The 57,671-nt window shown below is 67.7% G+C and carries 44 protein-coding genes and 1 pseudogene (1 of these 45 running past the window's edge); 28 read left to right on the plus strand and 17 right to left on the minus strand.

Translation table 11 applies throughout. The features are described 5' to 3' along the window. Positions 1-642 precede the first annotated feature (642 nt). The 6 genes from VFC51_09480 to VFC51_09505 all read left to right on the plus strand — a co-directional run bounded on the left by VFC51_09480 (position 643) and on the right by VFC51_09505 (position 8,306). Positions 643-1,017, plus strand: a complete 375-nt coding sequence (locus VFC51_09480) for a hypothetical protein (GenBank protein HZT07249.1) — start codon at positions 643-645, stop codon at positions 1,015-1,017. 222 nt (positions 1,018-1,239) lie between these two features. Then, positions 1,240-3,228: a PAS domain S-box protein gene (locus VFC51_09485; GenBank protein ID HZT07250.1), complete on the plus strand. Its 1,989-nt coding sequence runs from the start codon at positions 1,240-1,242 to the stop codon at positions 3,226-3,228. After that, a complete protein-coding gene (locus tag VFC51_09490) occupies positions 3,200-3,634 on the plus strand; it encodes a response regulator (protein HZT07251.1) in 435 nt (144 codons plus the stop codon). Before VFC51_09485 ends, VFC51_09490 begins: the two co-directional genes overlap by 29 nt. A gap of 27 nt (positions 3,635-3,661) precedes the next feature. After that, positions 3,662-5,449, plus strand: a complete 1,788-nt coding sequence (locus tag VFC51_09495; GenBank protein HZT07252.1) for an ATP-binding protein — start codon at positions 3,662-3,664, stop codon at positions 5,447-5,449. Further along, positions 5,442-7,778: a PAS domain S-box protein gene (locus VFC51_09500; protein ID HZT07253.1), complete on the plus strand. Its 2,337-nt coding sequence runs from the start codon at positions 5,442-5,444 to the stop codon at positions 7,776-7,778. The genes VFC51_09495 and VFC51_09500 overlap by 8 nt, the downstream gene beginning before the upstream one ends. A gap of 30 nt (positions 7,779-7,808) precedes the next feature. After that, positions 7,809-8,306, plus strand: coding sequence for a hypothetical protein (locus tag VFC51_09505; protein HZT07254.1), 498 nt, complete (start codon positions 7,809-7,811; stop codon positions 8,304-8,306). A 230-nt stretch (positions 8,307-8,536) separates the two neighbouring features. Here VFC51_09505 and VFC51_09510 read toward each other — a convergent pair whose 3' ends face one another. Further along, the gene (locus VFC51_09510) at positions 8,537-9,850 is read right to left on the minus strand and encodes an MFS transporter (protein ID HZT07255.1); all 1,314 of its coding nucleotides are present in this window, start codon (positions 9,848-9,850) and stop codon (positions 8,537-8,539) included. 140 nt (positions 9,851-9,990) lie between these two features. Here VFC51_09510 and VFC51_09515 point away from each other — a divergent pair, with 140 nt between their 5' ends. Continuing rightward, positions 9,991-10,959, plus strand: a complete 969-nt coding sequence (locus VFC51_09515; GenBank protein ID HZT07256.1) for an LCP family protein — start codon at positions 9,991-9,993, stop codon at positions 10,957-10,959. A 155-nt stretch (positions 10,960-11,114) separates the two neighbouring features. Here VFC51_09515 and VFC51_09520 read toward each other — a convergent pair whose 3' ends face one another. The 4 genes from VFC51_09520 to VFC51_09535 form a co-directional block, all read right to left on the minus strand. Continuing rightward, complete coding sequence (locus VFC51_09520; protein HZT07257.1) at positions 11,115-13,046, minus strand: molybdopterin biosynthesis protein; 1,932 nt, start codon at positions 13,044-13,046, stop codon at positions 11,115-11,117. Between the two features lie 147 nt (positions 13,047-13,193). Beyond that, on the minus strand, positions 13,194-14,423 hold the full coding sequence (gene glp, locus VFC51_09525; GenBank protein HZT07258.1) for a gephyrin-like molybdotransferase Glp: 1,230 nt from the start codon (positions 14,421-14,423) through the stop codon (positions 13,194-13,196). 211 nt (positions 14,424-14,634) lie between these two features. Next, entirely contained in the window at positions 14,635-15,447 is an 813-nt protein-coding gene (locus VFC51_09530; protein HZT07259.1) for a 4Fe-4S dicluster domain-containing protein, read from the minus strand. Then, a complete protein-coding gene (locus VFC51_09535) occupies positions 15,444-17,360 on the minus strand; it encodes an aldehyde ferredoxin oxidoreductase N-terminal domain-containing protein (GenBank protein ID HZT07260.1) in 1,917 nt (638 codons plus the stop codon). The genes VFC51_09530 and VFC51_09535 overlap by 4 nt, the downstream gene beginning before the upstream one ends. Positions 17,361-17,485: 125 nt before the next feature. Here VFC51_09535 and VFC51_09540 point away from each other — a divergent pair. Then, positions 17,486-17,551 (plus strand): annotated as a pseudogene (locus VFC51_09540) (zinc-ribbon domain-containing protein). Between the two features lie 72 nt (positions 17,552-17,623). Next, positions 17,624-17,971 carry a YbjQ family protein gene (locus tag VFC51_09545; protein HZT07261.1) on the plus strand — a complete coding sequence of 116 codons (348 nt, stop codon included), beginning with the start codon at positions 17,624-17,626 and terminating at the stop codon, positions 17,969-17,971. A gap of 331 nt (positions 17,972-18,302) precedes the next feature. Here the strand turns inward: VFC51_09545 and VFC51_09550 are convergent, their stop codons facing one another. After that, positions 18,303-18,740: a PIN domain-containing protein gene (locus tag VFC51_09550; protein HZT07262.1), complete on the minus strand. Its 438-nt coding sequence runs from the start codon at positions 18,738-18,740 to the stop codon at positions 18,303-18,305. A gap of 582 nt (positions 18,741-19,322) precedes the next feature. Between VFC51_09550 and VFC51_09555 the strand changes: the two genes are divergently transcribed. Continuing rightward, positions 19,323-20,984, plus strand: a complete 1,662-nt coding sequence (locus VFC51_09555; protein ID HZT07263.1) for an amidohydrolase family protein — start codon at positions 19,323-19,325, stop codon at positions 20,982-20,984. A gap of 254 nt (positions 20,985-21,238) precedes the next feature. On the opposite strand, the gene VFC51_09560 is transcribed toward VFC51_09555, so the two are convergent. Further along, positions 21,239-22,246, minus strand: coding sequence for a TAXI family TRAP transporter solute-binding subunit (locus VFC51_09560; GenBank protein ID HZT07264.1), 1,008 nt, complete (start codon positions 22,244-22,246; stop codon positions 21,239-21,241). Positions 22,247-22,331: 85 nt separating this feature from the next. Here VFC51_09560 and VFC51_09565 point away from each other — a divergent pair, with 85 nt between their 5' ends. Both VFC51_09565 and VFC51_09570 read left to right on the plus strand, forming a co-directional pair. Then, positions 22,332-23,492, plus strand: coding sequence for an amidohydrolase family protein (locus VFC51_09565; protein ID HZT07265.1), 1,161 nt, complete (start codon positions 22,332-22,334; stop codon positions 23,490-23,492). Continuing rightward, on the plus strand, positions 23,492-25,201 hold the full coding sequence (locus VFC51_09570) for an ABC transporter substrate-binding protein (protein HZT07266.1): 1,710 nt from the start codon (positions 23,492-23,494) through the stop codon (positions 25,199-25,201). Before VFC51_09565 ends, VFC51_09570 begins: the two co-directional genes overlap by 1 nt. A 208-nt stretch (positions 25,202-25,409) precedes the next feature. Here VFC51_09570 and ilvA read toward each other — a convergent pair whose 3' ends face one another. Next, positions 25,410-26,402 carry a threonine ammonia-lyase gene (gene ilvA / locus VFC51_09575; GenBank protein HZT07267.1) on the minus strand — a complete coding sequence of 331 codons (993 nt, stop codon included), beginning with the start codon at positions 26,400-26,402 and terminating at the stop codon, positions 25,410-25,412. Between the two features lie 229 nt (positions 26,403-26,631). Between ilvA and VFC51_09580 the strand changes: the two genes are divergently transcribed. Beyond that, positions 26,632-27,822 carry a Rieske 2Fe-2S domain-containing protein gene (locus VFC51_09580; protein ID HZT07268.1) on the plus strand — a complete coding sequence of 397 codons (1,191 nt, stop codon included), beginning with the start codon at positions 26,632-26,634 and terminating at the stop codon, positions 27,820-27,822. Positions 27,823-27,905: 83 nt separating this feature from the next. Here VFC51_09580 and VFC51_09585 read toward each other — a convergent pair whose 3' ends face one another. Beyond that, positions 27,906-28,847 carry an ornithine cyclodeaminase family protein gene (locus tag VFC51_09585; GenBank protein HZT07269.1) on the minus strand — a complete coding sequence of 314 codons (942 nt, stop codon included), beginning with the start codon at positions 28,845-28,847 and terminating at the stop codon, positions 27,906-27,908. Positions 28,848-28,967: 120 nt separating this feature from the next. Between VFC51_09585 and VFC51_09590 the strand changes: the two genes are divergently transcribed. Beyond that, complete coding sequence (locus VFC51_09590) at positions 28,968-29,951, plus strand: TAXI family TRAP transporter solute-binding subunit (GenBank protein ID HZT07270.1); 984 nt, start codon at positions 28,968-28,970, stop codon at positions 29,949-29,951. Between the two features lie 5 nt (positions 29,952-29,956). On the opposite strand, the gene VFC51_09595 is transcribed toward VFC51_09590, so the two are convergent. Then, on the minus strand, positions 29,957-31,663 hold the full coding sequence (locus VFC51_09595) for a CAP domain-containing protein (protein HZT07271.1): 1,707 nt from the start codon (positions 31,661-31,663) through the stop codon (positions 29,957-29,959). Between the two features lie 277 nt (positions 31,664-31,940). Between VFC51_09595 and VFC51_09600 the strand changes: the two genes are divergently transcribed. Next, the gene (locus VFC51_09600) at positions 31,941-32,690 is read left to right on the plus strand and encodes a response regulator (protein HZT07272.1); all 750 of its coding nucleotides are present in this window, start codon (positions 31,941-31,943) and stop codon (positions 32,688-32,690) included. A gap of 70 nt (positions 32,691-32,760) precedes the next feature. Here VFC51_09600 and VFC51_09605 read toward each other — a convergent pair whose 3' ends face one another. Continuing rightward, complete coding sequence (locus VFC51_09605) at positions 32,761-34,485, minus strand: peptide ABC transporter substrate-binding protein (protein HZT07273.1); 1,725 nt, start codon at positions 34,483-34,485, stop codon at positions 32,761-32,763. A gap of 125 nt (positions 34,486-34,610) precedes the next feature. On the opposite strand from VFC51_09605, the gene VFC51_09610 reads away from it, so the two are divergent. Continuing rightward, entirely contained in the window at positions 34,611-35,819 is a 1,209-nt protein-coding gene (locus VFC51_09610) for an amidohydrolase family protein (GenBank protein ID HZT07274.1), read from the plus strand. Here VFC51_09610 and VFC51_09615 read toward each other — a convergent pair. Together VFC51_09615 and VFC51_09620 are read right to left on the minus strand one after the other, a co-directional pair. Further along, positions 35,800-36,654, minus strand: coding sequence for a class I SAM-dependent methyltransferase (locus VFC51_09615; protein ID HZT07275.1), 855 nt, complete (start codon positions 36,652-36,654; stop codon positions 35,800-35,802). The two genes, VFC51_09610 and VFC51_09615, sit on opposite strands and share 20 nt — an antisense overlap. Before the next feature lie 84 nt (positions 36,655-36,738). Further along, positions 36,739-37,155 (minus strand): secondary thiamine-phosphate synthase enzyme YjbQ, encoded by a 417-nt coding sequence (locus tag VFC51_09620; GenBank protein ID HZT07276.1) that lies wholly within the window; start codon positions 37,153-37,155, stop codon positions 36,739-36,741. Between the two features lie 272 nt (positions 37,156-37,427). Here VFC51_09620 and VFC51_09625 point away from each other — a divergent pair, with 272 nt between their 5' ends. Beyond that, a complete protein-coding gene (locus VFC51_09625; protein ID HZT07277.1) occupies positions 37,428-38,027 on the plus strand; it encodes a hypothetical protein in 600 nt (199 codons plus the stop codon). A 59-nt stretch (positions 38,028-38,086) separates the two neighbouring features. On the opposite strand, the gene mgtE is transcribed toward VFC51_09625, so the two are convergent. The 3 genes from mgtE to VFC51_09640 form a co-directional block, all read right to left on the minus strand. After that, positions 38,087-39,445: a magnesium transporter gene (mgtE, locus tag VFC51_09630; GenBank protein ID HZT07278.1), complete on the minus strand. Its 1,359-nt coding sequence runs from the start codon at positions 39,443-39,445 to the stop codon at positions 38,087-38,089. Positions 39,446-40,113: 668 nt separating this feature from the next. Then, on the minus strand, positions 40,114-41,331 hold the full coding sequence (locus tag VFC51_09635) for an MFS transporter (GenBank protein HZT07279.1): 1,218 nt from the start codon (positions 41,329-41,331) through the stop codon (positions 40,114-40,116). Positions 41,332-41,374: 43 nt separating this feature from the next. After that, a complete protein-coding gene (locus VFC51_09640) occupies positions 41,375-43,090 on the minus strand; it encodes an ABC transporter substrate-binding protein (protein ID HZT07280.1) in 1,716 nt (571 codons plus the stop codon). Positions 43,091-43,295: 205 nt separating this feature from the next. On the opposite strand from VFC51_09640, the gene VFC51_09645 reads away from it, so the two are divergent. From VFC51_09645 to VFC51_09665, 5 genes are all read left to right on the plus strand, one after another. Next, entirely contained in the window at positions 43,296-45,521 is a 2,226-nt protein-coding gene (locus VFC51_09645; protein ID HZT07281.1) for a xanthine dehydrogenase family protein molybdopterin-binding subunit, read from the plus strand. A 1-nt stretch (position 45,522) separates the two neighbouring features. Further along, positions 45,523-46,467: an ornithine cyclodeaminase family protein gene (locus tag VFC51_09650; GenBank protein HZT07282.1), complete on the plus strand. Its 945-nt coding sequence runs from the start codon at positions 45,523-45,525 to the stop codon at positions 46,465-46,467. 109 nt (positions 46,468-46,576) lie between these two features. After that, complete coding sequence (locus VFC51_09655; GenBank protein ID HZT07283.1) at positions 46,577-47,098, plus strand: MarR family transcriptional regulator; 522 nt, start codon at positions 46,577-46,579, stop codon at positions 47,096-47,098. Beyond that, positions 47,099-47,986 (plus strand): efflux RND transporter periplasmic adaptor subunit, encoded by an 888-nt coding sequence (locus tag VFC51_09660; protein ID HZT07284.1) that lies wholly within the window; start codon positions 47,099-47,101, stop codon positions 47,984-47,986. It abuts the gene before it with no gap. Further along, entirely contained in the window at positions 47,974-49,566 is a 1,593-nt protein-coding gene (locus VFC51_09665; protein HZT07285.1) for a DHA2 family efflux MFS transporter permease subunit, read from the plus strand. The genes VFC51_09660 and VFC51_09665 overlap by 13 nt, the downstream gene beginning before the upstream one ends. A gap of 280 nt (positions 49,567-49,846) precedes the next feature. Here VFC51_09665 and VFC51_09670 read toward each other — a convergent pair whose 3' ends face one another. Further along, entirely contained in the window at positions 49,847-51,523 is a 1,677-nt protein-coding gene (locus VFC51_09670) for a thiamine pyrophosphate-binding protein (protein ID HZT07286.1), read from the minus strand. Between the two features lie 166 nt (positions 51,524-51,689). Here VFC51_09670 and VFC51_09675 point away from each other — a divergent pair, with 166 nt between their 5' ends. From VFC51_09675 to VFC51_09700, 6 genes are all read left to right on the plus strand, one after another. Then, positions 51,690-51,956: a hypothetical protein gene (locus VFC51_09675; GenBank protein ID HZT07287.1), complete on the plus strand. Its 267-nt coding sequence runs from the start codon at positions 51,690-51,692 to the stop codon at positions 51,954-51,956. 243 nt (positions 51,957-52,199) lie between these two features. Beyond that, entirely contained in the window at positions 52,200-53,198 is a 999-nt protein-coding gene (locus VFC51_09680; protein HZT07288.1) for a fibronectin type III domain-containing protein, read from the plus strand. 199 nt (positions 53,199-53,397) lie between these two features. After that, positions 53,398-55,122, plus strand: a complete 1,725-nt coding sequence (locus VFC51_09685) for an ABC transporter substrate-binding protein (protein ID HZT07289.1) — start codon at positions 53,398-53,400, stop codon at positions 55,120-55,122. Between the two features lie 16 nt (positions 55,123-55,138). Then, entirely contained in the window at positions 55,139-56,275 is a 1,137-nt protein-coding gene (locus VFC51_09690; protein HZT07290.1) for an amidohydrolase family protein, read from the plus strand. A gap of 75 nt (positions 56,276-56,350) precedes the next feature. Continuing rightward, positions 56,351-57,097, plus strand: a complete 747-nt coding sequence (locus VFC51_09695; GenBank protein ID HZT07291.1) for an SDR family oxidoreductase — start codon at positions 56,351-56,353, stop codon at positions 57,095-57,097. A gap of 98 nt (positions 57,098-57,195) precedes the next feature. Further along, on the plus strand, positions 57,196-57,671 hold the 5' end (the start) of the coding sequence (locus VFC51_09700) for an extracellular solute-binding protein (GenBank protein ID HZT07292.1). 694 nt of this gene lie beyond the right edge of the window; only the first 476 of its 1,170 coding nucleotides appear in the window; it begins with the start codon at positions 57,196-57,198; the stop codon falls past the right edge of the window.

Here is a 57,671-nt window from a genome sequence, read left to right on the forward strand (position 1 = left end):
GGATCTCTCCCGCGCGAGATGCCTCGCTGCGCTCGGCATGACCGGGGGCGGCGGCGCCTCGCTGCGCTCGGCATGACCGGGGCGGCGGCGCCTCGCCGCGCTCGGCACGGCCAACGGCCGGCCTGTCATCCCGCGGGCGCCCAACGGCCGGCCTGTCATCCCGCGGGCAAAGCCCGAGGGATCTCTCCCGCGCGAGATGCCTCGCTGCGCTCGGCATGACCCGGGCGGCGGCGCCTCGCTGCGCTCGGCATGACCGGGGCGGCGGCGCCTCGCTGCGCTCGGCATGACCCGGGCGGCGGCGCCGCGCTCGGCACGCCCAACGGCCGGTCTGTCATCCCGCGGGCGCCCAACGGCCGGTCTGTCATCCCGAGGGCAAAGCCCGAGGGATCTCTCCCGCGCGAGATGCCTCGCTGCGCTCGGCATGACCGGGGCGGCGGCGCCTCGCCGCGCTCGGCATGACCGATTGCCGACCTCAGCCGCGCGCGGCCGTGTGAGTGCGCGCGGGTAGGCCGCGAAACCACCCGCCGGCGCGTTCCTCTTCGCGCCTCGGCCGCCGAAACTTGAGGCGAGGCTCGATCGCGGGACCGGGGCCTCCGGCCAGACCGTGCCTGGCTGGCCGGAACTCACCGCAGCGGGAACCGCATGCGCCGCCGACATCTCGATGGCCGTGAACTGCCCCAGCAGCCGCGGCGACGGCGCGCTCTGACGAGGTCGTGCCAGCTCGTCCATCACGCTGCCGCCGTCGCATGGCGTGCGCGGCGCGAGGCCGGCCAGGATATCACCGAGTATGCGCTGATCCTGAGCGCCGTTCTGTGCGTGGCCCTGTTCGTGTTGGTCACCTTCGCTCCCGGGGTCCTGGGCCTCTACGCGCGATTCCACGCCGGAATTCGGATGATCGAGGCGATGGCCGTGCCCGATCCGACGAACACGCCGTTTCCCTACCGCATTTCAACGCCGACTCCGGGCCCCACTAGCGGACCGACGAGCACCCCGGTCCTTCCATCTGAAACCCCCTGACCGCCGCCGCGCGCCGTCCGATTACTCATGGTGGGCAGCCGACGTTCCGTTCGCGCTGCCCGCCCGTGCCGCAGGGTGCAACACTGACCATGCTAAAGGACTGGATGAAAACTACCCAGAAGGTGATCACAGATTCGTTACGGAAATGGAACTCTTGTGACATCTAGAGATGTAGCGTTTCCCGTCTCAGAAGTCCTTTCCGGCGCACCGAGGAGGAAGCCCGTGACCTCGAACCTTTTCGACAGCTCAGCCGACCCTCGGGAGGCGCTCGACTTCGTCACCAGCGTCATCGAATCGTCGACTGAGTATTCGATCATCGGCAAGGATCTGAACGGGCGCATCGTCCTGTGGAACGAGGGCGCTCGCCGCCTCTACGGCTACGAGGCCGGCGAAGTCGTCGGTCGGGTCAACTCCGATGTGCTCCATACGCCCGACGATGTGGCCAAGGGTGTCCCAGCCCACATCCTTCAAGCGGCTCTCGACCATGGTAAATGGGAGGGGGTCGTCAAGCGCGTCCGGAAGAACGGCACGCGCTTCGATGCCCGGGTCGTGGTCACGCCGCGCCGCGATGCCTCGGGCAGGCCCATCGGCTTCCTGTTGATGTCCAAAGACATTTCCGGCGAGGTGCGGGCCACCGAGGAGCTCCGGGAGCAGCAGGCGTACACCCGCGGGCTGGTGGAGGCGAACATCGATGCGCTGATGGCCACGGATCCCCTGGGCGTCATTACCGACGTGAACCGGCAGATGTGCGCGATGACCGGCTTTCAGCGGGAAGAGCTGATCGGCACGCCGATGAAGCGCTACTTCACGGACCCGGAGCGGGCGGAGGATGGGATTCGGCAGGTGCTCGCCGAGGACCGAGTGGCGAACTACGAGCTGGTGATGCGGGCGAAGGATGGGAAGGAGATAGCGGTCTCCTGCAACGCCGCCACGTTCCGCGATGCGAACGGCCGGCTGCAGGGGGTGTTCGCGGCGGCGCGGGATATCTCGGACCAGCGGGCGCTGGAGGCGCAGCTTCGCCGGGCGCACGCCTACACCCGAGGCCTCATCGAGGCGTCTCTCGACCCGATGATCACGGTGTCCGAGGACGGAGCCATCACGGACGTGAACCAGCAAATGGAGCGCATCACCGGCGTTCCACGCGAACAGCTTATTGGCAGCCGGTTCGATCAGTACTTCACCGACCCTCCGGCGGCGGCCGCCGGCGTCGCGGAAACCTTCCGATCCGGCGCCGTGCACGACTACGTGCTCGTCCTCCGCGCGCGCGACGGGCGCGAGGCGCTCGTCTCCTTCAATGCCGCAGTGTACGAGCAGCCTGACGGGCGGCAGCGCGGAATCTTCGCCGTGGCGCGCGATGTGACCGAGCAGAAGCGCATGGAGGAGGAGCTTCGACGCAGCGAGTTGACGCTCGAGCGCCTCAACGCCGAGCTGGAGGAGCGCGTGCAGGAGCGGACGTCGCAGCTGGAAGCGACGAACAAGGAACTGGAGGCATTCACCTACGCCGTATCGCACGACCTTCGCGCCCCCCTTCGCGCGATCGACGGGTTCAGCATGGCTCTTATGGAGGACGCCGCGGATCGGCTCGATGAGGTCGGCAAGGGCTACGTGCGTCGAGTGCGCGCGGCGGTCGAGCGCATGGCCGATCTCATCGACGACCTGCTGAAGCTGTCGCGCCTCACCCGCGGGGAGCTGCGCATCGAGGAAGTCGATCTGAGCGCCATGGCGCGCGCCGTCGCCGACGAGCTGCGCGCGACCCAGCCCGAACGCCCGGTGACGTTCGAGATCGCGGACGGGCTGCTCGCATTTGCTGACCAGTCGCTGATCCGGGCTGCAATGGAGAACCTGCTCGGGAATGCCTGGAAGTTCAGCCGAAACGTCGCGCATGCCCAGATCGAGGTGGGCGCGGCCGAGATCGGAGGCTGCCCCGCGTTCTTTGTCCGGGACAACGGCGCCGGGTTCGACATGGCGTTTGCGGACAAGCTATTCGGCGCATTTCAGCGTCTCCACACCAAGGAGGAGTTCGAGGGCAACGGAATCGGCCTCGCCACAGTCCAGCGCATCATCCACCGCCACGGCGGCCGCGTCTGGGGCGAGGGCGAGGTTGGAAAGGGCGCGACGTTCTGGTTCACAGTCCCGGCGCGGGAGGACGCTCGCGCGCCGGAAATCGAAAGGAGTGGCACAGATGCCAGATCAACCGGTGCTGTTGGTTGAAGACAATCCCGACGATGAGGAGCTGACGCGGCGAGCGTTCAAAAAGAGCCGAGTGATCAATGAGCTGGTCGTCGCGCGGGACGGCCAGGAGGCGCTGGACTGCATTTTCGGGGATGGCGCGAGGCCAATCGCCGATATCCAGCTCGTCCTGCTGGATTTGAAACTTCCGAAGATCCACGGGCTGGAGGTGCTCCGTCGGATCCGGTCAGACCCGCGCACGCGCACGCTCCCAGTCGTGATTCTCACCTCGTCGGACGAGGAGCGCGACCTCGTTGCCGGTTACGACCTGGGAGCGAACAGCTACATTCGAAAGCCCGTTGACTTCCAGCAGTTCGCCGAGGCCGTGCAACAGCTCAGTCTTTACTGGCTGGTGTTGAACGAGCCGCCGCCGGCGACGGCCGCGTAGGGCGGAATGGCTGTGCAGGGGCCGCCGATGTCGAAACCGCCCTGGGGCTTGCGCCTCCAGCTTGCGGCCGTGACCATTGGTGTCGCGCTGCTCACCGGCGCGGGCATCGCCGCCCTGTTCATTGTGCGCAGCAGCCAGGCGCTGCGCGACGATGTCCTGAGCGAGCAGCTTGCCACGGCCAGCCTCACCGCGGAGTTTGCGTCCATCTACGTTGCCGGCGCGCAGATGGCAGTAGACGGACTGGCGCGCGAGGCTCGCCTGGTCGAAGCGGCTACGTCGGACACGCCTGAGTCGGCATCGCCCGACCTCGCAGTCTTCCTCCACAGCTACACCCCCCTCGCGGCCATCACCCTGTTCGACCTCGATGGGGTCTCACGCGCTACAGGGCTCGCCGACCCGGCGGCCGTGGGCGTCTCCGCGGCTGACCGAGACTACTTCCAGGAAATCGCGCGAACGAAGGAGCCCTTCGTCGGTCGGCCGATCGTGTCCCGGATCACCAGCCTCCCCGTCGTCCCGTACGCGGTGCCGGTCGTCGATACGGAAGGAACGATGCGCGCGGTCCTGATGGGGTCGATCTCCGTGGCACGTCTCTCCGAGGCCCTGGCCAGGGTCAATCCCGACAGCCTGCTGCGCATCTCCGTCGTCGACCGGCGCGAGGGCGGAACGAACATCGCGCACACGGACCCCTCCAGGCTCCTCGATCGACCGAATCTTGGCCCTGGCGCGCTCTCGCAGATCCTTGCAGGAGCCGCGGGAACGGAGCAGTTCCGCAGTCCTGACGGCAACGAATTGCTCCTTGCCTTTAATCCCATTCCCGGCCTACCGTGGTCCGTGGTGACTTGGCAGCCGGCCGACCAGGCCATGGCCCCGATCACCCGGCGCGGGTGGGAGGCGGCCGCCTTCGCCGCGGTGGCGATCGTTCTCGCCGGAGCGGCAGGGATCGTCGTGTCGCTCCGGATCAGCCATCCGGTCCTTCGCTTGCGCGATGCGGCGCGCCGCGTGGCGGCCGGCGACCTCGCCGTTCGCGTACGCTTCACCCAGCAAGACGAGATCGGCCAGCTCGGCCGCGCCTTCGACGCCATGGCGGAATCACTCCAGGAGCGGTCGCGCGCCCTCGAGGCGGCGAACCGCGAGATGGAGGACTTCAGCTACGCGGTCGCCCACGAGCTGCGCGCGCCCCTCCGCGCCATCTACGGCTTCAGCCACGAGCTGGTGGCCGAGCATGGCGCTCAGCTCGACGAGCAAGCCCGGGGCGACCTGAGCCGAATCCGCGCAGCGAGCCTGCGGATGGGCCAGCTCATCGAGGGCGTCCTGACCCTGCTCCGACTCGGCAGAGTCGAGCTTCGTCGGGAAGCGGTCGACCTGAGCGCCATTGCCGACACAGTCGCGCGCCAGCTCCAGGCCGAGGCGCCGGACCGCGCCGTTCGCGTCACCATCGCCAAAGGGGTGATGGCCCGAGGCGACCCGGCGCTCCTGCGGACAGCGCTCGCGCACCTCCTGGGAAACGCGTGGAAGTTCACGCGCCCGATCACCGCGCCGGCGATCGCCTTCGGCTCGCATCAGGCAGATGGAGCGACGGCCTACTTCGTGCGCGACAACGGTGTCGGCTTCGACATGGCCCACACGGCGAACCTGTTCGGCGCGTTCCAGCGCTTGCACAGCGTCGACGAGTTCGAGGGCAACGGCGTTGGACTCGCGGCGGTCCAGCGCATTGTCCGCCGCCACGGCGGGCGCGTCTGGGCCGAAGCCGCGCCCGGAAAGGGCGCCACGTTCTGGTTCACGTTGGAGCCGGGGAATGAGAACCACCATGACTGACCGGACCTTGCACGTCCTCTTCGTCGAGGACAATCCCGACGACGCCGAGATCATCGCGCGGCAGCTCCGGCGGGAGCTGGGGCCCGTGAAGCACCGGCGGGTCGAGACGCCGGAGGCCCTGGAAAGGGCCCACGCCGAGCGGGCATGGGACGTCGTGCTTGTCGACTATACGCTCCCGCGCTTCAACGGGGCGGACGCCGTTCGGCTGGTGCGCCAGTGGCGGCCGGAGCCCCCCTCCATTGTCGTGTCGGGAACCATTACCGACGAGGTGGCCGCCGAGCTGTTGCGGGTCGGCGCGGCGGACTTCATCCTGAAGGACCGACCGGCCCGTCTCAGCCACGCCATCCGGCACGCGATGGAGGAGGCGCGCCTGCGCGCCGAAGCACGCTCGGCGCTCGCGGAGCTCAAGTCCAGTGAGAAGCGCTTCCGCTCCCTCATCGAGCAGGGCTCCGATTTCATCGCCATCGTAGACGACAACGGCGTGATGACATACGTCGCCCCGTCCGTGCTTCGGTTGTTCGGCTACCAGGCGGACGAGGTCCTCGGTCGCAACATCCTCGATTGGGTCCATCCCGACGACGTCGAGCGCGCCAGAGCTGGCCTCGCAGACCTCTTGCGCAATCCCGCGTCGCCACGCGTCGAGACCTTTCGAGTGCGGCACCGGAGCGGCGAGTATCGCTGGCTCGAGGGCTCCGGGACGGTCCTGAGCGACGAATCCGCCGTGCGCGCCGTTGTGCTGAACTATCACGACATCACCGAGCGGCGCACTGCCGAAATCGCGCTCGCGGAAAGCGAGGCGCAGTATCGACGCATCGTCACGTCGGTCCAGGAGGGGATCAGCCAGATCGACGCCGAGGACCGCATGGTGTTCGTGAACGACCGCATGGCCGCGATGCTGGGCTACGCGCCGGAGGAGATGCTGGGCCGCCCGCTCGCCGACTTCATCGGACCCACTCGGCGGGGGGCTCCGCTGAATGAGGCGATGGCTCGGCGGCACATGGGTGTCGCCGAGCGCATCGAGGTCGACCTGCTCCACAAGAACGGCGGGATCGTCTGGGCGATCGTCTCCGCGAGCCCGCTGTTCGATGCCCATGGACACTACGTCGGCGCCCTGGCCGCGCTGACCGATATCACCGACCGCAAGCGTGACGAGGAGGCTCTCGCCTCCAAAAACCGCGCGCTGCGCACCCTCAGCCGAGGCAATGACGAGCTGATCCATGCGTCCACCGAGATCGATCTGGTGCGAGGGATCTGCCGAGCCGTCGTCGAGGAGGGCGGCTACCGCTTTGCCTGGGTCGGGTACGTCGAGCGCCACGGGGCGCGAATGATCCGGCCGATCGCGTGGGCCGGGCAGGACGCCACGTACCTCGAAGATGCTCCGCCGGTCGTGGGCGGCGGCAGGACGGGCGGACGGCCGATCGCCGCCGCGGTCCGGACCGGCGAGGTCGCCGTCGTGCAGCAGCTCGACCGCAGGCCGGTGACGCGATGGATGAAGGAGGCGCGCAAACGAGGGTACATGTCCGTCATCGCAATCCCGCTCAAGGACGGAGAGGACGTGTTCGGCGTGCTCAATATCTACGCGGCGCAGCCGGACGCGTTCGATCACGATGAGCGCCAGCTCCTCGAGGAGCTGGCCAATGACCTGGCGTTCGGGATCCTCGGGCTGCGCGAGCGCGCCGCGCACACGGAGACCCAGCGCCGCGAGCTGGAGGCGCTGCAAAAGATCCGCGCGACGATCGAAGCGACCGTGGCCGCGCTCGCCGGGGCGCTGGAGCTCCGGGACCCGTATACGGCGGGCCACCAGCGCCGGGTGGCGAGCCTGGCCGCGGCCATTGGCCGCGGGCTTGGCCTCCCGGACGACCGGGTCGAGGGGATCCGCTTCGGCGCGCTCATCCACGACATCGGCAAGGTCTACGTGCCGTCCGAGATCCTCAATCGCCCCGGCACCCTCACGCCCGTCGAGTTCGAGCTGATCAAGACCCACGCCCAGGCCGGTTACGACATCGTGAAGGACGTGCAGTTCCCCTGGCCCATCGCCGAGATGGTGCTCCAGCACCACGAGCGGCTGGACGGGTCCGGCTACCCGAACGGCCTGCGCGGCGAGGCAATCTGCCTGGAGGCGCGCATCCTGGCCGTGGCGGACGTGGTGGAGGCGATCGGTACATTCCGTCCCTATCGGCCCGCGCTGGGCATGGACCGCGGCCTGGAGGTGATTAGGAGTCAGCGTGGGGTCGCCTTCGACGCGTCGGTCGTCGACGCCTGCATCCAGGTGATCGGGGCGGGGTTCCGCTTCGAGGCCGCGAACGACGTGCAGGAAGGAGGTTCGTGAGTGGTGATGATGCAAGGAGAAAGAACCGCTATGCTGGAGCCCGGGACCTACGCTGATACCTTTCGCGCGCTGAGCGCCTCCATCACCCAGGTGAAGGGGAGAAACATCGGGATCGTCGACCGCGGCGACCATGTCGAGGTGTCGTGGCTGGGAGACGACGGCGTGCGGCACGAGCGTCACTTCAACGAGCCGGATCTGGCGTCGCTCCGCGAGTGGGGAAAGAAGCTTCGCGGCGCGCATCGGTCCGCGCCCACGGGGATCACCGAGGCGGTCCGCTCCCTCCGCGACCAGGGGATTCCGGACGCGGTCGAGTCGCTGCGCACCCTTGGCCAGATCCTGGACGAGCGCGCGGCGGAGGAGATCGCCATCGCGGAGATGACGGGCGGCTACTGGGTGTCGTGGAATAGCCGAGGCGCGAAGGTGAGCATGGTGTTCGCCCGCGACGAGCTGACGGCGCGCGCGCTGCGGTACCAGACGCTCCGCGGGCGGCCCGACGAGGCGGCGCCGACAATGCGCAGGCGCCGCTGATTCCCACCCCCGCTGCCCCCAACCCCACCCTCCCCCGCTGCGGCAGGGGAGGGGGTTGGATCTTCCCCCCGCGACCGGTGGAGGTTCAGGGAGGGCGTGAGGCCCCCACCCCCACCCCCCCCCGCTGCGGCAGGGGAGGGAGTAAACTGTCATCCCGAGGGCGAAGCCCGAGGGATCTCGCTCGACAGAGATGCCGCGCTGCGCTCGGCATGATCGGGAAGGCCGAGCCCTCACCTCCCCCGGGCGGCCGCCCCGCGCGCCGAAGCCTCGCCCGCCGCTGCCCGCGTGACGAGCACCAGCAGGCCCAGGACTACGAAGCACAGCAGCAGGGCGCTGAGCCCCAGCGACCAGCGAATGCTGATGAAGCCGCCCAGGATCCCGACCGTCACCCCGCTGCCCGCCTTCAGCCCGTTGCTCGCCATGCTGTAGAGGCCGATGACGCGGCCTCGCTCGGCCGGCGGCGCCAGGAGCTGGACGAGCGTCTGCGCGATGGACTGTGACGCGAGGCTGGCCACGCCCGCCAGGATCAGCAGCAGGATCGAGAGCGGATAGCTTTCGGTGGCCGCGAAGCCGATCATGCTCAGCCCCCAGACGACCGTGCTGAAGAGCGCGGTGCGGGCGCTCGGGCGGAGCAGGCCGCTCGCCTCGAGCAGGATGCCCCCCAGCACCGCGCCGCCGGCGTTGGCGGCGATGAAGCCGCCGTAGGCGAGGCCCGCCGTGTCGATGCCCAGGTCGTGGGCGAACTCGGGCATCTGGGGCCCGAGGGCGGCGCCGATCAAGAGGGCGCTCACCCCACCGAGGGCGACCATGGCGATGATGGTCGGGTTGTCGGCCACGTCGCGAAGCACGCGCACGGCGGCGACGAGCGAGAGGCGCGGCCGGCGGGCGCCGGGCTGCTCGCGAAGGTGGCCGGTATACGGAACGGTGAGCAGCCACGTTGTGAGCGGGAGGTAGATCAGCACGTTGGCGAAGATGCCGAAGGTGGGCCCGAGTCCCAGCAGCAGCGCGGACCCGACGGCTGGGCCGCAGAGGATCCCCAGGCTGCGCGCCGTCGAGTTCAGGCGCACGGCGCTGGGGAGCGTCTCCGGCCCGACGATGTCGTGGAGCATGAGCTGCTCGGCCGGCGCCCAGAGGGCCGCCGCCATACCGTGGAGGGAGAGGAGCACCATGGCGTGCCAGACCTCGAGCCGCTGGGTCAAGAACAGGGCTCCCCACGACGCGGAGACGGACATAAAGAGGAGCTGCGACGCCTGGATGACCTTCCGGCAATCGTACCGGTCCGCTAGCGAGCCGAAGAAGACGGACAGAAGCAGGAACGGCACCCAGTGGCTGATGACCGCGAACCCGGCGAGGGCGGGCGAGTGGAAGTACTGGTAGAGCATCCAGTAGGTGATGACGTGCTCGACGTTGTCGCCCATCATCGAGAGCATGCCGCCGACGAGGTACCGCCGGCAGTCCGGATTCGCGAGGGCAAGGAAGCGCGTGGCGGCTGGGCGACGCTCCGCTCCCGTGGTGTCGCCGGGGACGCGCGCGCCGGTGCTCACGAAGCCCAAAACCTCCGAGGGGCAACGTCGGGGTGCACCCAGGATGATAGGGCAGCGACCGAGCGCCTTGGGCCGTATACTCTCGGCGGCCGGCATCCTCCAATCCCCCGATCACCCCATCCCGAGGCCCGATTCCGCCAGTGAGATCCGATCCCCCGGACGACGACTTCGACGAAGCCTACGACGACGAGGAGCGGCCGCGTCGGCGCATCGGGCCGCTCAAGGTCGCCTTCATCGGGCTCGTCTGCGGCGTCGCCCTCAGCTTCGGCGCGATCCTGACGGCCTTCTCGACGGGGACCGGCGCCGGGGCGCCCGGGGCGCTGACCATCCTCATGATGGGGACCGACCAGCGGCCGGACGAGCGCGGGTCGGACCCCGGGCGGACCGATTCGATGATGTTGGTTGTGGTGCGGCCGAACGCTCCCGTGGCGCTCGTCTCGGTCCCCCGCGATCTCTGGGTCTCGATCCCCGGCTATGGGGAGGGGCGAATCAATACGGCGTATCGCAGCGCCGAGTTGGAGCGGCCCGGTAGCGGGCCCGCCGAGGCAAAGACAACGGTCGCGGCGGCGCTGGGGATCCACGTCGACCGGTACGTGTTGGTCGACATGGCAGGCCTGCGGACCATCGTCGACGACGTGGGCGGCGTCGACGTCGACGTGCCAACAACCATCATCGACCAGGCCTTCCCCACGGACGATTACGGCATTACCACCATCGAGATTCCGGCCGGGCGCCAGCACCTGAACGGCGCGATGGCCCTCGCCTACGCCCGGACCCGCCACCAGGACAGCGACTTCGGGCGGATGGGGCGCCAGCAGCAGGTGATCGAGGCGCTGATGGCGAAGCTGGCGCGCCCGTCCGGGATGCTGGCCGCGCCCCGGGTGTTGCGCGCGGTCTCCGCGGCCACGCGATCCGACCTATCACCGGCGGACGCGGCGTTTCTGGCGGCCGGGGGCGTGCTGGCCGGGGGCGGCGTGCGCCAGATGGTGATCGGCCCGGAGTTGGTGAGTCCGCTGACCGGTGACGACGGCGCGGCGCTCCTGCAGCCGCGGCCGGGGCTGAAGGCCGCGGTCGCGGACTTTGTGGAGTTGGCTTCTCCGCGCTCCTGAGGGCGCAGCGCGAAGGATCTCGATGGCTGGAGATGCTTCGCTGCGCTCAGCATGACAAACGTCGGTCGGTCAGTCATCCTGAGGGCGCAGCCCGAAGGATCTCGATGGCCGGAGATGCTTCGCTGCGCTCAGCATGACCGTCATTCAGATCAGATCTATGGCAGTTCGTACAAAACGCTGCCCATGTCCGAGGCGTCGTATCCGCCCAGGGCCTCCACCTCGGCCCGGAATTGCGCCGACCCGATCACCGCGCGGAGCGGCGCCAGCAGCTCGCCCTCGTAGTGCTCGGCGGGGACGATCAGGTCGTAGCGCTCCCGGAGGAGGGGGATGAACTCCATCGAGAGGGCGCGGGCGGCCGCCAGAATCCCGAGCCCGACGTCCGCGGTGCCGCTCATCACCGCGGCCGCCACGGCCAGGTGGTTGTACTCCTCGCGCTCGTAACCCCGCACCTGCGACGGGTCAGCGCCCAGCCGCTTCAGCTCGTAGTCGAGGAGCACGCGGGTCCCCGCCCCCCGTTGACGATTGACATAACGTACATCGGGGCGCAGGAGGTCGGCGAGGCCGTGGATCGCCTTCGGGTTACCGGGCGCCACGATGAGCCCCTGCTCCCGATAGACGAGATTGACGATGAGCGCGCGTCGCTCGCGGAGGTAGCGCCGAACGAACCCCACGTTGTACTCGCCGGTCTCCTCGTCGAGCAGGTGCGAGCCGGCGAGGTGCGCCTCGCCCCGCTGGAGGGCGATGAGGCCGCCGAGGCTGCCGACGTTCGACGACGAGAGGCTGGCGCCGGGCCGAATCCGGGCGATGGCGCTGGAGAGCAGATCCAGAGCCAGATCGTGGCTACCGATCGCCACGATGGTGCGCTCCACCTCCCCCGGGTCGCGCAGCACCTCGGCCTCGACTGCCTCGCCCGCGTGCACCCCCTCCGAGAAGCGCGGGATGCGCACCAGGGCGTCCGCGCGCACCAGGGAGGTGATGACGCCAGCGCCGCGCTGGAGCGGCGTGGCCACCACGCGGTCGCCGACCCGGCCCAGCTTCACGCGCAGGTATTCGTCCTCGCCCATGGGCGAGAGCACCTTCCGGGTCATCGAAGCCCGAATGCGCGGGCGCGCGACCTGCGCGACGCCAAGGAGCCGATGGAGCACCGGGGCGAGAAAGAGCTCGGCGGTCAGAACGGCGGAGACGGGAAAGCCCGGGATCCCGAGGACCGGCTTCCCACCACAGACGCCCAGCACCACGGGGTGTCCCGGTCGGACGGCGACGCCGTGGGCGACGAGCGTGCCGAGGTCCCCGACCACGGCCGCCGTGTAGTCTTCGGAGCCGGCCGAGGAGCCGGCGTTGACCACCACCACGTCGGAGGCGTCGAGGGCGTCGGCGACGCGCCGGAGCAGCCGGTCGCGGTCGTCCCGCTCCGGCGGCAACACCGTCGCGGTGCCGCCCCAGTCCTGGACCTGGGCCGCCAGCATGATGGAGTTGAACTCCACCACGTCGCCGGGCCTCAGCTCGGCGCCGGGCTGCACCAGCTCTGTGCCGGTCGGCAGAATCGCAACGGCCGGCTTGCGGCGAACCGACACGGTCGTGTTGCCGCTCGCCGCGATGGCGCCGAGATCGAAGGCGCCGAGCCGCCGCCCCTCCGTCAGGACCAGCTCCGTGGCGACGATGTCCTCCCCCAGCGGGCGGACGTGCTGCCAGGGCGCGACCGGCTGCATGATCTCGACGACGTCGTCGCTGACGCGGTGTACCTGCTCGATCATGATGACGGCGTCGAAGTCGGGAGGTAGGGGATCGCCGGTATCGACCCACGCCGCCTGGTCGCCGATGCGTAGACGGATCGGCGCGATCTCCGACGCGCCGATCGTGTCGGCGGCGCGGACGGCGATGCCATCCATCGCCGAGGCGTAGTAGTGGGGGGACGACACGCGGGCCCACACGGGCGCGGCCGTCACGCGGCCAAGGGCTTCGCGGACGGGCGCGTCCTCGCCGGGGAGCGGAGGGGTCCAGCCGGCCGCGGCGAGGGCGTCCCAGAACGCCTGGAGGGCGTCGTCCAGCGGCACGTCTCGCAGGAACACGTTGCGCTCGCGCGCCACCCTGCTCTCTCCGCCTCCTCTCAGGAGGATCCCGCAGGACCGTTCGTCCTGAGCCTATCGAAGGGCGCGGTGTGCTTCGACTGGCCTGCCCTGAGCGAAGCCGAAGGGCTCAGCACGAACGGTTTCCGCGCGTTCTACCGCACCCCACTAGAACAGCACGACGGGCACGATAGCGCCCTCTGGGAGGCCGCCGTCGTCCAGCTCGACTTTGACCATGCCGTCGGCGTGGACGAGGGTGTAGATGAGATTGGACTTGCCGAAGACCGGCACCGCCCACCGCTCGCCGTCGCGCTCCTCGAGACGGACCTGGACATAGTCCTCGCGGCCGGCGGCCGAGGCGATGCCGTGGGCCAGGCGGGCGGCCGTCGTGCGCCGGGCGGGCCGACCCGCGCCGGTCAGATACGCCAGCGTGGGCGTGACGAAGAGGTCGAAGGTCACCATGCAGGAGACGGGGTTCCCGGGCAGACCGAAGATCGGCTTCCCGTCCGCCACCGCGAGAACCGTCGGTTTGCCGGGGCGCAGCGACACGCCGTGCACCAGCACGCCCGGCGTGCCGAGGGAGGCGATCACCTCGGCCGTCATGTCCCGCGTGGAGACGGAGCTGCCGGCGGATAGGATCAGCACGTCGGTGGCCGTGAACCCCCGCCGCGCCGCCTCCGCCAGCGCGTCGTACCGGTCGGGCACGATCCCCAGGGGCACCGGGACGTGCCCTGCCTGCTCCACCAGCGCGGCGAGGGTCGACGTGTTGATGTCGCGAATCTGGCCCGGGCTCGGCGTCGCGTCGGGCGCGACGATCTCGTCCCCGCCCGAGATGATGCCGACGCTCAGGCGCGGCGCAACCGTGATCTCAACGATCCCGAGGCTGGCGAGCCCCCCCAGGTCCTGGGCGCGCAGGGTGTGGCCGCGCGGCAGGACCGCCGAGCCGCGACGGATGTCCTCGCCGACCTGGATCACGTTCTCGCCCGGCGCGACAGGGCGCAGCACCTCCACCGTCCGCTCATCGACGTCCTGCGTCAGCTCCACCATCACGACCGCGTCGGCGCCGGGCGGCAACATTCCCCCGGTCGCGATGCGCGCGGCCTCGGCGGAACGGACCTGGACCGCGGCGGCCGTTCCCATCGCGACCTCACCGACGACGGTGAGGTACGCGGGCAGCGCCTCGCTGGCGCCGAAGGTGTCGGCGGCGCGGACGGCGAACCCGTCCATGGTGGATCGCGGGAAGTCGGGCAGGTCGTGGGGAGCGAGGAGGTCTTCCGCCAGGACGCGGCCCAGCGCCCGGCTCGCAGATATGCGTTCGGCGCGGTCGAGGGGCGCGAGGCGCTCGTGCAGGCGCTTCAGCGCATCGGCCGGCGCCATGACGTGAAATAGCTCTTTCACGCGAATATCCCGTCGAGGCGCTCGTGCAGGCGCTTCAGCGCATCGGCCGGCGCCATGACGTGAACTAGCTCTTTCACGCGAATATCCCGTACATCCTGGCACGCGATTCAGGAGCTGTCATGCTGAGCGCAGCGAAGCATCTCGGTGAATCGAGATCCTTCGGGCTGCGCCCTCAGGACGACGCATTCCCCAACCTGCGAGGCAAACCTGGCTACTCCGGTTTATGCCAGTAGCGGTACTTGAGGCGCCAGGGCTTGGTGACGGCGTTGGTCACGGCGCGCATCTTGCCGCTGAGGCCGCCGGTGAGGGTGAGGACCCCGCGGATCTCCTTGGCCAGGGGGATATGGTGCTCGGGGTAGCGCTCCGTCCCCACATCCGGCAGCCCGTGCTCGGCCGCTGATTTCGTGAGGACGTGGAGCACGTGCGTCCCCCCGGCCTGGCTCTTGCCATAGACGTGGCCGCCCACCTGCGCCGCGCGCTCGGTCGCCCTGGCGTCCATCTCGTCCACGATGCCGAAGGATAGGGCGTGGACCGGGCACGCCTGGACGCAGAAGGGCTGCTTATCGTCGCGCACCCGGTCGACGCACATGGTGCACTTCGTCGCGCGGCCTGTGACCTCGGACTTGGCGATGACGTGCCACGGACACGCGTAGACGCAGTACTCGCAGCCGATGCACACCGCGGGGTCGATGACGACTGGCCCCTCGTCGTACTTGGTGATCGCCTCGACGGGGCAGACGGCCGCGCACAACGGATATTCGCAGTGCATGCAGCTATTGCGTCCCCAGGTGCTGGCCGTGCCCTCGAGGACTGGCGGCTCCATGGTGATCCAGGTGCTCGGGTTGATAGCGTAGGTGTCTCCGCGGGGCAGGTCGTTCCAATCCTTGCACGCCTCGACGCACTGCCGGCACCCGATGCACGTTTGAGCGTCGAAGACTATGGCGCGCGCTTTCCCGTCGGAAAGGCGCCGGGTGGGGTAGGGCCGACGCTCGCCGTGGTCGGGGCCTTGGGGTGTCTCGCTCATTCCGGCTCGCTCCACGCCGCGAACTCCTCCAATCCGAGGCGTTCGAGGGTCTCTCGGAACGGCCGGCCCGTCATCTCGTCGCGCCCAGAGAGCCGGTAATACTCCTGGATGATGCCGGGCATGAACTTCGCGATGGTGAAGCCCTTGTACTGGCCATCCGGAATCGGCTCGAGGAAGCGCGGCCCAACGTCCGTCCAATCGTGCTCCGCGCGCCAGCCGCGCTGGGTGCCGAAGATGCTCTGAAGGATCATGCTTCGGTGGCCGACCTCGAGCGCCTCGTCGAGAGTCACGTCCCAGCCGGTCGTCGCGTTCAGCGCATCGATCATGGACTTGTACCCGTCGGGCGCCATCTGGTTCATGGCGAACCAGCACGCGCCCATCAGGCCGGAGGATTGGCGATACTGCTCGCTGAGGATGTGGGACCAGGCCCAGCCGTCCGGCTCCGTTGGCGAGAGCGGCCCCCAGCTCTCGCGGTACTTCAGGTCCGGCGGCGGCTCGCGGCTGCCGCCGCCCTGCGGCTTCATGCCGCCGCTGGCCACCAGCTCGCGCAGCATGTTGCCGATCATCGGCCGCCACTCGTGCTGCGCCGGCGTCCCACCTTTGGTGTGGACCACCCACTGGGCGGCGTCGCCGCCGAGGGCTTCTGCCAGCTCCTTCGGGCCCTCGGCGAGGAGGTTCCCGAGCCAGCCCTCGCGCCGAGCGCACATGTCGAGCAGCCGGTCCACGACGGCTGTGTCGCCCCATTCAAGGTTCAGGCCGCCCGTTTGCTGCGCGGTCAGGAGCCTCTTTTCCCACGCCTCGAAGGCGAGCCCAGCTCCGTCGGCGAAATGGCTGCACTCGATGCCGAGGTCGTTGATGCGCTCCGAGAGGTAGAGCACGTCGTTGCCCTTGATGTCGAGGTTGAAGAAGGTGTCGAGCCATTCGGAGCCGGCGTTGAAGTGGACCTTGGCGCCGATGTGGTCGCCGTCGCCCAGCTCGGCGTCCCAGGGGCACATGCGACCGCATTGGAAGCAGGGGCGGGGCGTGATGCGGTTCGTCTCGAAGCCGCGCGCGTGGTCTTCGATCACGGTGGCGCGCCAGTTGTGGCGGGTGATGGCGCCCCACGAGCCACCATGGCCGACGTCGCGGCGCTGGTCGGGCGAGTAGACGCGGAGCGTTGCGCGCCAGCGCTCGCCCGCGTCGATGAGTCGCTCCTTGTTGCGGATGGGTGGGCGCCGCGAACCTCGGGCGACGACGGCCTTGAGCCTCTTGGAGCCCATGACGGCGCCGAGACCGTGCGCGGCTACGTGGTTGTAGTCGTTCACCAGCATCGCCGCGCGGATGAGGTTCTCGCCGGCGGGGCCGATGCACGCGACGCGCGCATCCTGGCGGCCGACCTGGCGGCGGAGCATCTCTTCGGTCTCGCGGGTGCCCTTTCCCCACACGGACCGCGCGTCGCGGATCTCGGCGCGCCCGTCGTTCAGGTAGAGGTACACGGGGCGATCGGACTGGCCCGTGATGATGATTCCGTCGAAGCCGGCAGCCTTCATCGCCACGGCCCAGAAGCCGCTCGTCGCGCCGCGGCCGAGGGTGTAGCGCGTGGCCGGGCTGGGATAGACGGCGGTCATCTTGGTGCCGCCGGGCGTGAGGCCGGTGCCGGTGACCGGCCCGGTCATCATACAGATCATGCTCGCCGGGCTATAGGCCTCGGTGTCCGGCGCTATCTCATTCAGGAGGATGTACGTCCCAAGTGCCTGGCCGCCCCAGTACTTCCGGAGAATCGGCTCTTCGGGCAGCTCGACGGGCTCGCAGCTCCCCGAGGTGAGGTCGACGCGGAGCAGCTTGCCCATGTACCCGCCCGGCAGCGGAGTCCTGCGCACCGATGGGAAGAGCAGCTCGTTGCGCGAGGCTAGGACCTGGGGTTGCGTCGCCATCGCCTGCCTCCGACGCGGGGATTTGAAGCACTACAATACACCGCTGCGGTTCCGGGCTCAAGCGGCGGCTGTGCGCCGACGGCCGACCGCAGGGCGCGTCGGCTCGCGGCGGGGAGGAGGAACACGTGCGCTGCCAATTTTGCGGCGAGGAGAACGCGGAAGACGTGAAGACGTGCGTCAAGTGCGGCGCCAACCTCGCTCCGGATACGCCCCCGACCACCGCGTCGCTCACGGCCTGGTCGGGCGTCGGCATCCCGACGGGCATGGTCACCACAGGTCTCGGCTTCGAGGGGTTTCGGATCACGCAGTATCTGGGCATCGTGCGCGGGCTCACGGTCCGATCGCGCGGGGCTGTCGGAAATGTCGTCGGTCAGGTGCAATCCTTCTTCGGCGGGAACATCTCGGTGTACGTCACGCTGTGCGAGCAGGCGCGGGAGGAGGCATACAACCTGATGATTCAGCACGCGACGCAGTGCGGCGCCAACGCCATCATCGGCATGCGCTACGACGCCAACGACGTGATGGAGGGCATCACGGAGGTGCTGGCGTACGGGACCGCGGTCACGGTGGCCCCGCTCGAGGCGCCCGACGCGACGCCCGCATCGGGCTGACGCGCCATACCTGCCGCCCTGAAGGGCGGGCCTATTGTTGGTAGTCGTAGGGTTAACTCAGGAAACAGGGTGGCGTACAATCGCGCCCATGTGGGGGCTGCTTAGGCGATCGCTATGGTTCAACCTCCGCCTATGGACTGGGCCTCTGTCTTTTATCGCAATTAGCCCATTTTTCGCCCTCATCGCCCTGCTTGTCCTCTCTGATCAAAAAGCTCGGCGCTTGGTCAGGTCCCCGTCCGTTGGTCAGGTCCCCGTCCGGAAAGATGATGTTAGAGATGTCCGTGCTGCAAATGGTCGGTGCAGTTCTCTTTGTGGCTCTCTGGGGTTCTTATCACCGCTGAACGCGCCTTTCCACTTCAGGAACCCGGTCGAAGTCGCGATCAAAGCTCAGGATCTCCCTCAAGCCGAGGCGGCGCATATGGGCAACGTTGAGGGCGTCGACGAAGTCGAGAAATTGGTACTGGGTGAAAAGGTCCAACGCCTGCAGATACGTTCGTTTGTTCGCGAGCGAGAGACCTTTCAGCCGCAGCAATGGGCTCAGCAAGCGCTGAACTTCGTCGCGCGGGACGTTGTAGAGGGTCTTTGAGGTTAGGACCCACACGACCTCTATGATGACGCCCTCGCAGGTCGCGGCCGACAGCGCTCCTGAGTCGAGTTGCTGAATGATGGCTTGGGCTTGTTGTGTCTGAGCCGCAAGTTGCGGCTCGGTCGGACCGGGCTGGATTAGGTAGCGCAGGAAGATGTTCGTGTCGATGAAAGCGGTGGCCATCCCCCGGCCTATTCGCCCTCTCGCGCAACATGTCGAACATGTTCCCGGGCGGCCTCCTCCGTGATCTCTTTGTCTGTCAGTGGACGATCAAGCGGGGGAATCGCCTGGAAGCTGGCTTCAAGGGACGAGACCGCAGGCGCCAGTCTGACACATCCATCTTCGAGCGTGAATGTGACTTTGTCGCGTGGCTTGATGCCGAGGGATCGGCGGACCTCCAACGGGATGGTGATTTGGCCTTTTTCGCTCACGGTGCTCACGAATAGTCTCATTGCTTTAACTACATCCCGATGTTGGAGAAATTCAAAATAGTTTTACCGAATAGGCTCGAGGCCCGCCGGGTGATGGGACTGCTGCCCTGAAGGGTGCGGGATGATGGGGCCGCCGCCCTGAAGGGCGGGTCAGTGTTTCGCCCCTCGGCCCGCCGTTTCCGGCGGCGGGCGACGCAGCCCCCCGACCGGCGGGCCTGCCTGGACCGCTTTCCGCGCCCCCGTGACTGCGGCGCACGCTGGGGATATGCTGTTGGGCGATGGCAACGCGGCTTCGCGCGACGCGCGGGGCCCGACGCGGAGAGGGGGCTAAGTCATGCCGTTCGATCTGGTCATTCGCAACGGAACGGTCATCGACGGGACCGGCGCGCCGCGGTTCGATGCCGACGTCGGCGTGGAGGGCGACCGAATCACGGCGATCGCGCCCAAGCTGGGGCCGGGCGCGCGAGAGATCGACGCGCGCGGCCACGTGGTGGCGCCGGGATTCATCGACGCTCACACCCACATGGACCTGTTCCTCGTCCTCTACCCCCACGGCAACCCGGTCGTGAACTTCGGAGTGACGACGGTGGTGATCGGGGACTGCGGCGCGTCCGTTGCCCCCGTGCCCGACGGGACGGAGCCGACCGCGGTGCTGGTGAACTACCTGCGTCGAGTGTTGGACGACTACATCGACGCCGACGCGTGGCAGTGGAAGAGCTACCCAGATTACCTCGCTTACCTACGGGGGAAGGTCGGCATCAACGTCGCCGCGCTCGTGCCCCATTCGCCGGTGCGGCTGGCCGTGATGGGCGAGGCCGCGTATCAGCGGGAAGCGTCGCCGGACGAGATCACCGCCATGCAGCGCATGGTGCGGGAGGCGATGCGGGCCGGCGCCGTCGGCTTCTCGACGAGCCCGCGGGGCGGGCCGGAAGTCCACGCGGGGACGCCCAGCACATTTGCGACGCAGGACGAGATCGTGGCGCTGGCCGACGTCGCACGGGAGTACGGCGGGTGCTTCCAGTTCAACGGCTTCGGCAACCTCATCAAGCCGGAGACGGGAGCGGCCGCGCTCCTTGAACGCATCAATTCCCTCATGATCGGCAACGAGTTCCGCCTCCATCCGGGCGAGCCCGACGAGGCGGCGCGATCCCTCGCCTTCATGGAGGACGCGAGCCTTCGTGGGAAAGATCTGACCGGTGTGGTCATCCCGTACCAGCACATCCGCCGCTTCGGCGTCAACGACGCGTTCCTCTTCGACGGGCTGCCGGCGTGGGAGGAGCTGAAGGGAAGCGGTGGCGACCGACGCGCCCGGCTGCTGGACCCGGACTTTCGCCGCCGGCTGGAGCGGGAGCGGATAGCAGGCGCAGGGAAACCCGCGTTCCCGGAGTGGAACGGCTGGGGGAGCGTGGTGTTCGACCGAATGGACCGCGCCGGTCTCAAGCAGCTCGAGGCGCGGGACGTGGCGGAGGTCGCGCGGGCGTCCGGGAAGGAGCCGGCGGACGCGTTCTTCGACGCCTGGGTCGAGGACGACCTGCGCTCGCGCTTCGTCTATCGCGGCCTCGCCAACGGGAACCTGGATGACCTTGCCGAGATGATTCGCTCCCCGCACAGCTTGATCGGCACCGACTGCGGCGCGCACCTCGACCGCTTCTTCTGGCACGGCACGCCCGCGCGCCTCATCGGCCACTGGTGGCGGGAGAAACAGCTCTTTCCGAGCCTCGAGCAGGCGGTGTGGAAGATCACGGGGTACCCGGCGGAGAAGCTCGGCTTCGAGCGGGGACGCATCCAGCTCGGGCTGCCGGCCGACATCACGGTCTTCGACCCGAACCGCTATCAGGACCTGGTCATGGAGCGGCTACCAGAGCGGGTGGACGCCGCCGAGGTGCAGCGGCACCCGCCGGGAGTCCACGCGGTCGTCGTCAACGGTCAGGTCGTCGTCGAGGACGGCGAGTGCATGGACGCCTTTCCTGGCATCGTCGCGCGCCGAGATCTGTAGCCCGCACCCCCACTGCGGCAGGTGCTGGAGTTCCCCTCCCCCTCGAGGCGACGGGGGGTGGGAGTGACACCCCCCATCCCCGCCTTCCCCCGCAATGGGGGGGAGGAGCAGACCACTCCCCTCTCTCCCGCGGTCGGGGAGGCGGGTACGGGACGAGGTGACACCCCCCATCCCCGCCTTCCCCCGCAAGGGGGAAGGGGCGATCAATCCCCTCTCGCTCGACCTCGACGGGGGAGATGGCGGCTCCGCCGAGCTTAGAGCGCGCCCTGCTCGCGGTAGTAGCGCTCCGCGGCCGGATGGAGCGGCACGTCGAGCGGGCACGCGTCCGAGCTGATGCAGAGGTCGCGCAGCGTCACCGTCCCCTCCGCATCCCACTGCACGAGCGGGCGCACCGCGTCGAGCGCTTTGGCCATCGCGTACGCCAGCTCGTCGGACAGGTCGGCCCGAGTGAAGAGCGGCCATCCGCTGAAGCTCACCGCGGTCACGTCCTCGTTCAGCTCCGGGAACTCGTCGCGCGCCACGGGGATGACGGGCCACCCCAGCTCGCGGATGCGCGCCTCGCCGGCGGCGCCGAGGGACAGGAACTCCATCCCGGACTCGAGGGCGATGTGCCCCCAACCGGAGATCCCTTCGTCGAACACCGCGTCCACGGACCCGTCGCGCATGCCATTGATCCGCGCGGCTTCGCGTGGCCGCTCGATGAGCTGAAGAGAGCCGCCCCACCGCTCCACGTCGGCGAGCGAGAAGCCGTAGGCTCCCAGCACCTGGTCGACGACGAAGCGGGTGGCATTCTTCGGGTCGGCACGGACGGAGATTCGCAGCGGCACCCGTCGCTCGGCGATCTCAGCCACCGACGAGATGCCGTGGCGCCGCGAGACGGCGAACACGTGCCAGTCCAGCGACGGCATGACGCCGATGGCGCGAAGGGGGAGGGGACGGCTGAAGGGGCCCACGCCTCGGTAGGCCATCGTGAGATACGCTGATGGGTTGAAGACGCCCAGGTCAATCCGGCCGCTCGCCACCTCCTCCGCGGGGTTCGGCGTGTCCGACGCGAGGACCACGCGCGGGGCAAAGGGCCCGTTCCTGGCGGAACCGACCGACACGCGGATCTCGCGAAGGGCGCCATCGAGGGTCGTCCGGTCGAACGTGAGCGCGACCGCCATTTGCGCGATGGCGAAGGTGCGAATGTCCGGCGCGTTGGGCGGGCGAAATGGATCCGCGTCCCGGGTCGCCGCCGATCGAAAGGGCACCGCCTCTGCCATGCTTCCCCCTTGTCCGCCCTCGCTTGGGCGCGAAAGATCCGTTATTCTCGCATAGCTACAGTTGGCCGTTTCTGAGGAGGATGTCGTGAGGAATGGATTTCGTGTGTACGATGCGGACACCCACGTGCATGCGACCGCGGAGAGCTTGAAACCGCATCTCAGCGCGGCGCTCCGCGAGCGCCTGCCAAATCTCGATGAGTTCGAGTCGCCATTTCGGACTGGCTGGGCCGGCGAGAAGCTCGAGCCGCCCTACCGCCACCTGTTCCGCTTCGAGCGCCGGGGTGGATGGGGCGGCGGACAGCCCCGGGTCCTGGGCGAGGCGGCTCCGCGAGAAAACGCGTCGCGGGAGTTCCAGCACTTCATGGGGCGAGTCTTTCCCACGCCCGGAAGCTCGGATTACGACCCCGATGCCCGCATTCGCGACATGGACCGGGAAGGGGTAGACGTCCACATGATGGTGCCGGCCGGCCCCGTCGGCCACGCCGATCCGTGGATCGAGATGGAGTTCATTCGTGCCAACCATCGTTATCTCGACGCCTTCTGCAGCGAATATCCCCACCGCCTGAAATCACTCATCGTCGTAACGCCGCGGTCCATCGAGGCGTCCGTTGAGGAGATCAAGCGGTGGGCGGGATCGCCGTGGGCGGTGGGCGTGCAGCCGCACTTCCCGCTCGACTACCCGCTCGATCATCCGGACATGGACGCCATCTGGGCGGCAGCCGCCGACGCGGACCTGTGCATCGTGCACCACAGCTTCGCGTGGGGCTATCCGGGGTACCGGGATCTCTGGGACAACCCCTTCCTCGGGCGGATGGGCTCGCACCCATGGGCAGCCATGCGCGCCGTGGCGGCCTTCTTCGGTTCGGGGATCATGGACCGCTTCCCGAGCATTCGCTTCGGAATTCTCGAATCGGGTTTCGGCTGGCTGCCGTTCTGGGCGCGCCGGATGGACGACCAGGCCGTATACATGGGGTACGTCGCGGAGAACCTGCAGCACAAGCTCAGCGAGTACATGACCGGCGGCCGGTTCTTCGCCAGCATCGTTCTCCACGAGGGGGAGCGAATGGCGCGCATGGTGATGGATGACCTGGGCGATCACGTCCTCATGTTCGGCTCGGACTATCCGCATGCTGAATCGCGGTTTCCGGACTCGGCGGACACGGTGCTCGCGTGGTCGTCGCTCACCCCAGAGCGCATCCAGAAGCTGATGTGGGACAACCCGGTTCGCTTCTTTGGAGAGCCCTGATGCGCGTCGCCGGATGGCTCTTGGTCGCGCTGCTGGCCGCGAGCTGCGCGGGGCGCGCCGGCGCCCCTCCATCGTCAGCTCGCGAGGCTTCCGGCGGGGGCCAGGCCACGGCGTCGACGTCGGCTCCCAAGCGCATTGTCGCCGCGATCATGGGTGACCCGTTCACCGTCTACAACAAGCTGAATATCGCCAACTCCGTGCGCGGGATTTCCGAGATCGAGCGCATGGTCCACGCGGGGCTGAGTGTGACCGACACGACCGGTCAGCTTCGGCCCGAGCTGGCCGAGGCCGTTCCTTCGACCGACAACGGGCTCTGGCGGCTCCTCCCCGACGGCGGGATGGAGACCGAATGGCACATTCGCAGGGGGACCGTCTGGCAGGACGGCACGCCCTTTACCGCCGACGATCTCGTCTTTACGGTCGGCGTCTTGACCGACCCGGAGCTTCCGGTCTTTCGGCATCAGGGCTATCCCCTCATCCAGGGAGTCGAGGCCATCGATCCACAAACGGTCCTGGTGCGTTGGCGCCGACCCTACATCGACGCGGATCATCTCTTCAGCGACTCTATGGGGATGCCGCTCCCCCGCCACCTCCTTGCCGACGCATACGCGACCGAGGAGAAGTCCAACTTCACGCAGCTCCCGTTCTGGAGCACGGATTTCGTCGGGCTCGGCCCTTTCAAGCTCAAGGAATGGGAGCGCGGCAGCCACGTCATCGTCGAGGCGAACGATCGGTTCGTCCTGGGCCGACCGAAGATCGACGAGATCGAGATCCGCACGATCCCCGATACGAATGCGATTGTGGCGAGCGTGCTCTCCGGCAACGTCGACGTCGTTCTCGGCCGCGCCCTATCGGCGGACCAGGCGCTGCAGCTCCGCGACCGTTGGCCGGAGGGAAAGATCGAGACGCCGGTCACGAGTCTGATGATGATGTATCCCCAGCTGCTCAACCCCACGCCGGCGGTCGTGCTCGATCTGACGTTCCGGCGCTCGGTGCTGGAGGCCATCGACCGACAGCTCCTGGCGGACAGCATCGACTATGGCCTGACGCCGCCGGCCGATGGGTTCCTGGAGCCGACGCGGCAGGAGTACAAGGACACCGAGGCGGCGATCGTCCGCTACCCGTACGACCCGCGGCTCGCAGGCCAGCAGATCGAGCGGCTGGGGTATGCGAAGGGGAACGACGGCTTCTTCCGCGACGCGACCGGCCAGCAGCTTCATCTCGAGATCCGGGCGACAGCGGGGGAGATCAATCCGAAGACGATGTACGCCGTCTCCGACATGCTGCAGCAGCTCGGCATCGCCGTCGATCCGGTCGTCATCCCGCTGCAGCGGGTCTCTGACGAGGAGTACCGCTCCCAGTTCCCCTCGTTCACTGTCAACGGGCAGCCCATCGATCTGCGCTTCTTCTCCCGCTTCCACAGCAATCAGGCGCGGCTGGCGGAGAACAACTTCGTGGGCGAAAATCGTTCGCGGTACATGAACCCGGACCTGGATGCGCTCATCGACCGTTACCTGGTAACGATCCCGCACGCGGAGCGCGTGGCGCTCGAGAGCGAGATCACCCACCACGTGACCGAGAACCTACCGCTGCTCCCGCTCTTCTACGACACGTGGCCGGGCGTCACCAGCAAGCGGCTGGCCAACGTTGGCGCGGCGGCGTCGGGCGGCGACGCGGCATGGAACGCGCGGGAGTGGGACACGGCGTAGCGCGGGCGAGGCGACGCTCCGACTCCCTTCACTGCCGTAGAGGAGGAGGATCGGAGCGTCAACGGGGCGCCCTCACCCGGCCGCGCCCACGGGCGCGGCCGGCCTCGCCCACCGCGGTGGGCGAGGCGAGAGCCGGTCTCTCTTCCGTGCCGCAGCGGGGCCCTTCGACTGGCTCAGGGCGAGCGGAACCACGTGCTGAAGGGACCCATCATGGCTCCACCGGCTCGGCACGAGCGGCCCCTTGGGCCTCGGCGGCGATCTCGCTGAGCAGGCGGAAGTCGATGTTCCCGCCGCTCAACACCAGCACCACGCGCTTGCCGGGCATCCCTACCGCGCCGCTCATGAGCGCGGCGAGGGGGACGGCCCCCGCGCCCTCGGCGACCAGCTTCGCCCGCTGCAGGAGCGCCGCGACGGCGGGGCGGATGTCGGCGTCGGACACCTCGATGGCGTCGTCGACACACCGCTGGATGACCGCAAAGGGAATGGCGCCGAGTCGCTCGACCGCGATCCCGTCCGCGATGGTGTCGCCCACCGGAACGGCGACCGGCGATCCAGCCTTGAGTGACGCGGACAGGGAGGGCGCGGCGGCGGATTGCACGCCGATCACGGCTGCGCCCGGAAGCGAGGCCTTCACCGCCAGCGCGACGCCGGCGATGAGCCCGCCGCCGCCGACGGGAACGAGGACCGCGTCGAACTCGGACAGCTCATCGAGGATCTCGAGGCCGATGGTGCCCTGGCCGGCGACGATGGCGGGGTCGTCGAAGCCGGGAATCATCGTCAGGCCGCGCTCCCGCTGCACCTCCACCGCCCGGTCGTGGGCGTCGTCGTAGTGCGCGCCGTGCAGGATCACCTCGGCGCCGTATGCCCGTGATGCCGCGACCTTGCCTTCGGGCGCTGTCGCGGGCATCACCACCACGGCGGTGACGCCCGTGAGCGCGGCCGCAACTGCGACACCCTGCGCATGGTTGCCCGCGCTGGCCGCGACCACGCCGCGTTGTCGCTGCTCGGGCGCGAGCTGGAGGATCTTGTTGAGGGCGCCGCGCAGCTTGAAGGACCCGGTGCGCTGGAGCATCTCGGCCTTCACGAAGAGGTCGAGCCCGAGCCTGCGGCTCAAGGCATGGGAGTGGAAGAGCGGCGTGCGCCGCACCGCGGTTCGAATGCGCTGGCGCGCGGAGACGATATCTTCAAAGGAAACGGGCATCGGATCCACGGGCCGCGCACCTCATCGATGGGCTCAGGGATCGTCGTGGCAGTGTACGGCATCCCCGGCGCCGTCGCGCCGCCCGACGGCGCCCCGCGGGCGGATCGGAGCGTCCGTCTCGCCCGGATTCGGCTGGCGCCCGTAGAATAGCGGTGTCGTGGGCGCTCGCGCGCACGCTGGAGCGCTGGCGAGCCCGCGCGCGGTCGGATGTCACGAGGAGGTGTCGCCGATGTTGACGGCAGAGGAGAACGAACGACTTACCCAGGTTGGGCCTGGCACGCCGATGGGGGAGCTTCTTCGGCGGTACTGGCACCCGATCGCTGCGACCCTCGACCTGGACTCGGACCCGGTGCGCCCCGTCCGTCTGCTGGGCGAGAATCTGGTCTTGTATCGGGATGAGGCGGGCCGGATCGGGCTCGTCGCCGAGCGGTGCGCCCATCGCGGCATCTCGCTGGCATACGGCATCCCGCAAACGGGTGGGCTCCGCTGCGCGTATCACGGCTGGACCTACGACCAGCAGGGCCACGTCGTCGACATGCCGTTTGAGCCTGCGTGCCTCCCCCTCAAGATCGCCGCGTACCCGGTGGAGGAGTTCGCTGGCCTGATCTGGGCTTACCTCGGACCTCAGCCAGCGCCGCTGGTGCCCCACTGGGACCTGCTCACGCGCGATGATCTGGACAAGCAGATCTCGATCCGCGAGCTGCCGTGCAACTGGCTCCAGTGCATGGACAACTCCCTCGACCCGCTCCACTTCGAGCACCTCCACGGGGTATACGGCAATTACCTCATGAAGAAGCTGAATCGGCCGCCGATGTTGACCGTCGCGCGGCACATCAAGCTCGATTTCGAGGTGTTCGAGTACGGGATCTACAAGCGGCGTCTCGTGGAGGGTCAGTCGGAAGACTCGACGGACTGGACGGTTGGCCATCCCATTCTTTTCCCGAACACGCTCGCGCAGGGTGGGCCCGAGCAGATGAGCATCCAGATTCGCGTTCCCATCGATGACACGCACACGCTCCACGTCTGCCTCGACGGGATTGCGCCCCTCGGCGGGCGGCCAGCTCGGAAGGATGTGCCCGTGGTTCACGAGCCCGTCGAGTACGACGAGCTGGGGCGCGTCTTCGCCGACGTCATCGTGAAGCAGGACGAGATGGCGTGGATCGGCCAGGGACCGATCAGCGACCGCACCGCCGAGCACCTCACGACGGGCGACAAAGGGATCCTGCTGTACCGAAAAGTGATCCTCGAAAATCTCGAGAAGGTCGCCCGCGGCGAAGACCCCATGGGGGTGATTCGGGACCCGGCGCAGAACGAGCCCTGCATCCCCATCAAGCAGGGGAGCAATTACACCGCGTTCCGGGTCGGTGTGGGCGACACGTGGCACAACCTGCCGCGCGAGGCCGTCGGCACAACCGCCTGACGCGCCGCTGGTAGAGCAGTCCGGCGCCACCGCGCTCCGTGACTGGCCAGCCGCACGCGGCTGTCACCCGGGGTCGCGCCTCGTCAGAAGGGGAGGGGCGCTCCCACGCCGCGCTCCCGTGCGCGCTCGTATACGATCGCGGCGGCGGCCACGTCCTCCAGCGCGATGCCCTGGGATTCGAAGAGGGTGATCTCGTCGTCGGACCGTCGGCCGGGCATCAGGCCCGCGACGATGGGCCCCAGCTCCCAAACCTTGTCCCACGAGAGCAGTCCTCGCTCGACGGGCCACGCCAGATCGCCGCTCTCAAGCATCGCCGCCTCGCGGTCGTCCACGGCGATGGTGCCTGCCCGCGTCACAGCGATCTCGTCCAGCTCCCGGTTGATGCGCACGTTCCCGCCGGCGGCGTTTACGTGGGTCCCGGGCTCCAGCAGGTTGCCGTCGAAGACCGGCTCCGCCGCGTTGGTCATGGTGATGACGATGTCCCGACCGCGAACGGCCTCCGATGAGGACTCGACCGGGCGCACCTCCTGCTCGAGGATGGCCGTCATCTTTTCGGCGAATGCGCGGCGTCGCTGCGCGTCGCGGCTGTAGACGGCGATGGATTCGAGCTTCCGCACCTGGGCAACGGCGAGGATTTGGGTTTCGGCCTGGTGCCCGGTGCCGATGCAGCCGAGCCGCGAGGCGTTCGGCCGCGCCATGTACTTGGTCGCCACGCCGGACGCGGCCCCGGTCCGGACCTGGCCCAGACGGCCGGAGCGCAAGAACGCGACCATCCCTTCCCCTGCTTTGTAGAGCACGACATCCTGTCCGCGGGAAGCGCCGTACGCTTTGAAACCCAGGTAGCCCTTCTCCATCAGGCTCGCGGCCATGAGGTGAAATCGACGGCGCTGGAAGGGGAGCCGTCGACGGGGCTGGATGGCGGCCGCTCCGACCGCCTTGTCGCGGAAGGCGTCCTCCAGGGCGGCGATACACGAGTCCATGTCCAACAGCTCCGCGACCTGGGTCTCGTCAAGGAAGATGGCCACGGGTGGCACCTCACGATTCGAGAATCTGCACGGCTACCTTAGCACGAACGCCTTGGAGCCCCGGACGGGGGATGCATATACTCGGCTGTGCCCGGAGACACGCTGCTTTGGGGGAAATTCATGGCCCGACCACGCTACGCGCGTCCCGTGACGACGCGCTCCGTCCTGGTCTTTCAGATCGCCGAGGAGCTGGCACGAGACAACACGTGGCCCTATCAGCAGGGCCGCGTGGTGATGCGTCCCCAGGGGGGAGACGCGCCGGGCGTCTCGCTCTTCGGGAGTGACAGCCCCGAGGCCATCGACCTCGTCGCGCGCGGGGAGGTGCAGCTCGCCATCGTGAACCCAGCGGCTCCCCTCACCCTCGCGTATCGCGGAACGGGGCCTTTCAAGGAGGCCATCCCAGTGCGGACCATCGCCGTCATCCATTCGCGCGATGCGTTCGCCTTCGCCGTGAGCGAGAAGTCGGGTATCACGTCCCTGCGCGACATCAAGGAGCGCAAGTATCCACTCAGGGTCACCCTCAGAGGACAGCGCGACCACGCGAATCACTTCCTCGAGCGGGTCGTGCTCGGAGAGTACGGGATTACCTACGAAGACATCGAGGCGTGGGGAGGGCAGGTTCGATTTGATCCGGGTCTCCCGACCGGCACGTCAACGTCGGGGGCTGACATCGCGCACTCCCGGATCGATCTGGCGCGCGAGGGCGCCGTCGACGCCATCTTCGACGAGGCGGTCGGCACGTGGGTCGGGCTCGCGCTCGACGCCGGCATGCGGATCCTGTCGCTCGAGGAGCCGATGGTTCAAAAGCTCGAGGCGATGGGATTTCGGCGATCGATCCTGGCAAAGTCGCAGTGGCCCAAGCTTCCGGCGGACGCCCTCAGCCTCGACTTCAGTGGCTGGCCCATTTACACGCACGCCAACGTGCCGGACGACGTCGTTCGCGCCTTCTGCGCGGCGCTGGAGGCCCGGAAGGACCGCATCCCCTGGCAGGGGGAGGGGCCGCTGCCCCTCGATCGGATGTGCAAAGACTCCCCCGAGGGGCCCCTCGACGTCCCACTCCACCCTGCCGCGGAGCAATTCTGGCGGGAACGGGGCTACCTGTAGCTCAGCTACGGATGCAGGTTCGCCACTCCCGGTAGGACGCAGTCGATGTCCGTGTATCCGAGCAGCGTACCGCTGTGAACCGCGGCGAGCGCATAACAGGTAAATCCGTTCGTCGCGGCCAGGGTGCTCTGAATCGTGCCGGCCAGCGGCTGGGTTAGGCCACCAAGCGTCACCAGGAGATAGCCGTCCTGTCCGTCGCCGACTGGCTGGTTCCAGGTGAGGGTGGTCACGTTCGACTGGTTCAGCTTCACGGTGAAGTTCTGTGGCGCGCCGGTTGGTGTATGGAAACCGACGAGCGCACAGAGGACGTCAGAGATCTGCTGCGGGCTGGGACCCAGCGGAAGCACCGCGTAGCAGTCGAGGTCCGCGGGCGGCGATGTGTCCACGAACGAGATGGCGCTGGACGGGAGCGGCGTCGAGGGGAGGATGGCGAGAGTGCCGTTCGACATGCGAAGCCGCGCGATCAGATACCCGGTCTGTCCGGTGCCCGAATTCCAGCTCAGATGAACGCCCGCGCTGTCGGAGCTGAGGGCGAATCCCTTCCCGCCGATGGGGCCGCCGGTCGAGGTTGGCGTGGGTGTGGGCCCGCCGGGAAGCGACGGATCGATCACCGTGACGGTGTACGTGAAATTCCTCGGCACACCGAAAACCCGAACATTCGAGACGTTTACCGTGTACGTGGTGTCGGGGCCCGATCCGAAGCTCGCTGTCGGGGCCCACACGATGGTGTTGTCGCCGAACCCATTTTGAATGGGCTGCACCACCACGGAAATCGGCGTGGCCCCCTGGGTCATCGTGACGGACGCAAGGCTGAAGTCGGCGCTGGGATACGAGAATGACCACCGCGTCGGCGTGATCTGGAAGGGGATGAATCCCTGGGGCGGCCACGCCACGAACTCGGGCGACGCGGGCCGTATGCCGAAGCTGCCGATCACGTCGAGGTCGTTGGACCCGGTGAAGCCGCCATTGGTCGCCGTCGTCGACCCCGTCCCCATCGACGTCTGGGGCGGGTAGAGGATCCAGCGTCGGTGGCCGACCGCGGTGTTCGTCGTGCCTTCGTCTGCGACGTACGCCATGACGGCGGCGGGTCCATGCGTGCCCAGCGCGAGGTTGGACGTCCCCGCCGCGACTGCTCCCGAAGGCGTGTAACACGTGAACGTCGGGTCCGGGAAGTGGGAGAGACGGCCGCTGGCGATCATCATCAGCGCGGCCTGCTGGTCGTTCACACTGCGGGCCGTGTCGAGCGTCACATTGTCCGGCAATCCCGCCATCGCACGAAAGTAATTGACCGTGCTGATCGTGGCGGCCTGGTACGCATCGCTGTTGGTTCCTGCGACGCACCCGGCGATGCTGCCGGTCCAGCCGGCCGGAACGGCGAGGGCCGGCACGAGCACGGTGTTGTAGAGATTCACGACGGCCGTCCGGTCCATCGTATTGACGGCGAATGCGCCGGCCTTCGGCTCCGCGCTCACGGTGGGCTGGAGAACAGAGGAGTCCGTGACCTGGGGCGGCGGACCGAGCTCGACGCCCGGGTTCGATTGGGCCGATGCGACCGTGGCCGACAGGGTGTCGAAGATGTCTCCACCGGCGACGCTCCGGAGCGGGGCCGGACCGAGCTGTGACACCAGCAGGGCGAGGGTGGCTGTAACCGCGAGGGGACGCCAGGAGACGGGGCGACCGGTCACATGGGGGACGCGGGTCAGTAAACGCATCCGTGCTCTCCTGCACAATCGGCTCGTCGCCGATGCATGCGCCAGCCGGCACAGCGCCGTCCGCGGTGCGGCTTGACGAACCGTGAAAAATTATGCCGTACTGTTACCAGTGGGGCCAGCCACTCGGTCGCAGAATTGCCCGATTTGTTGCGCGAATCGGTGTGAAACCATCAACACGGGGGCATCCGGACGGACTGATCCACCCGTTCGCAGGGCGCGCCCCCGCAAAGACGAACCTGTAGCTCAGCTGTGACGCCCGCGGACAATGCACCGTGCTATGCTCCCGCCGTGGTATAAGCTGCCGCCGGGCGACCCCATCGTGTTGCGGCAGCGAGCGGCGCTGGGGTTTCACGGAATGGCGCAGAAGATCCTCGTCGTTGACGACGACAAAATGCTTCGCGATACGATCGAGTTCGTGCTCTTGACCCAGGGGTACGAAGTCATGATGGCTGTCCACGGTATGGAAGCCCTCCGCATCCTCCAGCGCGAAACGCCCGACGTCATTATTCTGGACCTCAATATGCCGGTCATGGACGGGGTTGAATTCGCGCGGCAGTATCGCCGCAGCGGCGCTGCCGCGCCCATCATCCTGTGCACGGCCGACGACCCGTCCGTCGCAGGCATCAAGATCGGCGCGGCGGAGGTGCTGCGGAAACCGTTCGGTTTCTCTGCGCTGCTGGCAGCGGTGGAACGGCTTGCACACGGCAGCGCCGCGGCCGACGTCGGTGGAGCGTACGAGCCCCAACCGGCACGGAATGGGGCCGGCCGGCGAAAAATAGAAGAGCGCGGCCATGTCTCCGCCGCGGAGCCGAGGGTGGCCGTCGCAGCGGAGCACGAAGATGCGCCGCGCCCCGTAAATGGCACGACGGTTCCTTGCCGCGGCTGCCGCGCGATGATTCCCAGCCACCTCGCCTACTTCCTGCGCGGATACAAGGGTTACCGCTGCAGAACCTGCCACGACGCCCTCATCGATCGCATCGCCCGCCGTCAAGCCGCGCGGCCGCCTCGGAACCTCTTGACGCGTTGAGCGCCGCGGCCCGAGGTTCGGCCGGTCTCTAGGCGCAGTCCGGTTCCCGCCGCGCTCCCCGCGCGGCTTTTTAGGACACGATGTCCCACTCCTCCGCGTTCCACGGCTCGTTCGCGACGTCACCGCGGCCGGTCACGTTCTTCAGGCGGTTGGACACCATCGTCGGCTCGGTCGAGTAGAACAGCGGCAGCATGCTGAGCTGGCTCGTTTGGATGTTGACGACCTGCGCGAGCGCCCGATTCCGCTCGCTCTTGGGGATCGTCGTGAGATATCGATTGATCGCCTCGTCAAGGTCAGGATTGCTGTATCGGGAGTTGTTCCCTCCACCGGCGAAGTGGTTCTCGGGAAGCGCAGCGGACGTGCTGAGGTAACGACGAATCCCAGCTGACGTCAACGTGTTGCCGGTCTGGACCAGCTCGAACGCCGGGAACTGTGCGCGATACTCCCGGTCCTGGGCAAGCTGCGGGGAGACGAGATTTTGATCGACACCAACCCCCAGCTGCTCCCACGCGTTCGCGACGGCGGCCGTGGTCGGCGGGTGGATCGCGTTCTGCACCGTCGTGCGCAGCTCGACGGTGAGACGCTGGCCGGATCCATCCAGGTAATACCCGTCGCTGCCCTTCCGATATCCGAGCCCCTCGACGAGCTGCGCGGCGCGTCGGATATCGAAGTCGTACTTGACGATGCTGTCCTGGATCGCCTGGTACTCAGGAATGGACGGGTTGACCCAGGTGTACGAGATCTGCGACTGCCCGGCCATGATGCTGTCGACCAGTTGCTGGCGGTCGAGGGCGTGGAGCATCGCCTGCCTGAATCGCAGGTTGGTGACGACGGCGGGATTGGAGTTGACGAATTGCACGTTGATAGGCGTCCACGCGCGTGTCGTCAGCACCCAGGTGCCGTTCCACTGGTCCTTGATCTGGAGCGCTTGGTCGAGGGACAGCGCGCGCCCGATGGTGAGATCGGCGCCCGACAGGAGGTTCGCTGCGAGGGTCGTTGGGTCCTGGATGAAGCGCACTTCGATCTCGTCGATCCGGGGCCGCCCCAGGATGTACTTGGGGTTCGCCTCTGCCACGATGTGGCTGTCCAACACCCAGTCACGGACTTTGAACGGGCCGGTCCCGACGTACTCGCTGGACCAGTACGGGACACCGAGGAAATTTGCCTTGTCCTCGGTATATGCCCGCTCGAGCAGGTGCTTGGGTAACGGGAGAACGACCTCCTCGCTGAACAGCAGGTCGGCCTCGATGTACGGGTGACTCCACGTCACGACCACCGTCCGCGCGTCGGGTGCGTCCACGTGGTCGATGAGACTGTGGACGTTGTTCCGAGCGAATCCGACGTCGGGGTCCTGGTCGACCGAAAGGGTGAAGAGGAGATCGTCGGTCGTAAAGGGGTGGCCGTCCTGCCAGGAAGCTCCCTCTTTGATCTTCCACGTCGTGACCATTTGGCCATCCGACTGGACCTGCCAGAGGCCGTTGTCAACGGTCGGGACGTTCTCTGCGAGGAGCGGCAGCAGCTCGCCGTGGTAATTCGCGTGGACCAGCCCAACGTGAAGCAGCTGCTGGAGCGCGTCGAGGCCGGGTACGCTGGACACGCTCCCACTTGGATTCGTCCGTTCTCGCGCCATCGAGGGCGGATCCCCCCGAAGGCCAATCGTCATGCGCTTCGGTCCAGATGCGCTGCGCGCGCCGTCGGCGCCTCCGTCGACCGCGCCGCGGCTCGGAGTCGTGGCGCATCCAGTGACGATGAAGGCAACCATGGCAAGCGACCCGAGAGATTTGGCGACGTGCATCATTGCTCCTTCACTGTGCCTCCTCCGCGATGCATGGCGGAGAAGGGCATTGTACGCTCGCCGCCGAATGCCAAGGACGGCGCCGATGCTTACAATCAACTGCACGAATGCAAGGCGGGGTAAGGATGAGCTTGAACGGTCACATCGTTGTGGACATGGATACGCACATCCGCGAGTATGCGGATCTCGACCGAACGTTTATGCCGCACATGGATCCGGAGCATCGCGAAGAATATCAGCTCCTCTCGACTGCGGTGGCGAAGCGACGAGAGGCGGGCCTCACCACGGCCCTGTTTATGCACCCGCAGGCCCTAGTGGAGCCGTCAGACGAGTCCCGGCCCCTCGGCGTGTACGACACCTTCGGCGTGGTGCGGGACGAGCAACGGCCCCGCCACGTCGAGGAGGCGCGCGGCGGCGCCAAGGAGCGCATCCCCACCGCCGTCCACTGGGACCCAGCCATTCGCCTGGAGGGCATGGACCGCGCGCTGACGGATGTCTGTGTGATCTTTCCGAGCGCAGCGACGAGCTTCTGCGCGTTCCGGAACGTGCGATTCGAGAGCGCGATGCATCGGGCATACCATCGCTACGCCGAGAACTACTGCGCGGAGTCGGACGGGCGGCTGCGCTGGGCGTTCGTCGCGAACTTGCGCGACGTGGGGTCGACCGTCGCCGAGCTGACCGAATGGGCGGAGCGGGATGACAACCTCGTCGGCGTAATGTTTCCCCCGTCCTGCCCGGACGGCCGTCTGCTGGATAACCCAGACCTCCATCCCATCTACGCCCGCGCCCAGGACCTCGATCTCCCGATCCTCATCCACGGCGGCGTCCTCCGCCCGCCGTACACCGCCGGCGCGACCGAGCTGGGCCACGCGGGCTTCATCATCCGCGCCGTCTATCAACCCTGGGCGGGCATGACCGCGGTCAGCGCGTTGATTGGCGGCGGCGTGTTCGATCTCTTCCCCAGACTCCGAGCCGCCGTCTTCGAGACGGGCGCTGGCTGGCTGCCGTGGCTCATCGAGCAGCTCGACGATGGCTTCGAGGGACATCCGCACTTGGCCCCGAACTTGAAGCGGCGGCCATCGGACCTTGTCGCGGAGGGCCGGCTGTTTCACGCGGTCGAGTCGAGCGAGCGGTACATACCGCACTGCGTGGATGCGCTCGGGGAGGACGTGTGGCTCTTCGCGACGGACTACCCGCACACCGGGAGTCCGTGGCCGCGCGGAGTCCAGAACATCGCGGAGCGGCCGGAGCTGTCGGAGGGCGCGAAGGCCAAGATCCTCGGCGAGAATGCGCTGCGTCTCTGCCCGAGGCTCGCTACTTCTCCCAGGAAATGATCGCGAGCTGCGGGCGGCGCGCGAACCCCAGCCGGCCGTCGACGGTGACCAACGACTCCGCCAGCGACTCACGGATCCGCGCGTCGTGCGATGTATCGGACGCGGCGATGCCGAGATACTGGCGCGCTTCCGCGATGGCATCGTCGATCCCGTCGTAACGCCCGCCAAGGGCTGAACGGACCAGCTCGACATCGGGCCGGATGCCCAGAGAAAAGAGCAGGTTGTACAGCTCGAGGAATCCCGCTTCCGGCGCACGTCGAGACCCGATCTCGTCCCACACGGGCCCGAGGACGCTGCCCATCTCCTCGACGCGGTGGAGGATGAAGCAAACGCGGGTTGCGCTGCGATCGAGCTTGTCGATGAACGAGACGGCGTCGGGAACGAAGTACAGCACATTCGCGACGAATGCGACGTCGTGGGGTTCGACGACCGCTTCGTCCCAGGTTCCCGGCACCAATCGCACGTTCTGCACGCCGCGCGCTCGCGCCTCCTCCTCAAAAGCCGCGCGCATGCCGGGGGATGGCTCAACGGCAGTGACGCGTCCGACATCTGGCGCGATCGCCAGAGCGTAGCGACCAGCGCCCGCGCCGACGTCGAGGACCGAGTCGGTCGGCCGGACGGCTCGACGCAGAGCGAGGACAAAAGGATCGGTCGCCGCGTCGAGCGAGCGAGTGAGGTGCGCGAAGCGCGCGGCACGTCCGTCCCACCTATCGCGGCCGACGGCTGTCACGGTCGCGTCGGCGGCGTGGCGCGCCTCGACGGTGCTCCTCCAGCGAGCGGCCCAGTCGATATCTCCCGCAACGATGGGCGCATTCCGCTCCGCCACTCGGCTCATGCCCGTTACCCCCGGCGCGTTTCCACGCGATGATCCAGCGAGTCTACCACGGAGAACGCCGGCCGCGGTCCGGAGCGGTTCCGGCTACTCCCCAAGGATCTGCACGACCAGCTCGCGGCTGCGAGGGCGGACGTCGAAATCGACCAGCACGATCTGCTGCCACACGCCGAGCGCCATTCGTCCGTCCTCCACGGGCACCGTGACGGACGGGCCGAGAAGGGAGGCGCGCACGTGACTATGGCCGTTCGCGTCGCCCTCGGTGAGGTTGTGGCGATAGGGCTGCGACTCCGGCGCGATGCGATCAAAAAAGTCCCTGAGGTCTTGCACGAGGCCGGGCTCGTACTCCACGGTCGTGAGGGCCGCGGTCGAGCCTGGCACGAACACGGTGACGATGCCGCCGCGGATGCCGGCCGATCGCACCGTGTTCGCGACGTCGCGGGTCACGTCGATAACGTCATTTCGGCCACGGGTCTGGTACGTCAGGCGGTGCGAGCTGATCATGGCGCCTCCGAATTGCTGATGAGATGGTAACGCGGGGTGGGTCCGCGGTCCGGCGAGGCGCCCGGGCCCGGACGACGGGTATCATCCCCGTGGCACTCCCCGCCAAGAACTGACCGCGTGAAACGCCTCTTTGCCCAGAGATCTCCTGATACGCTGCTGTCCATCGACGTGCCCGCGTTCATTCTGGCGGCGGGCGTGGCGCTGAACGCCGTCTCGACCACCCCGCGACGGAGAGGCCCGGAAGGCCTTGTTTCGCTTGGTGGTGGTACGATTTGACTGCGATGCCCAATGACGTACGTTGGCTGGCGCTCGCGCGGGCCATGGTCACGGCGGCCGTCGGATTCGTCCTCCTCCAGTGGCCGTCAATCGGGCCGGTGTCCACCGAGGCGCGCGCACCGGCGTGTTCCGGCGACCCGATGGGATCGCCCACCTTCGTCTATCCCAGCGATGGCAGCGTTCTGCGTACCGACGACGACTACGTGTTCGCGGTCGCGCCGGTTAACGGAGCTACTGCCTATCGCTGGGAGCTTTCTCAGCACGGCGCGCCGGTCGTCTCGACAGTCGAGCCAGTCGGCGGGTTCCCGGACCTCGGCTACGAGCTGCTCCACTCCTTGGCATACGCCGCGGAGGCGAATTGGTACGTGAGCGCTGAGGATTCTCTGCCGCCTCCTGCGCTCACGCCCGGCATTACGTTCGCGGTTGAGGTGGGGACCGCCGCCCACAAGGGCATCGAGGTCGGCGATCTCACGGCTCTCGTCAGCGCGGAGGTGTGCGGCCGATGGACGCCCGACGCGACGACGCGAGTGGAGATCACCTGCGACACGGTCGGGCCGGACGGACCTGCACCCGTTTTTCCGGATAGCTGCACATAGGCCACCGTGGCCCACCCGCTCCGGCCGGTCTTACCCCGTGCCACTCCCGACGCGGAGCGTTACACAAGCCAGCGAATGAGCATCGTGGCGATGCCCAGGTAGATTAGGTTCCCCATCAGGTCCGAGAGCATCGTATCGAACACACCTGCGATGGTGGCCGGGTCAATGCCGATCTTGCGAAGGGTCATGGGCAGGATCACGCCGGTCGTCGACGCGACAATCGCGATGTTGAGGAAGAGCGCCCCGCCGGCGATGACTCCCAGCATCGCGTTTCCCTTCCAAAAGAACGCGATCGTTCCCAGGATCATGCCGAACGTCCCGCCCTTGATGATCCCCACGCCCCACTCGCGGAGCAGAACGCGGAACGTGTCGCCCGGTGTTACCTCTCCCAGGGCCAGGGAGCGGATCACGATGGTCGCCGTCTGAATTCCCGCGTTCCCCGCCTGTCCGGTGATGACCGGGATGAACACGGCGAGGACCGCTGCGCGTTCGATGGTCCCCTGAAAACCACTGATGATGAACGCGGACCCCAGTGACCAGAGCATGTTGAATGCCAGCCACGGGACCCGGCGCCGAGCAGACTCCAGCATCGGGCTCGTGGCGCGCTCCTTCACGCCGATCCCCGCCATGCGATACATGTCCTCGGTTGCCTCTTGCTCGACAACTTCGAGGACGTCGTCGACGGTGATCACGCCGAGCAGTCGGTCGCCTTCCGCGACGACCGGGAGGGCCAGCAGGTTATGCTCGGTGAGCAGGCGCGCCGCAACCTCCTGGTCGGCGCCGGCGGGCACCCGAAGCACCTGCCGGCGCATCACGTCGCTGATGCGCGCCTGCGGCTCCGCGAGCACGAGGTCGCGCAGGCTCACGACGCCAAGAAGCCGATCGTCGGAGTCGGTCACGTACACGGCGTAGATCGTCTCGGCATTCGGGGCCCGGGTGCGAATGAGCCGCATCGCCGCGGCAACGGTCAGGTGCGGAGCGATGGACACGACCTCCGGGGTCATCCGGCCCCCCGCGGTCTCCGGCGGGTAGTTCAAGAGATCCCGGATGTCCCTGGCCTCGTCGTGCTCCATCTCGGCGAGGATCCCTTCGGCTTCGGCGACGGCCAGCTCCTCGACCACATCGGTGGCGTCGTCCGGCTCCATGTCTTCCAGGATGTCCGCGGCGATGGTTCGGCTGAACCGCGCGATGAGCCGGGCCGCTTCGCTCGAGTCCAGCTCGGCGATGGCGTCGGCGAACCGCTCGCTGCCGAGTCGGTTCTGGAGCCGGGCAAGCTCGAGCGCGTCCAGCCGGAGGAGGACGTCGGCCAGCTCGGATGGACGGAGCGCGAGGACGGCCGCCTCGGCATCCTGGACACGACCTTCGTCCAGCGACTGGCGAAGGGCGCGTACGTCGATCGCGGTGGGCTGCAGGCGCATAGCTGCACCTCCAAACGAGGGATGGGTGCAGACAATCGACTTGCGCTGAGCGGGCAACGACGAGCTAACGGTGGGAGGGGTTCTCCGCTTGGATCCGGACCATGTTGGGGATCCCCGTGAGAGGGGACGGCGACCGTCCGAGGGGGGAGGAGGCTACGGGAGCCGACTCACACGCGGACCTACGGCCACCGCGAGCAGAGCTGCCTGCTGCGCTATTCGGTTGTCGCCGGGTTCGCGTTGACGAGGTAAGTCGTCCACACAGTCCCTTTCTGGCGTCGGGCCTCCCAACGCCACCGTTATGGTACGTCGCGCGGAATTGCTGCGACAACACGTCATTCGGCCGTCCGGACACGATGCGGGACCCAGGACGAACGACACCGTCCGCGGATCGCGCGGTCGTGTCCTTCAGCGACAAGCCCGCAAAGGTGGTGCACAGCACCTTTAGCGTGCGCTGGCCAAGATCGAGCCGCTCGCGGTCGGCCCGTTGGCCTTGCCGTCATGGCTCGGTTCTCCAGGGAGAGCCGACGCGGTACGATCGCGCTGCGCGCGAATCAAGCCGGAGACGTGCTCGACGCACCGTTTTACCATGCGCGGCTCCCCGCGTCGCCGGTCGGCTAACGACGCGAGGGCTGTGCGCGCACCCTGGCCAGCGACTCGCTGCCGCTAGCTCAGTGTGCCACCACGGGCCGCATGGGCACGACGCCCAACAACACTGCCGCGAGGCCCGCCAGCGCCGAGCCAAAGGCGAAGGGCGCCCAGGGGCCGACGGCTTGCCACAACCCGCCCGCGATGACGCTCGCCGGCAGAAGGGCGATGGCGGTCGCCGCCGCGTAGGTGCCCAGGGCAGTTGCACGCGATTCGGCGGGCACCAGATCGGTCACGAGCGCCTTTGCGACCCCCTCGCTGGCAGCGTAGTAGACGCTGTAGAGCAGGAACAGCGCCCCGACGGTGAGCGCGTTTCCGGCGACCGCGAACCCGACGTATACGGCCGCGAAGATAACGTAGCTCAGGATCATCAGCGGGCGTCGCCCGACGCGGTCGGAGAGCATGCCGGCCGGCGTCGAGAGCAGCGCATAGAGCGCGTTGAATCCGAAGTAGGCGAGGGGGATCGCGGCGACCGCCATACCGACATTTTGGGCGCGCAGGATGAGGAACGCGTCCGATGAGTTCCCGACGGCGAAGAGCACGGAGATCCCCGTGAACAGGGCGAACGATCGCCCCAGCCCGCTGAATCCGAGGCGAGGAAGCTGGCCGTGCTTCGGGACCATCGGGCGGTCTTTGACCAGCCAGATCGCCCCGATGATCGTCGCGATACAGGGAACCGACGTAAACCAGAAGACGGCCCGGGCGTTGTTCATCGTGACGGCCAGGATTGCCGCCGCCACGAGGGGGCCGATGGCGGCGCCGGCCGTGTCCATGGATTGGTGGAATCCGAACGCCTTGCCGCGCTCGGCAGCCTCCACGCTGTCGGCGATGAGGGCGTCCCGCGGAGCACCCCGGATGCCTTTGCCGAAGCGGTCACTGAAGCGAATGGCGAGCACCTGCGGCCAGGCGGTGCTCAAGGCCAAGAGCGGCTTGACCAGGTTCGAGAAACAGTAGCCCGCCACGACGAGCTGTTTTCGTCGCCCAATCCGGTCGGAGAACCAGCCGGAGAAGATCCGCAGCACGGCGGCCGTGCTCTCGGCGACGCCCTCGATCAGGCCAACGGCGGCCGGCGGCGCACCCAGCGTGGCGGTGAGAAACACCGGGAGGACGGGCACGATCATCTCGCCCGAGATGTCCGTGAGCAGGCTGACGACCCCGATGGCGAACACGTTGCGGGGCAGCCCCGCGGACCACCACGATCGTGTGGACGCGCTATCGGCCGTTGGAGACGCGATCGCCATCTTCTCCCTCCATCTCAGTTCACGCGCGGCGCGTCGACGTGACTCATCCCCTGAGATCCCATTCATGGATGAAATCCAACAAACCAGCCTCGTGTTTTGCCGGCGGGAGGTTCACGACGCGATGCGGAATCAGCTGGGGCTCGATGAGGTGGTACAGGCCAATCCATCCCACGTCGTCGGACAGGAGATGCACGATCTGGCGGCCCCACTCCATCCGCTCATCCCAGGGTACCGTGGTGAAGTACTTGTCGATGGCGGTGTCCATCTCCGGGCGGCTATAGCGCGAGTTGTTGCCGGACACGAGGTAGTTGTTCTCCGGCAGCGCAATGGCCTTGCTGTGGAAGCTCCGCGCGTAGTCCATCGTGCCCGCCTGGCGCTTGAGGTCGAAGGCGGGGAACGTGGCGCGGAACTCGGCATCGCTCGCGCGCTGGGGCGGCACCAGGAACCGCTCGACCTCCGCGCCGAGACGCTGCCAATCGTCCGCGCTCGCGAACATGGCCTTTTCCTGGGTCACGTCGCCCTGGCTCGTTCGAATCTGAAACGCCAGGGTCTGGCCCGATCGGTCCAGGAGCTTCCCATCCGCGCCCCTGGTATACCCGAGGGTTTCCAGCAATCGGAGCGCGCGGGTAGGGTCGAACGGGTACTTGACGATCGCCGACTCGACGTACGGGTATTCGGGCTCCAGGGGACTCAAGAACGTGTCCCCCAGGGGCACCTCACCGGGCTGTAAGGAGTCGGCCATGGTTCTCCGATCGAGGGCGTACAGCATGGCCCGTTTGAAGTCGACGTTCGACACAACCGACGGCGTCGGGTTGATGTGCTGCGGGTAAATCTGCAACATGCTGCGCAGGCTCGTCTGCAGCCGGCCCGCGTCCCATTGCTGCACGACGGACTGGGCCCACTCGACGTCGATCCTCCCGCCCCAGGAGGTTTCGACGTCCCCGGCCAGGATGTTGGCCGCCAGGGTATTGGGGTCCGGGATGAACTTCACCACGACCTCGTCGATTTTGGGCTTGCCCGCCACGTACCGGTCATTCGCCTCGAAGACGAGGTGGCTGCCAGCCTCCCAGGTCTTGATCTTGAACGGTCCCGTGCCGACGAAATCGGTGCTCCAGTAGGGGCTTTCAATGAAATGCTCCTTGTCCGTCAGGTAGGCCTGCTCGAGCTTGTGCTTCGCGACGGGGAGCGCGATTTCGAATGAAAAGAGCTGATCCGCGTTGATGAATGGCTTCGTCCAATGCGCGATGGCGGTGCGGCTGTCCACCGCCTCGACGGTACCGAGGGCGTCATAGGCGACGTGGTTGAAGATGGGAAGCTCCTTGTCGCGCACCATCGTCGCCGTGAAGAGAAGGTCGTCGGTGGTGAAAGGCGTGCCGTCCTGCCAGACCGCCCCCTCACGGATGGTCCACTGCACCTCCATCTGCCCGTCCGGAGAGAGTCTCCAGAGCCCATTCTCGATCGTCGGCGCGTCCGTGGCGAGACGCGGGGCGCGGCCGCTCTCATCCGGCGCCGGGACGGTCAAGCCCGTCTCGACCAGGCGCTCGAGGGAGTCGATACCCGGGATGTTCGACCGCGGGTTCAGCTTCTGGTACACCGTGTGCGGGTTGCCGCGGATGGCCGCGGTGAATCGCTTGGGACCGGCCGACGCCTGCTGGCGGCTCACCTGCGCCGCGGGCCGGCTCGCCGGCGGCTCCGCGCAGCCCGTCGCCGCGACGACGAGGACCAATCCGAGGGCTATTGCGCGGACGCACCGATTCATGCGCGCCTCTCCTTCGCCGCGCACCGTCCCGGCGCGACGGAACCTTGAGCGTCAGCCAAGTATAGGCCGCCATCCTGCGCCATGCGGCGGCACGCGCCCCGGACCGCGATGCTTTTTTGACGCACCCCGGCGCCGGTGGTAGAGTCCCCGGGCCGGGCGCCCAGCCCGATTGCATCGCTCGACAGCCCAGCCTCAGGAGGACCTCATGGCAGCCGCTCCCGCATTCGCCGTCCTCGGCCGCCCGATCCCCCGCGTGGAGGGCCTGGACAAGGTCACCGGGCGCGCCCACTACACCGCGGACGTGGTGCCTGCGAACACGCTGTGGGCCAAAAATGTGCTCAGCCCGCTTCCCCATGCCCGAATCGTGGCCATCGACACGGCGCGGGCGCTGCGGGTCCCGGGGGTGCGGGCGGTCCTCACCGCGGCGGACGTCCCATTCCGGCGCATCGGGCGCCGGCTCAAGGACTACCCGATCCTGGCCAGGGAGCGCGTCCTCTACGTCGGGGAGCGCGTGGCCGTCGTCGCCGCCGAGAGCCGCGACGCGGCGGAGGAAGCGGCGCTGCTCGTCGACGTGGAGTACGAGGAGCTGCCGGCGGTGTTCGACGCGCTCGAGGCGATGGAGGCGGACGCCCCGATCCTCCATCCAGACCTGCGCTCGTATGTCGGATTTCCGGAGTACGTGCCGGCCGACCTGCGCAACGTGCACGCGCGCGTCACCATCGACCGGGGAAACGTCGATGAGGCCTTCGCCCGCGCGGACCTTGTCCTCGAGCACACGTTTCGCACCGGTACGATGCACCAGGGGTTCATCGAGCCGCATGCGACGGTCGTCGCGATCGATGACGGCGGGCGCGTGGAGATCTGGCAGGCCAATAAGGCCAATTTCCGAAACAAAGAGGAGATGGCCGGGATCATCGACCTGCCGCCCGAGCAGATCGTCTACCACGCCGTCAGCGTGGGTGGGGATTTTGGGGGCAAGGGCGCGCCGGGCGACGCGCCCGCCGGGTACCACCTGGCCCGGATCACCGGCCGCCCCATCAAGTTCATCAACACGAATCAGGAAGAGCTGAGCGCCGGCAGCCCGCGTCACCCGTCGGTGACGAGAATCAAGTCGGGCGTGATGCGCGACGGCACCGTCATCGCCCGCGACGTCTTCATCGTTTACAACAGCGGCGCCTATGGCGGGCTTCGACCCAACGTGATGGACGGGATGCTGCCCGGCGCGGGACAGGCCGGGAACCAGTACGCGCCGCCCAATCTCCGGGTCGACGGGCGGATGGTCTACACCAACGAGATCCCGCGCACCTACATGCGCTCGCCCGGGCAGCCGCAGGCCGTCTTCGCCCTCGAGGCTCACATGGACCTGCTCGCCCGGGCCGTCGGCATGGACCCGCTGGAGTTTCGCGCGAAAAACCTCGGGCCAAGCCCGGACGGCGGCGAGCCCGTCGCGACCACACTGCTGCGGTCCGCGGCGCAAGCGGTGGGCTGGGGCGCGCCGAAGGCCGCGTTCGTCGGGCGCGGCGTCGCGATGGCGAGCCGGAACATGGGCGGGGGCCCGGGGTCGTCGGACGTGACGCTGCACCCGGATGGCACGGTGACCGCCATTACCTCAGCGCCCGACGTGGGAACGGGAACGATGACCGTGGTCGCGGCGGTGGTGGCCGAGTCCCTCGGGCTGCCCGTCGAGCGCGTCGCGGTGGTGCACGGGGACACGGACACCTTCCCCAACGACACCGAAGCCGGCGCCAGCCGCATGACGAACTCGGCCGGCCACGCCGCCATCGCGGCCTGCGACCAGCTCAAGGAGCAGCTCACGCCGCTGGCGGCCGCCATGCTGGGCGCCTCCGCGGCCACGTGGGACAATGGCGGGTGGCGCTCACCCGACGGGCGATGGGTGTCGATCGAAGACCTCGCCGGGGAGATGATCAAACCGGGCGATCCGGTGGCCAACGTCCACCTCACCGTCACGGTGCCGGGCGGCAAGGAGCCCGAGCGTTCCGCCCAGGCGGCCGAAGTCGAGGTCGATCCGGAGACCGGGCAGGTGACCGTGCGGCGGCTGGCATCGGCGCAGGCGGTAGGCACGATCATCAATGAGACGGCGCATCAGGGTCAGATCGATGGCTGCGTGGTCCAGGGCTTCGGCTACGCCTTGACCGAGGAGCTGGTCTTGCAGGATGGCCGGGTGGCCACGGCGCATTTCGGGGACTACAAGCTGCCGACCATCGCCGACGTGCCACCCCTAACGACCATCAACGTTCAATCTCATGGCGAGGGCCCGTTTGGCGCCCAGGCCATCGGCGAGACGCCGGTCGTCCCGACGCCGGCCGCCATCGCGAACGCCGTCGCCGACGCCATCGGCGTGCCCGTGACCGAGCTTCCTCTGAGCGCCGAACGCGTGCTCGATCTCATCGCTCGCAAGACCGGCCGCTAGCGTGGCGCTGATCCTCGGACGTTCGGAGGTTGAAGGGCTCCTCGACCTCGAGAGCGCCATGACCGCGCTGGAAGAGGTCATGACGGAGGAGATCGAGGGCACCACGTTCCACATGCCGTCGTGGGGCGGAGGATCCACAAAGCGTCGAACGTTTCGTCTGGTGGGCGGGGGCCTCTACGGCATGAAGCGCATGGGCGTTCGCACCCAGGCGGGCGTCCAGCTCTTCGACACGGATACCGGCCGACTGCTCGCCATCGTGGGGGCGAGCACGGGCGACCTCCGGACGGGCGCCACGATGGCCCTGGCCGCGCGTTACCTGGCTCGGCCCGATGCCCGGACGATCGGTTTTCTCGGAAGTGGCCGCAGCGCTCCCACCATTCTGCAGTGCCTCGTCGCCGTGCGGCCCATCGCATCGGCGCGCGTCTACAGCCCGACCCGCGCCCACCGAGAGGCATTCGCCGAACGAGAGACCGCGGCGCTCGGCATCCCGGTCGTGGCGATGGAGACGGCGGCGGAGGCGATCGACGGAGCGGACATCGTCGCCGTTGCGACCAACTCCCGCACCGCCGTCGTCGGGTACGACGACGTGCGACCGGGCGTACACGTGACGAGCATGGGGTACACCACGGAGCTGGCCGAGGACCTTTACGTCCGCGCCGACCAGTTCGTCGTCCCCAGCCGCGAGCAGGAGATCGAGGCGGCGAGCCCGGTCGCCCATCCGCACATCGAGGGAACCCTGTACCTGATGGTTCGCGACGGCCGGTACGATCCGCGAACGATGATCGAGCTGGGGTCCATCATCCGCGGCGACGTGGCGCCGAGGAACGGACCGCACGACGTCACCGTGTTCCGCGACTCCCGGGGGGGCGTCGGGGACGTCGCACTGGCGAACTGGGTGTACGAGCGAGCCCGCGAGCGCGGCTTGGGGATCGAGGTCGATCTCTAACCAGCCCATCTGCGCGGTGGCCCTTCCCGCTGTCGCATACGATGCCGCCGCTGCGCGGTTTCCGTTAAGATGATTTGAAGATCAAACCACATTCGTTCTGGAGCTGGCCGTGAGCGCCAAATCGCCTGTCGGCTCTCCTCCGGAGGTGGCCGAGTCGGACGGCGCGTCGTCGCCGAAAGCGGCGGGGCGCACCGTCGTCCGTGTGCTGCCGCGACTTCATCGGCAGATCATCGCCGAGCTGCAGCGGACGCCCGACACCGGCGACATGACGTGGCCGCAGTTTCGGGTCCTCGGCTTTCTCAGCGAACGCGACTACCGCGCATCCGAGCTGGCGAGCGCGCTCCAGATCGATCGCTCGACCCTCACGACCGTGGGCGACGGACTGGTGCGCCGTGGGCTCGTGGAACGGGTCCGCGACCTGCCGGGCGATCGGCGTGGCGTCCTGCTCCGCCTCACCGCGCGCGGCCGTGCCCTGCACGGCGTTCTCAAGGACCGCGCTATCGCCCACGTGGCCGAGCTGCTGGCCAGCGCGGATCCGGCGGAATGCGCCGGGCTCGTTGACGGCCTCGAAGCGCTGGAGCGCGGGCTCTGTCAGGCGTCAGCCGCCGAACAGCAGCGCGTGGGCGTGTAGATGCAGGAGCGGCCTTCACCTCCTCCTCGGGAGCGGGATGGCGATCCGGCCGGTGCGGACGGGCAGACGATCGCCGAACCGGTCGCGACCAACGGCCACACCGTCGCATCCGCCGCGCGGCCCGCGCCGTCGGAGCCGGCGGCGTCGAACTTGCCGCCCCCGTCCACCAGACGGCGACGGCTGTTGCTCATCGTCCCGATCCTCTTCATCGTCGGCGCCGTGGCGCTGTTCGTCGGTCTGCGATTCTGGGTCGAATCCACGTACTTTGTGATGACCGACAACGCCGAGGTCACGGGGTCCATGGTGCAGGTCGGGTCCCTCAACGCCGGGCGCATCGTCCAGGCGACGGTGGACGTTGGACAGACGGTCACGAAAGACCAGGTTGTGGCTGTGGTGGCCGTTCCGCAGCAGGTGGGCAACGTTCCGCTCACGGATCAGCCAATCCTGGACCAGACCGGCAGCGTCAACGCGCAGGTCCCGGTCCGCTCGCCCATCGACGGGGTTGTCGCAGCGCGGATGGGGAGCGTCGGCGGGACCGTGAGCGCCGGGCAGGCGATCTACACGCTCGTCGACCCGCGGCACATTTGGGTTCAGGCGAACATCGACGAAGACAAGGTTTCCCGCGTGCAGCCGGGTCAGGAGGTCGAGGTGCACTCGGTGGCGCTGGGGAAGAGTTTTCAAGGGCGCGTGCGGGCGGTGGCGCCGGCCAGCGCCGCCACGTTCTCGCTGCTGCCCGCTCAGAACCTGTCTGGGAACTTCAACAAGGTCACGCAGTGGGTCCCCGTGAAGATCGACGTCGACACCGGTGGCGAGGTGCTTCCGCTCGGCACGTCCGTCGACGTGCGCATCCGCGTTCAGGAGGGCGGCGGGGTGCCGTGGCTTCCATAGCGGCGCCGCTCTCAGCCCGCCGCGCGGCGCTGGCCGGGATCGCGTATCACTGGCAGGCGCTCTTCGTCGTCGTCCTCGGGACGTTCATGGTGGTGCTGGACACGACCATCGTGAACATCGCCCTGCCGAAGATCATGCAGATCTTTCAGAGCAGCGTCGACGAGGGCGACATGGTGCTGACGGGATACATGCTGGCGCTGGCCATCGTGATGCCGGCCACGGGGTACCTATCCGATCGCTTCGGCTCGAAGCGCGCGTACATCATCACCATCACCCTGTTCACGGTGGGATCGCTGCTCTGCGGGCTGGCGCCCAACATGCCCGGGCTCATCGTCTTTCGCGTCCTGCAGGGCCTCGGCGGGGGGATGCTCCAGCCCCTGGGAATGAGCATCCTGTACACGTCGGCGCCGATGGACAAGCGGGGGACCATCATGGGCGTCTTCGGGCTGCCCTTGCTGATCGCGCCCGCCATCGGCCCGACCCTTGGCGGCTACCTCGTGGAGTACGTCGACTGGCGATGGATCTTCACCCTGAACGTGCCGGTCGGCATCATGGCGGCGGGCGCCGGCATCCTGATCCTCCGCGAGACGCCCAGGCAGGCCGGCGGCCGGTTCGACTGGGCAGGCTTCACGCTGGCCGCGATCGGATTCTCGTCCGCCCTGCTCGCCCTCTCGAAGGGGCCCGGCGACGGATGGACCGCGCCGCACATCGTGGCGCTGTACCTCGTGACGGCGGCAGCCCTCCCGTGCTGGGTCGTCGTGGAGCTGGCGCAGGACGACCCGATGCTCGACCTGTCCGTTCTTCGGGACCGGACCTACCTGGTCGCGCAGCTCGTCACGATGGTGGCGACGGTGGGGCTCTACTCGCTACTCCTGCTCCTGCCCCTCTTTCTCCAGAACGTGCGCGGGCTGGGCGCGATGGAGACGGGCATCCTGCTGCTGCCGAACGCCATCGCCGCGGCGATCTCGATGCCGATCGCGGGGCGGCTGGTGGATAAGGTGGGGGCACGGCCGCTGGCGGTCCCCGGGATGCTGGCGCTGGCCGGGGCCACGTGGATGGTCTCCAGCATCGCGCCCGGGACGTCGGACGACTATCTCCGTCTGGCGCTCGTGATCCGAGGATTCGCGACCGGGGCCATGTTCATGCCCGTCATGGCGGTTGCGATGGACAGCATCGCGCCGCCGAAGATCCCGCGAGCCACGGCGCTCTCCAACGTAATGCGCCAGCTCGCCGGCGCCTTCGCGACGGCGATGTTCGCGAGCCTGTTTCTCGACCACACGCGGCTGCACGCCGCGGCGCTGACGCAGGTCGTCACGCCAGCCTCGATCACCGCGGTCAACATTCTGAATGCCACGAAGACCGCGATGATGCAGCTCGGCTACTCCGCCGCCGACGCCCAGCGCATCGGGCTGCTTGCCCTGACGAAGGAAGTGGAACTGGCCGCGACCGTCCGGGCCTTCGACGACTGCTTCCGGATCGCGACGATCGCGGCGCTGGCCGGCGTGCTGCCCGCGTTCTTCCTGACCGGGCGGCGGATGTCCGCGCGAGGTCGGCGCGAGGTGGTCGCCGAGGCGGGGTAGCGCCGGCCGACGACGGTGGCGAGGGATCCGGCCGGCCGGGACGCTCGGCCCGCCCCCCAGCGCGCTGGCGACCGGATTTGGCGCGATCCCGCCGGATCTCGGAGAGGCCGGCTACGGCCAGACGCGACGAACGTCCGCGCCCTTGAGCCCTAAAGGTCACAACGGGGTCGCGCGGACGAAAAGTGAGACAAGCGGGTTTGCTTGGCGTCCCCATTCGGGGGTATGCGTTACTCCGAACGACGGAGGATGGAGTGAGAAGGGTTTCTTCCGCGGGCCCGTACTACCGGATCGGCAGCGGGCTCTCGATGGCAACGTCGAGGAGATACGGGCCGTCGTGGGCGAACGCGGCGCGGAGCGCTGTCGCCAGCTCATCCGGTCGCTCGACCCGCTTCGCCGGCACGCCCATCGCCTCCGCGATGCGATCGAATCGCAGCGGCGGCTCCGCCAGGTCCATGCCCACGAATCGCCTGCCCCGCGCCGCTGGGCCCAGATACTCCAGCATGTTGAGCTTCAGGATCCGATAGCTGGCGTTACTCAGCATCACGAAAGTGGCGGGGATCCGATGGTGCGCGGCCGTCCAGAGCGCGGTGATGCTGTACATGGCCGCGCCGTCGGAGCACACGCCGACCACCTTCCGGTCCGGCCGGGCGAGCTGGGCGCCGAGGGTGCCCGGCAGGCCGGTGCCGATCCCGCCGCCCCTGCCGTTCATCATCTGCTCCGGCGCGCTGGGCGCGAGGGCGGCGAGCAGGTGCGGCTGATTCGTGCCGGCCTCCGAGAACACCAGCGCGTCGTCGGGGAGGGCCTCTCGCAGCTCGTGCATCAGCCTCGGCGCGGAGATCGGGTCCGCGTCCCATCGCGCCCGCGATTCCTCCTCGCGCTGTCGCCTCGCGCTCGCCGTACCCTCGGCGATCGCGGTCGTGCGCGCCCGCGCCTCCACCTGCTGCTCGGTCGACATGCGGCTCCGGATGGCCGTTGAGAGATCCGCGAGGGCGCTCTTCGGGTCGCAGAGCATGGTCAGGTCGGCCGGTATGTTCTTGTTCAGTTCCCACGATACGGCGTCGATCTGGATCAGCTTCGTTGTCGGCGCCAGAACGGGCTCGGTGCTGGGGAAGATGATCTGAAAGAGCGGCGCACCCACGCATAGCAGCACGTCGCAGTCCGCCAGCCGCTCGCGAAGGCCCGCCGGGCCGCCGGTGAAGGGGATCGGGCCCAGATTGAGCGGGTGCGCCGCGGGCACATTGAATTCCGACGCGTAGTTCTCAAAGATCGGGGCGCCGATCAGCTCCGCCAGGTCAACAAGCTCGGCCTGGGCCTCCGCCAGGGCGACGCGGTCGCCCGCGAGGATCATCGGGCGTCGCGCCGCCAGCAGCAGCTCCGCCGCTCGATCGGTCGCCTCCCGGCCGGGGCGGCTGCGCCAATCGGTGTACGCTGTCGGGCGGATCTCCACCTCCGCCTCTTCGTCGAGCACGTCGCACGGCATCGCCAGAAAGACGGGGCCCCGCGGGGGCTCGGCCGCGACCTTAAACGCCCGCCGCAGGGCCTGGGGCACGTCGCGGGCGTGCTCGACCTGGTAGGCCCACTTGGTCACCGGGCGCGCCATGTCGACGAGGGCGGCGGAGAGGTGCGGCTCCTGGAATAGCGCTCGGGTTTCCGATTGGCCGGCATATACGACCAGCGGCGATTGACCCACCCGCGCGTTGTGCATCATGCCCATGGCGTTGCCCAGGCCCGGCGCGATGTGCACCTCGACGAAGGCCGGCGCACGCGTCAGGCGCGCATAGGCATCGGCCATGGAGATCGCCACGCCCTCGTGTAGCGCCAGGACGTACTCGATCTGCGGGTAGTCCTGCAGGGCGTCCATGAAACCCTGCTCGGTCGTGCCGGGATTGCCGAACACGAAGCGCACGCCGTCGGCGACGAGCTGCTCCAAGATCGCGCGCTTGCCGGACACATACATGGTCTCGCTCCGCCCGGAGATCCCGCTCGTGAACCAACGCGTTGTACCAGTTTTGTCGTGATCGACGCGTGACGTCCGTCGAGATACCTCTGTTATGTCGTTCGGCGAATTTGCGAACGTTGCGCCGTTAAACTGCCGATTGCGTATCCTCGCGAGAGGTGACCCAATGGCATACGCATCTATTGCTCTCGACGCACAGCGTGCCGCGATCGTACAGGATCTGTTTCGCCTCGCCTTCTGTCGTCAGCTCGCGGAGAATGGCGCATCGGTGTCCGGCTGCGGCACGACGGAGGCGTGGAGGCTCAGCGAGGGCGAGTTAACCACGCTTATCGAAGACTATGCGACGTGGCTTCGGCAGACCCAGCGGTCTGACGAAGCGGACGTGCTTCTGAACTCTGCATTTGGATCGGGAGCCGCATTTGCCTTGACCTAACGAACCTCCTCATCCTTCCTCCCACCGCGCACGGTTGGACTTAAGCCTCACAACCGTGTACGATCCCTCGCGAAGGTCGATTGGTTTCTCCATCGATCGATGCCGAGGTCGATGCTGTACTCTCGTGCAGCGAAGCTGGACATAACGGCTTTTCATTGCACGTTGATGCGGTATAATCCGTCCTTCCTCGGTCAGGCGAGGATCTGCGCGTTGGCTGACGACATCCTAGTGAGGAGGCAAGGAGTGAAGGCGGCTCTTGCGCTAAAGCGCTGGCAAATTGTCCCTGTGCTGGTCATTCTTTTGATGTTTGGTGCGACGACGCTTCCGGCACAGGCCCAATATGGCTATCCCTACGGCTACGGTTATGGCAACTACGGCGCTCCATACAGCGGTTATTACGGAAACTCCTACTCGGGCTACTACGGAAATTACTACTCCGGCTACTATCCGTACTCGGGCTACTACGGGAACTACTACTCGAGCTATTACCCATATTCGTACGGCTACAACAGCTACTACCCATATTCGTACGGCTACAACAGTTACTACCCGTACTCGTACGGCTACAATAGCTACTATCCGTACTCGGGGTACTACGGGAATTACTACTCGGGCTACTATGGCTATCCGACTTACGGGTATGGCTACTACAACGGCTACTACCCGGGCTATGCCTACGCGTACGGCGGGCTCACCGCGCCCACTGGCCTGACGGTCACCAGCAACACGGGCAATACCGTGACGCTCTCGTGGACGGCTTCGGTGGGAGCTATCACGTACCAGGTCCTGGAATCAACGGCCGGCGGTCCATACGTCGCCGTGACCAGCACGCCCTCTTCGGCCACGACGGCGTCGGTCGCCAATCTGGTAACCGGCGTCGTCTACAGCTTCGAGGTGGTCGCTGTCGATGCGTACGGCCACCAGAGCACTCCGTCCACCCCCGTCACCGTGACGGCGGGGAGTGGCGGAACCGGGCTCACCGCCCCGACCGGCCTCGCCCTCGCCGGTAAGCCATCCAGCACAAGCGCCACGATCACGTGGACGGCGGTTACTGCCGCGTCGTCGTATCGCGTCTACCAGTCCACCGCGGGGAGCGCGTTCGTTCTGGTCTCGACCACGTTGACCAACAGCGCAACCGTGGCCGGGCTCACGCCCGGCGTGAGCTATTCGTTCGAAGTGATCGCCATGGACGCCGGCGGCAATGCGAGTCCGCCGTCGCAGCCTCTCACCTTCACCCAGTAGCGCGCACCTCGGATCGCAAACCATCGCGCAGGGGGACGGGGGATCGCAGAGATGCGCTTCCCTGTCCCCCATGCGCGTCAGTTGACACGCGCGCCTCGCGGATTACAATGGCCCGCTGTCGCGGGCTGGCTCAATCGTGTGCTCGCCAGGGGCGTGAGGCACGGCCGCGCGGCGTTATGAAGTACAACCGAGGCGTGGAATGGATCGGTGCGCGCGAGCGGTGGCCATGGTCGGGGCCGTAATCCTCCTCGCGGCCTGCGCGAGGACGACCGGTCCATCCGCGAATCCGTCGACCGGGGCGGGGCGCGCTGCGCCCAGCAGCGCGCCCCTCAAGCGCATCGTCGCCGGCGTGATCTCCGATCCGTTCACGTTGAACTCGATGATCAATACGGCCGGCGGCAACACCATGCCTGGGGTCCCCGAGCTCGAGCAGATGCTGAATGCGGGTCTCGCGCAGACGTCGGACAGCGGCATGGCTCCGCTGCTGGCGGAACAGGTCCCGACCATCGAGAACGGCGCCTGGCGCGTCGCGCCGGACGGCTCGATGGAGACGACGTGGCGGATTCGGGGTGACGCGCGATGGCACGATGGGACCGCGCTCACGGCGAACGACCTGCAGTTCACCGTCCAGGTGTTGAAGGACCCGGACTTCCCCGCGTTTCGGAATCGAATTTACGACCTGATCACCCGCATCGAGACGCCGGACGACCGCACGGCCGTGGTCTACTGGTCGCAGATCGACATCAGCGCCGACCGGCTCTTCAGCTTTACCAACGATAACCTCGCCCTGCCGATGCCGGAGCACATCCTGGCGCCCGCCTTCGCCGCGGATAAGGCGACGTTCATCGATCTCCCGTACTGGAGCGAGCAGTTCGTCGGCACCGGGCCGTTCAGGCTGCGAACGTGGGTGGCCGACAGCCATCTCATCATGGAAGCCAACGATCAGTTCATCCTCGGTCGGCCGAAGATCGATCAGGTCGAAGTGCGCTTCATCCCCGATCCGAACGCCATGGTTGCCAGCATCCTCGCGGGCGTGGTAGAGATCACCCTCGGGCGCGGCTTCACCCCCGAGCAGGCCGGCGAGGTGGCCGACCAGTGGCGCGATGGTCACATGATCACCGCGCCGGCGCGCTGGGTCGTCATCTTCCCGCAGCTCCTGACGCCCAGCCCGGCCATCGTCGGCGACGTGCAATTTCGGCGCGCCCTCCTTCACGCCCTCGACCGCCAGCATCTGATGGAGGTCTACGAGCGCGGAGCCACGGCCGTCGCCGACAGCCTGCTCGAGCCAAATCAGCCGCAGTACGCCGACATCGAGAAGCGCGTCGCCCGCTACCCGTATGATCCGCGTCGGGCCCTGCAGATTCTCGACGGCCTCGGATTTCGACAGGGCTCGGATGGTGCGCTGCGCGATGCGGCCGGCCAGCCGCTGGCGTTCGAGGCGCGAACGCCCGACGTGGGGCCGAACCAGCAGATGAACTTGGCCGTGGTGGCCGACTGGAAGGCGGTCGGCCTGAGTCCCGACATCGTCGTGGTCCCTCGCCAGCGGCTGGGCGACAATGAGTACCGTTGGACGTTTCCCAGCTTCGAGCTGACCAAGCGCGCGCACGACGTGAAATCGCTGGCGAACTTCCACAGCTCGCAGACGCCCCTCCCCGAGAACCACTTCCTCGGAAGCAACGTGTCGCGCTACATGAGCCCCGAGTTCGACCGGATGCTGGACCGATACTTCTCGACCATCTCGGTGAGCGAGCGGACGAAGGCTCTGGGCGATATCGTCGCGACGTTCTCCGAGAACGTCCTGGCCCTCGGACTGTTCTACGATCACGAACCGGCGCTCGTGGCGAATCGCATTCAGAACGTCGTTGGAGCTCACCGGCTCGATACGACGGAGACGTGGAACGCCGACAAATGGGATGTGGACTGAAAGGAGACGGACAGCCGTGAGCATCGTGATCGACACGGACGCCCATTTCTTCCCGGTGGACGCCTTCGATGACGAGACCAGTCGCCGCCGATTCCGCAGCCGCTGGCCCCGCGTTCAATTCGACGCTCTGGGCCGCGACTTCATCGTATTCCCGGAGCAGTTCGATAAGCTGAGCCCGTACCAGCGGAGCATCCCGTGCTCGCTCATCCCCGGCAGGCACCATCCGGGCTACTACGATCCGGCCCCGCGGGAGCAGTGGCTCGACGAGGCCGGCATCGACATGCAGGTCCTCGTGCCGTCGCCGGCCACGTTCACCTATCACTGCGAGCCCGAGCTGGGCGCCGCCGTGTGCCGCTCGTACAACGACGCCATCGCTCGGGTCCTGAAGGCGCACCCGGGGCGCTTCATCGGTCTGGCGGTTCTTCCGATGCAGGACCCGGTCGCCGCGGTCGAGGAGCTCGATCGCGCGACCCTTGAGCTGGGGATCCACGCGCCCCTCGTGATCTCCAACGTGAACGACAAGAACTTGAACGAGTACGAGTTCTGGCCGGTCTACGAGCGCATGGAGCTCCTCGGCGTTCCCCTCATCGTGCATGGCAATCGCAACGGTCCGACCGTCGGCCTCGATCGCCTGCCGCACATGCACATGGATAACGCGCTGGGCTTTCTCTTCGAGGGGTCGTTGGCGATTGCCAGCCTCATCATGTACGGCGTGCTGGACATGTATCCGAAGCTTCGCGTCGGCGTCCTCGAAACGGGCGCCGGCTATCTCACGTATCTCATGGATCGCCTCGAGGAGATCTACGAGATGGAAACGTTCGGCGGCATCAGCCCGTATCAGGGAAAGCGGGTGAAGGACTTGATCCTCAAGCGGCCGAGGGAATACATGGACCAATTCTGGGTCTGCTTCAACGTCGGCGCCGAGGCGCGCAATGTCCCGCACGTCGTTCGCCAGTTCGGAGCGGACCGGTTCATGGTGAACAGCGACTTTCCCCACGGAGTCGGTGGCGCCGGCGAAGGAATGGTGGACATCGTGAACGGCATCGATGAGATCAGCCGGTCCGAAAAGGACACGCTGCTCGGTCTGGCCGCGTGCGAGCTGTTCGCCATCGATCCAGAGACCCGCCAGCAGAGGCGGCCGGCCGCCGTGTAGCGCGGCGCCGGGGACCGCCCAGCCCAACTTTCGCCCGGATTTCAGTTCCCATGACCGATACGACAAGGAGCGCAGATGGCATCAAACGGAAAAGTCGCGCTGGTGACGGGAGCGGACTCGGATGTCGGCGCGGCGATCGTCCAGCGGTTCGCCCGCGAGGGATTCCAGGTCGCCGCGTGCGGAGCTTCTCGCGAGCGCGCGAAGCCGGCGCTGGAGGGGGCGGCGGCTCACGGAGCCGCCGCCGAGTTCTTTGAGCTCGACGTTCGCAAGGAAAGCGACGCGGCGCGGTTCGTCCAAGGCGCGGTCGACCGTTTCGGCAGGATCGACGCAATCGTGAACTGCGGCGCCTCGCGGCGGATCATCGGCACGATCATGGACATCTCCGACGAGGACTTCGACGAGGAGATGGCGGCGGACCTGAAATCTGTCCTTTACGTCTCGCGGGCCGCGATCCCAACGATCGCGAAGGGGGGCGGCGGCGCGATCGTCAATATGTCGTCCATCGCCCGCGCCGGCGTGCGAGGACGAGCGCTTCGATCGGCCAGCAAGGCGGCGTTGAGCGCGCTCACGCGGGCGATGGCGCTCGACCACGGGCGGGACGCAATCCGCGTCAACGCCGTCCTGCTTGGGCCCACCCTGTCACGAGACGCCCACTTCCCTCCGGAGCAGCTCGCTCGCATGAAGGCGGAGGCTGCCCTCGGCGAGCTGCACACAGCGGAAGATGTGGCCGCGGCCGTGTATTTCTTCGCGTCGGATGACGCGCGGCACATCACGGGGGCGCTCCTTCCGCTGGACGCTGGACGGTCTCTCGCGAGCTTTTGATCCGGCGAGCGGCCACCCAGACGGGCAGCGCGTTGTTCACCTGCGAGCGTCACCGCGCACGCGCGCTATGATGTGCTAGAGACCGCAAGGAGGCTCCCGTGAACCGACTCGGGTTGTTTCTGACCACTGCGATCGTGCTGCTCATCGCCGCGTGTGGCGGAAAGACGGGCGCCCCGCCGACCGGCGGCCTCGCCGCGCCCGCGCGCGAGTCCGACGATCCCCAGGCGCGGTGGGCCAAGACGCTGGATGCGGCGAAGCAGGAAGGCAAGGTCGTGGTCGTGACCCACACGAACCTGTACTACCAGAAAGAGATCGAGAAGTTCGGCGAGAAGTACCCGGACATCCCGGTCGAGCAGGTGTCGATGCGTCCGAGCGAGTTCACGCCCAAGGTGATCACCGAGCAGCAGAATGGGATCTACGGATACGACGTCTGGGTATCGCCGACCAGCAATATGGTGGAGACCGTCGTCCCCGCTGGCGGCTTCGAGAGCCTGATCCCCTACCTGATCCTCCCCGAGGTGACCGACTCGACGCAGTACCGCGGGGGCAAGCCGCTCTACGTGAGCTCCGAGCC

Source organism: Chloroflexota bacterium, assembly GCA_035652535.1.
GTDB lineage: Bacteria > Chloroflexota > UBA6077 > UBA6077 > SHYK01 > DASRDP01.

Bases quoted from the DNA above. Each gene is read 5' to 3' on its own strand.
- VFC51_09685 (HZT07289.1), top strand. From the start codon at position 53,398: ATGGATCGGTGCGCGCGAGCGGTGGCCATGGTCGGGGCCGTAATCCTC.
- VFC51_09645 (HZT07281.1), top strand. From the start codon at position 43,296: ATGGCAGCCGCTCCCGCATTCGCCGTCCTCGGCCGCCCGATCCCCCGC.
- VFC51_09620 (HZT07276.1), bottom strand. From the start codon at position 37,155: ATGATCAGCTCGCACCGCCTGACGTACCAGACCCGTGGCCGAAATGAC.
- VFC51_09545 (HZT07261.1), top strand. From the start codon at position 17,624: ATGGTCACCACAGGTCTCGGCTTCGAGGGGTTTCGGATCACGCAGTAT.
- VFC51_09550 (HZT07262.1), bottom strand. From the start codon at position 18,740: ATGGCCACCGCTTTCATCGACACGAACATCTTCCTGCGCTACCTAATC.
- VFC51_09660 (HZT07284.1), top strand. From the start codon at position 47,099: ATGCAGGAGCGGCCTTCACCTCCTCCTCGGGAGCGGGATGGCGATCCG.
- VFC51_09590 (HZT07270.1), top strand. From the start codon at position 28,968: ATGGCCCGACCACGCTACGCGCGTCCCGTGACGACGCGCTCCGTCCTG.
- VFC51_09640 (HZT07280.1), bottom strand. From the start codon at position 43,090: ATGAATCGGTGCGTCCGCGCAATAGCCCTCGGATTGGTCCTCGTCGTC.
- VFC51_09580 (HZT07268.1), top strand. From the start codon at position 26,632: ATGTTGACGGCAGAGGAGAACGAACGACTTACCCAGGTTGGGCCTGGC.
- VFC51_09570 (HZT07266.1), top strand. From the start codon at position 23,492: ATGCGCGTCGCCGGATGGCTCTTGGTCGCGCTGCTGGCCGCGAGCTGC.
- mgtE (HZT07278.1), bottom strand. From the start codon at position 39,445: ATGCGCCTGCAGCCCACCGCGATCGACGTACGCGCCCTTCGCCAGTCG.
- VFC51_09560 (HZT07264.1), bottom strand. From the start codon at position 22,246: ATGGCAGAGGCGGTGCCCTTTCGATCGGCGGCGACCCGGGACGCGGAT.
- VFC51_09505 (HZT07254.1), top strand. From the start codon at position 7,809: ATGCTGGAGCCCGGGACCTACGCTGATACCTTTCGCGCGCTGAGCGCC.
- VFC51_09555 (HZT07263.1), top strand. From the start codon at position 19,323: ATGCCGTTCGATCTGGTCATTCGCAACGGAACGGTCATCGACGGGACC.
- VFC51_09595 (HZT07271.1), bottom strand. From the start codon at position 31,663: ATGCGTTTACTGACCCGCGTCCCCCATGTGACCGGTCGCCCCGTCTCC.
- VFC51_09480 (HZT07249.1), top strand. From the start codon at position 643: ATGCGCCGCCGACATCTCGATGGCCGTGAACTGCCCCAGCAGCCGCGG.
- VFC51_09615 (HZT07275.1), bottom strand. From the start codon at position 36,654: ATGAGCCGAGTGGCGGAGCGGAATGCGCCCATCGTTGCGGGAGATATC.
- VFC51_09610 (HZT07274.1), top strand. From the start codon at position 34,611: ATGAGCTTGAACGGTCACATCGTTGTGGACATGGATACGCACATCCGC.
- VFC51_09490 (HZT07251.1), top strand. From the start codon at position 3,200: ATGCCAGATCAACCGGTGCTGTTGGTTGAAGACAATCCCGACGATGAG.
- VFC51_09495 (HZT07252.1), top strand. From the start codon at position 3,662: ATGTCGAAACCGCCCTGGGGCTTGCGCCTCCAGCTTGCGGCCGTGACC.
- VFC51_09695 (HZT07291.1), top strand. From the start codon at position 56,351: ATGGCATCAAACGGAAAAGTCGCGCTGGTGACGGGAGCGGACTCGGAT.
- VFC51_09635 (HZT07279.1), bottom strand. From the start codon at position 41,331: ATGGCGATCGCGTCTCCAACGGCCGATAGCGCGTCCACACGATCGTGG.
- VFC51_09675 (HZT07287.1), top strand. From the start codon at position 51,690: ATGGCATACGCATCTATTGCTCTCGACGCACAGCGTGCCGCGATCGTA.
- VFC51_09535 (HZT07260.1), bottom strand. From the start codon at position 17,360: ATGGCGACGCAACCCCAGGTCCTAGCCTCGCGCAACGAGCTGCTCTTC.
- VFC51_09600 (HZT07272.1), top strand. From the start codon at position 31,941: ATGCTCCCGCCGTGGTATAAGCTGCCGCCGGGCGACCCCATCGTGTTG.
- VFC51_09605 (HZT07273.1), bottom strand. From the start codon at position 34,485: ATGCACGTCGCCAAATCTCTCGGGTCGCTTGCCATGGTTGCCTTCATC.
- VFC51_09500 (HZT07253.1), top strand. From the start codon at position 5,442: ATGACTGACCGGACCTTGCACGTCCTCTTCGTCGAGGACAATCCCGAC.
- VFC51_09670 (HZT07286.1), bottom strand. From the start codon at position 51,523: ATGTATGTGTCCGGCAAGCGCGCGATCTTGGAGCAGCTCGTCGCCGAC.
- ilvA (HZT07267.1), bottom strand. From the start codon at position 26,402: ATGCCCGTTTCCTTTGAAGATATCGTCTCCGCGCGCCAGCGCATTCGA.
- VFC51_09530 (HZT07259.1), bottom strand. From the start codon at position 15,447: ATGAGCGAGACACCCCAAGGCCCCGACCACGGCGAGCGTCGGCCCTAC.